Raw genomic sequence first — 57,671 nt, 5'->3', positions numbered from 1 at the left:
TAAAGTCTAATTCTGGATATAAATGCTTTCTTGTTTCAATAACATCCATACCAACTTGTTCTTTTACATTATGCATTATTATAATTCCATACTGATCCTTAACCAGTGCGTATCCCTTTTCTCCAATTTTTACTGGTCGAATCAATTTATTATAAATAGCATCAAGGCTTATGCTTACAGATAATACTCCTTTAAAGTCATTTTCATTGAAAATTGGCTCATAAATATACAGCATAAACTCATTTTTTTCTTCATCTAAATAAGGATTAGCAATATAGGCTTTCTTACTAGAAATAACATAATCAACATTTGCTTGAACATGATTTTTTATAGTCCTTGGATCCTCTGGATATTTAGTAACCATTTTTCCATCTTTATCAAAAATATAAACTCCATCAATAGATTCTTTCTGAGCTTCATAATAGGCCTTCAGTTTTACGCTATAACTTTCCTTTTCTATAAGAGAGGCTTTCCCAATAAGTTCAGTATCTAAGGTAATAATTTTCATGCTATCTTTAATGTCATTGATAAATAGCTCTATGCTCCGTGATATAGACCTGGAAATTCCAAGCATATTTTGCTGCTGTTGTAATACAATTGTCTTCTCGTATTGCCTATATGTAAAATAAGTCAGTGTACTTAGAATAATTACTAGTATAATTCCAACTAATAGTCTTATTTTCTTTTTTCTTGTTAAATTTTTTCCTTTTAGCATTGTAATCACCAGTAGTACCTCCAAAGAATTAATTATTTATATTATGCATTGCTTATTTACATTTTAATTATAAGTATAATTAATTGTATTAATTATTTATACTCAAGCATTAAATGCAAAGAAGAGCAAATAATAAGTTTAAAAACAATATACCAAATTGCAATTTAATTCACAACAATGCTTTTGCTTTAGGATTAATAATCTCTTATCTATAAAATGATATTGATTTTCTTGCATATTATTTATTATAATTAGCTTAAATTCTTTATATAAATTTAATTCTAAATAGTTTATATACTTACCTTGTGTAAGTTATTAGCATTATGGAGGAAATATGGGAAAAGCAAAAATTCTTATTGTAGAAGATGAAGAAGCTATTAGAAAACTAATCTACAGAACTCTTACTTTGGAGGGTATGTTAGTTTATCAAGCAGAAAACGGCGAGGAAGGGCTTGAAATGGTAGCTAATACTGACTTTGACTTAATTATATTAGATATATTGATGGATGGAATCTCTGGTTATGAAGTTGCTCAAACTATTAGAAATTCCAACTTACAATTACCAATTATATTTCTCAGTGGAAAAAGAGAAGATGAAGATATTATCCGAGGATTAAACATTGGCGCGGATAGTTATATAACAAAACCTTTCAGCCCTTCAGTCCTTGGTGCTCAAGTAAAATCTCAACTCAAAAGACGTGAAGAAATTTTAAACAAAAATACTTTCGCTATGAGTTTAGTTCATGGGCCTTTTAGATTTGATTTAAATGGTTATAAATTTTATAAAAATGATTTAGAAATAAAGTTATCTTCAAAAGAAATTAAGCTTATAAAATTCTTTATGGAAAATCCGAATCAAGTGTTTACCAAGGAAGAACTTTATGAAAATATATGGAATAATAATGATGTGGACTATAATAGCATTATGGTTTACATGAAATATTTAAGAAATAAAATCGAAGATAATCCTAGCAAACCTAAGTATATTAAAACTATTTGGGGAATTGGATATCAATTTTCTATTTAGAGCTAGTGCTTACTTTTTTCAATGTAAGCACTAGCTTCTTATAATTTTATTTTACTTATTGTAAATATATTTCTTAAACTACTCCTTACTGTCCTTAGAATCGAAGAAATATGCTTCAAGCATTAAATATAAATTATAAACCTAAGTAAAAACATTCCTTAATCTCATATTAAATACATTGTGTCTTTATGGATTTCAGGATAAAAAATGCTCTTTTAAAAACTTAATTATTATTGGAAAAATAGTTATTACTGTGGTAAGTCGTATTAGATGCATCAATGCTACTATATGTGTCTGAGCTCCATATGCTTCAGACAATAGTGACATATCAGTAAGTCCTCCTGGGGAGCTACTGAATAAGGCAGTAACTAAATCTAGACCCGTAATTTTATGTATTAAAATTCCTAACAATAAACTAAATATAGTTAATCCAATCACCAACACAATAGAGGGCAATATCAATTTCTTCAATGCTGATATGGCTTCCATATTAAAGTTTAATCCAAGCATTCCCCCAACAACAATCTGCGCTACTAACTTGAAATCTCTTGGTATATAACCTTGTGAGGTTTTTATATTATAGGCAGCTACAAATACCATTGCCCCAATCAGTGCTCCTGCAGGTATCTTTAGCTTAATTCCTATATAACCACCAACAGCTGCAATAACTAACGTATATATTATCTTTTCCATAACTAATCCCCTTTTCTAACAACTAAAATCATTAATGTTCTTCAATTCTAACCTATACAACAAAATAGATAAAATCATTTTAGTCCTTTATCTAGAATGAAGTAACCACATAATATAATAGTGGTTTATTAATGTCTTATTAATATGATACAACACTTCAAACCTAATTTTCAGCATAATAAGTTTATAAAAAAATTCTATGGATACTAATGAACTAAATAACCTTAGTCCTTGACCAATTTATATTAAGTTTAGTATATTATTAGAAATAAATAAAATAATATTTTATTATAAATAACCATAAAAAAATCTTATACCTAAATTGGAGGAAGGAAATGGACAATAGAGACTGGCTTATTCTTAAAGTTTTATATGATAAAAAAAATATAACTAAAGCCGCTGAAACTTTATATATCTCCCAACCAGCACTAACTAATAGGCTAAAACAAATGGAAAAAGAGTTTGGTGTAAATATTGTAACAAGAGGAAGAAGAGGTGTATGCTTTACCCCTCAAGGAGAATACTTATATCAATGTGCTAATGAGATATTACTAAAAATAGAAAAAGCAAAAGAAACCCTTTGGAATATGGATAATGATGTGGTAGGAACATTGAAACTAGGCGTATCTCGTTTTATGATGAAACACAAGCTTCCCGCTTTATTAAAACTTTTTAAAACTAAATATCCTAAAGTTGAGTTTAAAATAATTACAGATTGGAGTAGCGATATAGTTAACATGTTGGCTAATAAAGATATTCATCTTGGTTTTGTTCGAGGAGATTATAACTGGAAGTGCGAAAAACACCTATTGTTCGAAGAGAATATATGTGTTGTTTCAAAAAATAACATCGAGTTAGAAAATCTTCCTAACCTTCCTAGAATAGATTATCAAACAGATCATTTATTAAAGTCATTAATTGACAATTGGTGGGCTGACAACTTTACTAGCGGTCCATTAGTAAGTATGAATGTTGATCAACTTGAAACTTGTAAGGAAATGGTCATCAATGACCTAGGTTATGGAATTATGCCTAGGCTTGTGGTAAGTAATTTAAATGATTTACACATAATTAATTTGATTAATAAAAACGGAACTCCTATAATAAGAAAAACTTGGTTGTTTTACGAAAAGGAAGTTTTAAATTTAAATGTAGTTAACGCATTTGTTAATTTCATTAAAAATTTTGATTTACAAGATATATGATGGTTATTTTCACCAATAACTTGAAGCTTTTATATTGTTCTAATAATATTTTATAAAAAAAATTAATATTTATAATAAATAACTATAGCACTTTAAGCCAAAAGCACTATAGTTATTTGCATTTTTGACATTGAAAACCTTATCTTTAATTCTCTTTCCATGCCTATTATCTAATAAAACCGCTCTCACACTTACTAAAATCAAATTTACTCTACTGACTAAAATACCTTTTTTAAATTTCCATGATAATTGGTAGTATAGTTGGCCTTCTCTTAGTTTTCTCAAATAAATACTTTTCAATAGCTGACTTCATATTAGCTTTTAAAACATACCACTCAATAATCTTTCTATCTAAGCAGCTTTCAAGCTCTATTCTTGCTATTTCTTTTATTTCATTAATCAATTCTTCTGACTCCTTAGCGTATACAAACCCTCTTGTAATTATATCTGGACCAGCAATAAGACTAAAGGATTCTTTTTCTATAGTTGCAACCACTGTAACCATTCCATCTTGAGCTAAGTGTTTTCTATCTCTTAGAACTACAGTGCCTACATCTCCAACTCCAATACCATCTACAAATACGGACCCAGTTTTTACCTTTCCAGTTACCTTTGCTTCATTTTCTGATATTTCTAATACATCCCCAGTCTCTAAAGCAAAGATATCTTCTCTATTCATTCCCAATTTTACCGCAAGCTCGGTATGATGTTTCAGATGTCTGTACTCTCCATGAACAGGCATAAAGAACTTCGGATGCACTAAAGTATGAATCAGTTTTAATTCTTCTTGATAAGCATGACCTGAAACGTGAACTTCTTCTAAATCTTCATAAATTACATCTGCACCTTTTCTAAATAATTCGTTAATTACTCTTGAAATGAGTTTTTCATTTCCTGGAATTGGTGAGGCCGAAATAATAAACAAGTCATTTGGTTCTAACTTAATCTTTCTATGGGTAGAAAAAGCTATTCTCGCTAGTGCAGCCATAGGCTCTCCCTGACTTCCAGTTGTAATTATAGTAACTTTTTCATTAGGATAATCATATATTTCCTCAGTTTTTATAACTTGACCTTCAGGTATATGGAGATATCCAAGCTCCATAGCTACTTGTGATATATTCTCCATACTTCTACCGCTAAAAGCTACTTTCCTACCATATTGCATTGAAGCATTTATTATTTGCTGCATTCTATGGATGTTTGAAGCAAAGGTAGCTACTATAACTCTTCCTCTTGCTCCAGAAATAACTCTATTTAAAGTTTCTCCTATGGACCGCTCAGATATTGTGTGTCCCTGCCGTTGTACGTTAGTACTGTCAGCCATTAGAAGAAGTACGCCTTTTCTTCCAAGAGCTGATATTCGTTCTAAATCCATAACTTTTCCATCAATTGGTGTATAATCTATCTTAAAATCTCCAGTATGTAATATAATTCCTACTGGTGTGTGAATTGCAATAGAGCAAGAATCTGCTATACTATGAGTATTTCTTATAAATTCCACATTTAAATTTTTCAATTTGACTATCTGTCCTGCTTCTACTCCATTAAGCTTACATTCTTGTAGTATATCATGTTCCTTAAGTTTATTTTCAATTATCCCTAAAGTTAACCTAGTGCCATACACTGGAACATTAAGTTGTTTCAAAATATAAGGCAAAGACCCAATATGATCCTCATGACCATGAGTAATAAAAATTGCTTTAACCTTTTCTTTATTATTTAGTAAATAAGTGATGTCTGGAATAACTAAATCAACACCATACATCTCTTCTTCTGGAAAGGATATGCCACAGTCTATAACGATAATTTCATCCTTATACTCAAAGGCTGTTATATTCTTTCCTATTTCTCCAAGCCCTCCTAAGGGAATAATTTTTACATTTCCATTTTCCTCCACTTTTTTCACCTCTTTAGTTTTTTATTAAATAATTTTTATTTCATTTTTCACAAAATACTATTTAAAGTATTCATTTTTAAAATCAACCTATAACTTTTATTTTATTTTATGTTATAGTTGCAATTTTAATTCTTTTACTACTAATAATGTTTATTTTTATTTCAACTTTTCTTCCACGAAACTTTCAACCTCTGATAATAACTTAATTAAAATTTTAAAATTATTTTTTTATAGTTTATAGAAATAGCTTTACATTTTATGGATATATGCTATAATTAAATTGTGTCCAAGCTACCGTTAACTTAATCAAAATAATTCATGCAGGTGTAGTATAATGGTAGTACATTAGCTTCCCAAGCTAATGGCGAGGGTTCGATTCCCTTCACCTGCTCCAATAATTTTAAAAAATCAAAAGCCTTCATTGTGATGGCTTTTAATTTTTTGTATTTTTACACATTTTTTAATTTCTTCTCTAAATCTGACTACAGCATTAATGTTTACACCTTTATTATTAAATTATTTAGCACATGACTTTATTTACTTATATTATCCTTTACTATATAACTTCCTTAAAACTATTTCCTTCAATCATGCTTTTATAATACCCTTTGCCTTTTATTAATTCATTATGACTCCCCATTTCCACAATTTTACCATGACTTAAAACTATAATTTTATCTGCATTTCTAATAGTAGAAAGTCTATGTGCAATGATTAAGGTAGTTCTGTGTTTTGATACCTTTTCAATAACCTGTTGAATTAACTTCTCAGTATGGGTATCAATATTTGCTGTAGCTTCATCTAAAATAAATATAGAGGGTTTATGAGCTAAAGCTCTAGCAAAGGATAGTAATTGCTTTTCCCCAGCTGAAAAAGTGCTACCTCTCTCCATAACTGGAGAATATATACCCTGTGGTAGATTGTTTACAAATTCTAAAGCACAGGTTATTTCTAAAGATTTATTTATAATCTCAATATCAATATTATCATTTAATGATATATTCTTTGCTATGTCACCTGAGAACAAAAATACATCTTGCAACACTACTGAAATATTTCTTCTCAAGTCTTTCTTTCTTATTTCATTTATATTTACACCATCTATTAATATTTCCCCTCTTTGAATAGGATAAAATCCACTTATGAGACTTATTATAGTAGTTTTTCCTGCTCCTGTTTCACCTACAAAGGCAACGGTTTCACCCCTTTTTATAGTAAAACTAACATCTTTTAATATCCAATCCGTCGCATTGTAAGAAAACCAAACATTTCTAAACTCTATATCTCCATTTATATACTCCATGGACCTCCCTAGATCTAAATTTTCAAGGGTATCTTCCTCATCTAATAATTCAAAAATTCTATCTGCAGAAACCAATGCTGATTGTATAGTGGTGTAGTTATCTGCTAAATCTGATATTGGATTAAAAAATTGTTTAATATAGGTTGTAAAAGCGTAAAGCACTCCAATTTCCAAGGTTTGATTATATATTTTTCCCATAGCATACCAAATTAAAATTGCCACAGAAATACTTTGAAACACATCTGAAGCAGGTCTTAATATACTATTCATCCTTACTTGAAACAAAGTACTCTTAAAATACTCACCATTTAACTTTAAAAATTCCTGTTTTTTTTCTTTTTCCCCTCTAAATATTTGAATGATTTTCATTCCTGATATATTCTCAGCCATAAAGCCATTTATTCTTCCAATTAAACTTTTCATCTTAGAAAAATTATTTTTAATTTTATTTTTTAGTAAGAAAACAAACAAAAACATTATGGGTACCAAAGAAATTGAAATTAAAGCTAATTTAATATCTAGCATTGCCATTGCATATACAATACCAATTAATAAAAATACATCTTTAAACAAATTAATAATTACATCAGTATACATTTCACTTAAAGCCGCAACATCATTTGTTGCTCTTGTAATCAGTCTTCCTGATGAGGTTTTATCAAGGTATGATAATGGTAGTAGCTGAATTGTATTAAATACTCTAGTTCTTAGGTCTTTCATAATTTCCTGGGCTGCACTATTTATAAAGTTTACTTGGGAAAATGAGAACATTCCTCCTAAAGCAACGATAAGAAAATACAAAATTCCCATGGAAGTAATTGAGTAAAACATAGACTGAGGTGCCTTATTTATTAAAAAATCATCAATAACTAACTTTAAGATATAAGGTTTTATAAGTTCGGCTGCATTTACAAGCAATACACATAGAGCTGCTAATCCTATTTTTTTAAAGTGAGGGAGAGTTAATGCCAAAAGCCTTTTTAAACTATGGATCTTATAACTTTTACTATTAGAATTATTGTCGTGAGTCTTTATATTGCTCCATATAGGTTTCATAATATATTCCTCCCCTCTTTATAAGTTCATTATGATGTCCTTGTTCATATATTTTTCCATTTTTAAGAACTATAATATAATCCGCATCCTTTATTGCTGATATCCTATGTGCGATTATTAAAGTAGTCTTATCTTTCCTGAATTTTTTTAAATTTTTTAGTATTCTTGACTCAGTTACTGTATCTACAGCAGAAAGAGAGTCATCAAGAATCAGTATGGATGGATTTTTTATTACAGCTCTAGCAATGGAAATCCTTTGCTTTTGTCCACCAGATAGATTTACTCCTCGCTCTCCTAATATGGTATCAAACCCCTTTGGAAAAGTTACAATACTCTCATATATAGAACTAATCTTTGCTGCTTCCTCAACTTCAATATCTTTATAGGTATCTTTGAAAAACTTAATATTATCTTTTATAGATGCTGAAAATAGAAAATTCTCTTGAGGCACATACCCAACGCCTTCTCTTAGTGCCTTAAGAGAATACTCGTTTATATCTATGCCATCTATAAATACTTTTTTATCCTCTACATTGTAAAGTTTTAATAGCAAATTTACCAATGTGGTTTTGCCAGAGCCAGTCTTACCTAAAATCCCCACAGTACTTCCTTGAGGGATTTTGAACCCTATCTCTTCAATAGAATTTTCCTTTGAATTTGGATAGGAAAAACTTAAGTCCCTAAATTCTATCTCACCTTTAAGAGGTTTATCTATACAGATTTTCCCATCTTTTATTTCCGGTTCTACATCGAAGACCTCATTAAGTCTTTTCAGAGAAGCCACACCTCTTTGAAATATGGTTATAACTCGTCCAATTGAATTAATCGGCTTCATAATCATAGTTAAATATCCATTAAATGCAATAAAGTCCCCAAGAGATATACTTCCTACCAAAACCATGTTTCCACCGACAATTAAGTTAGTAGCAAAGCTTATACTAAAGGCAATTTCGATGAAAGGTGAAAGCAACGCAGAAACCCTAATCATTTTTAGATTAGAATCCATCATCTCAATATTTAACTTTTCAAAATTTTTGCTTTCATATTCTTCTTGAACATAGGCCTTAATTACTCTAATTCCATTAATGTTTTCTTGTACCTTATCAGAAATAGCTGCAAAATTTTCTTGTACTATTTTAAATCTTTTCTGAACCTTCTTCCCAATGTTCATCATAAAAATAACAATGAAGGGTATGGGTAGTAAGGTAATTAAAGTAAGCCTCCAATTTATAGTAATGCACATCAAATAAATAGAAATAGCACATATAACTATACCATTTATAGTCATGGCTGTTGCAGGTCCAAATGTCATTCTTACTGCAGAAATATCATTAATGGCATAGGCAATTAAATCACCAGTTTTTCTTTTATTGTAAAACTCTTGTGATAATATTTGGAGATGATCATACAACTTTTCTCTCAGATGACATTCAAGACTCCTTGCATTTGCTACTATAAAATTTCTCCAAGCATAGGTTGTTATAAAAGCACCAATTGCAATAAACAGCATGTACATTACCTTTAGCTTTACTTCATTAAAGCTAAAGCCATTAATTTTTAATACATCAATAGCTTCCCCTAGTACTGTTGGGAAGAGAGATTGAATATATGCAGTTAGAAACATAAATCCAATGCCAATAATATAAGAAACTTTATGATTTTTAATAAAGTCCATTATAATTTTTTTTCCCATCCGCTGCCCCCTAACCTGTTGTAAATAAATGTCTAATATAGTGAACCATATGAGTAAAAAATTCACTATATTAGATAAAAATAAAAAATAAATTTATACTATACTAATAGTATAATTAATATGAAGGTAAAATATCAATGTTGAAAATGATATTTTTCAAAATATTTCTTTTATTGTCTTAAGTCATATTATTCAAATCAGCTCTCCTAGTATTAATTTGTAACAAGTTTAAATTATAATTAAAGTGTATATTTTCCATGGTACAGAGTCACTTTAACTCCTTCCAACTTTAAATTTTAGCTAATAATAAAAGCTATCACAACATAACTTTCATCATATTGCAATAACTTTTATTAAATAGATGCTAATATACCTATTTTTTTACTTCTGTGACACCAGTAACAGAACCATTGCTTTCTAGCTTAAAAGTAGATTTTAACTCTTCACTAGCAAAGTACACATTCCCTTGCACTTTAGCATCTACTATAGAAAAGCCCTTACCTTCTACATAAACATCACCTACAAAAGTTCCTCCTTGTATTCTTGCATCCTCACTTCTAACAATTAACTTAGGTGCTGTTAACGTATACGAAGCAGTTTTGTTTCTATTTTGATCTTGATCGTATAATGCTATCTTACGACCTGCTGGAACTTGTTTTGAAGGATCTTTGGTGTCCTTTTTTGTAAATTCCCCTTCTAAAACTATTTCTTTTTTTGCTTCAAAGTCTCTTTTTAATATAATAATCCAACTTCCATCTTTACTAGTTGCTCTATGCAAAGAATCCTCATCACTTACTATAGAAGGTGATGCAACCACATCTGGTTGTGCATTTTGTTGCTCAGAATTTTGCTGCTGTTGAGTATTTTTCTCTTGTTGTGTTAAATTTTCCTCACCTGGCTTAGTCCCACATCCTACAAGCAAGGTTCCTACAAGAATAGATGATAAAACTACTGACTTTAACCTCATGAAAATACCTCCTTGCATAAATTTATTTCCAATAATCGTGCAAATAGAATTATAGCTTATTCTCTATAAAATAAATTTTTTTCTTCATTTTAGCTATAGTATAATCCTAATTACAGCTTATTATTTTATATTTTCCGCAAATTCTTGCTATAAAATACATACTAAATGAAAAACCTTTCGATGAGTTTATTTAATTTCAAAATTAACACATAGGAAACTGTTTATTATATTTATTCCTAGATTTTAGAGCTGTATTTTGAACAAAATAATAAAAACCTACTCTTTAAGAAGTTCCTTCCGATTTCTTAAAGAGTAGATTTTTATGTAAATAAACTTATATAGTGTTTTTCATACTTTTTACTATAAACAGTATCATTCCTATAGCTGCTATAACGTCTCCAATACTAACAATAAATCTTCCAATAAAATCTATTGGAATAATATCCCCCAAAAAACTTAAATTTGTATTAGAATTAATCAAGTTATATAAACCCTCTGTATGGACATTAGTTGAAAAACCAATAGTTTCTATGGCACTACTACTAACCGGCATTACACCGCCATTGGCAAATATAGCTATAGCATTTAGCATAAATCCTACTCCCATTATTACTATATATTTGTTTTTTTTGTTTACAAAAATAAATGCTAATATAAGGATATACATAATCACATTCATTATATATGTAATTACTCCAGCAGTAATTACTTTTTTTTGGATTAGCATAATAATAACAAATTCTATAATAAACCCAATTATAATTAGGTAAGTTCCCTTCAAATTAATATTTGCTAGGTTTCGCAAGGTTCCCTTTGATATATAACCTAATATAATTCCAGCAATTAAAGCTAAAATGAACATAGTAATTCCCCCTAGATTTTTCTATTAAATAGTAAAAATATAAGTAGAGTTATCAGGCTCTACTTTTTAATATATTTAAATAAACTTCAGCTACCTTGGGATGAAACTGAGTTCCCGAATTGTTTTCTAATTCACTTATAATTTGTTCTTTTGAAAGTCCTCTCCTATAAGGCCTGTCTGTTCCCATAGCATCAACAGCATCTGCAAGTTGAACAATATAAGTATCTAAACTTATTTTTTTCCCCTTCTTGCCCTTTGGATACCCTTTACCATCATATCTTTCATGATGGTATCTTACAATAGGACATATGTAATTTAAATTTTTAACTTTGTATAAAATATTATAGCCTATTTCAGGATGTGCTTTAATTTTATCAAACTCCTCATCAGTGAGTTTTCCTGGCTTATTTAAGATGTTATCGCTTATACCAATTTTACCCACATCATGAAGCATTGCAGCAACAACTAACTTTTCTAATTTCCACTGATTATATTTTAACGCTTTTGCAATCTCTGTAGCTATCTCAGCAACCCTACGGGAGTGCCCCTGTGTATACTCATCCCTTGCCTCAATTGCATTCATTAACGCTTCAACAGTTTGAATATATTGGGACTTAGAATTTATGTACATTGAGAATGTATATCTAACTAATATGATAGGACATATAATAATAATTACTCCTTTATATTTATAATACTCAAATGCTAAAGCTAAAATAATTCCAAAAGGAATCATTGCAATATAATTAAGAATTCCTAATTTTATATTGCTAATATAACAATATAAAATATTTTTGTTTATATAAAAAGATAACATGAATGACATTATAAAATTGCTAAATAAAAAACATATAATACTAAATAATATTAGTGAAAAGATATTCTGAGAAATTCTTACAACATCAAAACTTCCTCCAACCGCAACATAAAAGTAATTCCCAATAAAAATTGGCAATGTGTGCACACAACAATTAAATAGGGTTCCATATAATGGAGTGTTAAAGTAATGATTGTAGGTGCCATCCTCTAATTTTAATATACGACATAAAAAACCTATAATTACAATTATCATAGCTTTGAATGGACCAAACAACACGTATGATGCTAAAGTAATTGCAAATGTTGTACTAAAGGATATTTCTAAATAAATTATAGTAAAAGATTCAGTTAATATTGTTAATACCGCAAAGAATAAAATGTCTTTGTAGTTATTGAAATCAATTGGAATATATCCTAAAAATAGCGAACAAGCAAAAAAAACTAATGTGATTATGTAAATGCAAATAAAAAAACGTCTTTGTTCTATTGGTAAATCTCTCATACCTTGCCCCCAAATTTAAAATCTAAATTTCAAATTATTACCCTATAGTGAATAATACAACGATTTTAAAATCATTTAGGTTTATAGTTTAATTACAAAAAAACTTCTCTATAAACCTAAAGATTTATAAACACCAACTACTTTAACATATTACTTTCTGAATACCCAAGTCATTTGAGATCCACCAGCTATTGCAAGTGCAAGTAATGTCATTAATGCTGGTACAATCCTTTTTATTAACTTCTTCATTTAAAATTCCCCCTTTTAGCTAATTAACAGGGCTTCGCTAAAACCTGCCATATTTGACTCCGCTAAGGGAAAAAGAAAAAAGTAATTGGTGTGAATTAGCTTTTTAACTGATTCTACCTTGTATTCTTCTATTTACTGCATCAAGAGAAGCTTTCGCAATAGCCTCATTTATATCATTTTTAATAATTGCAGCTCCTACCATAGTTTCCTCACCTTCACCGATAACCATGTTCACAATTACAGATACATAATTTACATCTCTACTTGTGGAAACAATTACATCTTGAACATCAAAAACAAAAGGTTGTCCAATTATTTCCTCCACTGCTGCCACTGTTGCATCTGCTACCACTTTACGCCTATTTAAGATAGTTTTGATTGCAGTTTTACTTCCACTAAAATCCTCACCCTCATAACTTAAGGTCACCTTACACTGAATATTATGGTCGCTAGTTTCTACCACAAGTCCCTCGTATTTAATTCTATTTATTACTTTGTAATCTTCTGTATCAATTTGTGCAATACTAATAATCTTTCTGTCAATTCTATAATCGCACACTGCCAATAATACAGTTTCTATATCTCTAACTATTTGCTTCGGAGCTCTATTTGTATTTGCAAGAATATGTATTTCTTGTAAAAGTTCATCATCATGTATTATTTTTACATGGCTAACTCCATTTATTTTACTTATTATTTCATAAAAGGATGAAAAATTCATAGTTAATACCCCTCGTTAATTCTCAACTTCAGTTAAATTATACATTAAATTCCTGAATTCAACAAGATTTTAGTTTGAATAATGAGTAAATTTGTAATATTTTTTTTATTCTTGTATTAATGAGTAATGTTAATTGTATTAATAATTTTATTATTTCTAGTTATACTAAGCTATGTAAACTAAAAATAAATTTTATCCGTATAATAGTTATACCAGTAATTAAAATAAATAAATTAAAATTATAAATTTATGCTCTGCTATTAAAACTTTTAACATTATTAGCATTTAATTTTATTAAGGAGGATTGCCATGAATAAGAAATCTTTACGATTTTTATGTCTTATTTCTACTATTTCTACTTCTATTTCTCTCTTTGGCTGTAGTTTTAATAAAAATAGTGAAGTTCATAAAAAACCATCTATAAGCGAAACTGAAGAATTAGTATCTACCCCCACTTATAGTTTCTCGCAGAATAATGAATTCACCACCAGTTTACCCACTAAGGAAAACAAGAATACTGATACTAACAAAGATGTTGAGAACTTTAAAAACAAATCAAATGAGAGCACTGAAAACACTAAAGTAGATCACTCTAAAAATAATGACGTAAAAAATGATTCTTCAAAGAACAGTAACCCTGAGAAAGACATTAAGGAGCCTAACAAGGATAAGGATACAGCCTCAAATAAAATAGACTATAATAGTTTAAATAACAGCAAAATTAGTTGGTGGTTCAAACCTAATAAGCTTCATGTGACTCCAGAAGTTAATAATAAGCTAAATTTCGAACTAGGCAAATATGATGCTTGTTATGTAGGTGATACTGATAGAAAGGTGCTTTATTTAACTTTTGATGAGGGTTATGAAAATGGGTATACTGGTAAGATTTTAGATACTTTAAAGGAAAATGATGTTAAAGCTATATTTTTCGTTACCTTGCCGTACCTTAAAGGTAATAATGATTTAATTAAAAGAATGGTAGATGAAGGGCATATAGTAGCTAATCATACAAATCACCATCCTTCTATGCCAACAGTAACTGGTAGTGAAGAGAAGTTTAATAAAGAACTAAAGGATGTAGAAGAAGAGTATAAAAGAATTACCGGAAAAGATATGCCTAAATTCTTTAGACCACCTATGGGTGAATACTCTGAAAAAAGTTTAGCAATGACCAAAAACCTAGGATATAAAACTGTATTTTGGAGCTTTGCATATCATGATTGGGATATAAATAAGCAACCTAACCCAGACAAAGCAAAGGCAACCATCTTAGGCGGTCTGCATAACGGTTCTATAATGCTAATTCACGCCGTTTCAAAAACTAACACAGAAATTTTGGATGACATTCTAAAAGAAGCTAAGGCTGAAGGTTATGTTTTTGAACTATTGAACGAAGAATAATGGTCAAATTAATTAATATTAAATGAAGTATTTCATATTAATTATAAATAATACAAAACCCTTAAATTTGAAAAAGTAAAGATACTTCTTTCAAATCTAAGGGTTTATTAAACTTTATAGCAAATCAATGGTTTTTCTACTTATAAAATTTCCATAACCTTTAGGTCCAATAAATTCATTATTCTTTGCAACAATTGTACCTCTAATCATAGTAAGTTCTGGATACCCAATTAGCTCTATGCCTTCATAAGGAGTGTAATCCACATTTTCATGAAGCATAGTCTTAGTTATAGTAAGTTTCTTATGTGGATCTAAAATAACTAAATCTCCATCACAACCTACTGCAATAGTTCCCTTTCTAGGATATAATCCAAATAACTTTGCTGGGTTTGTACTAGTTATTTCTACAAACTTATTTATTGAAATTCTTTTTTTGGATACTCCCTCAGAATATATAAGCCCCATTCTCGGCTCTACTCCTGGTGCTCCATTAGGGCACTTTATAAAGTTCCCCTTCCCCATTTGCTTTTCTTTATTAAAGTTAAAAGGACAATGATCAGTTGCAACAACTTGTATATGACCTTCTTGTATTCCTTTCCATAAAGCTAACTTATTATGCTTTTTCCTAAGTGGAGGACTCATTATATATTTTAACCCTTCATCATTCGGTAACTTGTATTTGTCTTCATCAAAAACTAGATATTGAGGACAGGTTTCGGAATATATATTCTTCTGTCCTCTTTCCTTTGCACTTTTAATGTACTGAAGCCCTAAAGCTGTAGATAGATGCACAATATATAAAGGAGCATCTTCAGCCAATGCAGCAATATTAATCATTCTATTTACTGCTTCACCTTCAGTCTCTTCAGGCCTGCTTTTTCCGTGGTAAACTGGTGTTAATAATCCCCTGTTTTCATAATATCCCCTTAAATAATTAACAATATCATTGTTCTCGCAGTGGACTGTAGTTATGCCTCCTATTTTTTTTAATTTACTCAACACTCTTAATGCCTCATCATCATTAATTTTAAATCCATAAGTAAGATAAATTTTAAAGCTTGGTATTCCACTCATTACAATTTCCTCTAATTCCTTTAAAATTTCTTCATCTACATGTTGAATAACCCCGTGAAAACTATAATCTATAACTGACTTACCTCTGGCAAGTTTGTGGTAAACATCTACTTGGTGCTTAAGATTACACCCCTTTGGTCCAAAAGCCATATGATCAATGACAGTGGTAGTTCCTCCACAAGCAGCAGCAATTGAACCAGTGTAAAAATCATCCACAGCTCTACTTATTCCTACATCTAAGTCAAAATGGGTATGTACATCGATTCCTCCCGGTATTATATACTTTCCCTTAGCATTTATAATCTCTGCACTATTGTTCTCTATATCTATTCCTATCTCTTTAACAATTCCCTGTTCAACGAGTAAATCTCCCTTAAAAGTATCACTTGCAGTAACAATTGTACCATTCTTAATTATATAACTTTTCATTCCTACACCTACTTTCACTAAAATATATGCAGTAGGTTTTAGAAATATTTTTATCTAATGATTATTAATCTTCTTCAAAGTTTACTTTCTTAAAATATAAAATAACCTCTTTATACCTAAAGAAAGTTTCTAACATCAATAGGCAAAGAGGTTATAGTATTTATGATTTTATTTTTCACAATTTTCAATTTAAGTAATACTACTTCTCAATAGCATCAGCTAAACATTCGTCTATGATATCTTCTGTAATTATACCAATTACTATAATGTTTTGTTTTTTCATGTTCTTACCTCCTATTTATCCCTTATAAAATTGTCACAACAAAACAGTATGCTTTTGTCTCTACTCAAGCATATAGGAAGAACAAAATTATTAATTAGTAAGGGATTAGAAGGATATATTCATAATTTATGAATCATTTCATAAAAAGGATTCTATTTTAAAATTCTAATATCTAATATAACTTTGACTTAATAGTTTATATCTTGTAACTATTCTATAAGATTTCTATATTTCTTACAACTTATTAAGTATACCTTATAACAAGTTAAAAAGCAAGTTGTTTTTACTACCAACTCTGGAAAAGGTTTCATAATATGCATAATATATTTTTTTGCAATTATCCAAACTAATTCCTATAGTTTTTTTAATTATTAAAGTCTTTAAGTTGAAATTCTATATTTTACTTTTATATTAAATATATTTCTTATATTTAATGACATAAAAAAAGTAGCAAGAGCTCCTCTAACTACACAATAGTTTTAACTATAAACTTGTACTACTTTAAAAAATTAAGTAAAATATGGGGTGAACGATGGGATTCGAACCCACGACAACCAGAGCCACAATCTGGTGCTCTACCAACTGAACTACGTCCACCACATGGTCGGGGTGACAGGGATTGAACCTGCGACCTCATGGTCCCAAACCACGCGCGCTCCCATCTGCGCTACACCCCGTTAATTAATTTAAACTTATTATCTTTGGAACATCTATTATTCTACATTTTTATTTCTCATTGGTCAATAGCTTTAGTAAATGTTTCACTAGAAAAAATATTTGAAATATTTTAATTTAGTATAAAAACACCCTATAAATCATCTATTGAGTTTCTGATTTATAGGGTAACTTTTCTACACTTCTTACCTTACACTTTTTTACTTACTCAGCTAACTTCATAAGAATTTCATTACTTCTTTTTATAAAGCTAGCCATAGCATCAGCCTCAAGTTGCTTATGACTTATCATAGCCAAATCATAAACATGGTTACAAATCAACCCGACTAACTCCTTCTTTTCTTCATTTCCTTTAAATTCTATGAGCTTACTAATTAAATCATTATTTTTATTAATAACTAAAGTTTCTTCCTGAGGGAACATAGCCCCCACATCCATGCCACCAAACATAGCACTCATTTCAGCCATTCTTCTAGATTGCTCTGAAAGTAATACTATTGCCGGCACATCCTTTGTCTTAAGACTTTCAACAGAGTATTTTAGCTTATCATTATTTAAACATTCTTTAAATATATTCTCTATTTCTTTACTTAATTCCTCATTTACTTCTTCCACATCAGCTTTTAGGATATTGCTTAGATCTGCATCTATGCGATTAAACTGGACTCCCTCTTCATGAGTCTCAAGGAAGCTTATAAAATGGTTGTCTATATTAGAACATTGAATTATAGCATCTAACCCCTGTTCTTTAAATAACTTTATATACTGAGCTTGTTGTTTCTCATCACTTACGTAAATAACCTTATTTTCATGTTTTTCTTTATTAGCTTCAAGGTATTGCTTTAATGTAACATATTCACCCTTAATTGTTTTAAAAATTATAACGTCTTTTACCTTTTCATAGAATTTTTCATCTCTCAAACAACCATACTTAATAAATATGTTAATATCCTTCCAAAACTCATTATATTTTTCTCTTTCATTCTTAAATAGCCCAGTTAATTTGTCTGCAACTTTATTTACAATATGCCTTGATATCTTTGTAACATTGCTATCTTTTTGTAAAAAACTTCTTGATACATTTAGTGGAATATCTTCACAATCTATTACACCTTTTAAAAGCAGTAAAAATTCTGGTATAACCTCTTTAATATTATCCGCAACAAATACTTGATTATTGTATAACTTAACTTCCCCTTCTACTGCTTCAAATTCATGCTTCAGTTTTGGAAAGTATAGTATACCTTTAAGATTGAAAGGGTAGTCTACATTTAAATGGATCCAAAATAAAGGTTCGTTGAAATCCATAAAAACTCTTCTATAAAACTCTTTATATTCTTCATCTGTGCAATCCTTAGGTGATTTCAACCACAAAGGACTTACATCATTAAGTGGAGTTTTATCTTTATTTTCTTTTTCCACTTCTTTCTCATTGTCATTTTCCAAGAAAATTTCTACAGGTAAAAAAGCACAATGTTTATTTATAATTTCTCTTAATTTATATTCCTCTAAAAACTCCTTACTATCTTCACTTATAAACAAAGTGATAGTAGTTCCTCTTTCTTTTCTTTCAGAAGAAGTTATCTGATAATCAGTACCACCTTCACAAACCCATTTAACGGGCTCTGCCCCCTCTACGAAAGATAAGGTATCTATTTCAACCTTGTCGGATACCATGAAAGCAGAGTAAAATCCAAGGCCAAAATGTCCAATAATATTATTTGCCTCATCCATCTTGTCCTTGTATTTAGAAATAAATTCTTCTGCTCCAGAAAAAGCTACTTGATTTATATATTTTTTCACTTCCTCTACAGTCATTCCTATTCCATTATCACTAAATTTAATGGTGTTATTTTCTTTATTTAAGGATACAGAAATTTGGAACTTAGGTTCAGACTCTATTTTAGCCTCACCAATGGAACTTAGTCTTTTAAGTTTACTTATTGCATCTGATCCATTGCTGATAAGTTCCCTAACAAATATATCCTTATCCGAATACAACCATTTTTTAATAATCGGCATAATGTTTTCCGTATGAATTGAAATGTTTCCATTCTCTCTAAGCATATATACACACCTCCAAATGTTTTTCCTAGAATATTTTATAACATTTTTACTTACAAATAAAGTATATTTACAAATTTTGTTTAATTATTCCTAATATCTACATTTAACTTTTGGTTGTTCTTCGCAATTTCCATTCTAATTTTATCTTTTATAAACTCATTATGATACACATTATCTAAATCTATTTTACATCTATTAACTATAGCTAGAAAAGTTACTGCTTTATTAGACTTAAGTAAACTAATAACAGCTTTATCAATCTTTTTATTTATAGAATATATTTCTTTATGAGTTTTCATTTTCTCTAATATATAATTTCTAAGTTCAGGATATTGATTTATTATAAAGGGAGTTATCCCAGCTTTTTTAACTACATTAGCAAATACTAATGTTTCAGCTTTTTCAAGAATGTCTAATATAATTGAATCAATGTGAGCTTTATATTCTTCTACAGTTTTTGTGTGTAATTCCACATTTCTTAGACAATTATCCATGTTTTCACTCCTCATTCGACATTATTTATACTATAATAATATAGCATAATAAGCCAAATGTAAATTATTTCATGGATAAGAAGTTAGTCTATTTAACTCCATTTTTATGCTCTATCTATCTAATTCATAGCTATTAAAGGTGCAATATTAAATCCTGAACTTAATATAACTTCTTTATCTAGATTTTCATCCAAGTGCATACAATAAACTCTCTCCCTTAAGGATTCTTCAATAACTTCGCATAACTTTTTAAAGGGTAGATGTCCTGTCGCTACGTAATCAATAGAGGTCGTATCTTGATAAATATTTTGAATTTCATCCTTCTTTAACTTTTCAATAACTTCTTTTGAGATTCTATTACTATCTCCACTATAATAAACAGTAGTTTTATCTAAGGTTAAATAGAAGCTATAAGCCGGAATAGATTTTGCATGACTTCCTTGTAGATACTCAATAGTAAATTTTCCTAATCCCTTATCAATTTCAGTATTTTTCATCGCAGTTTTTATAATATACATATTCTCCTTTACTCCTACAACTGAAAATAATTTACGGATTAAGGTATTTTCTGGGAAATATATTACAGGCTTAATCTTCAATTTATAATGGCAATAAAATATTAAATCTCCAAGGCTTCCGATATGATCAGGGTGAGTATGGGTAATAATTATATATATTTTAGAAATGTCTTTTAACAACTGAAACTTTTTTAACCTCTCAAAAACTGTTCCTCCACAATCTATTAATATCATAGCACCCTCCTTTTTTATAAACCCACTATTATTCCCCATTTCTGTATTAAATGCACTTCCTATTCCAATAAACTTAAGCATACAATCTCCTCTTTTCGATAAATATGAATCTTATAATTATTTACCTTATATAGTCTTTTAAACTAGTACTTCAGTTTACTTTTTCCACTTTTACTCCTAACTCTAATTAAAATGAACATAAAAATAACGGGAAATCCCGTTATTTAGAAATGTGGTGTTATTTCTTCCCTTTGTATTCTTTTTAAATCTTTTAACCTTAGATGAGTTTCATCCATAATCTTGTTCCAGTCTTCTCCAGCTATCATCATTTCTTTAGCCTTACTATGTAATTCAGATTCTCTTTCTTTTTCCATTAAAATTCCTCCTTTGTTAGCTGTAATAGAATTATTTTATGATTCTTTTAAGGCTATTATTCATATACGAACATATAAAATTTAAAAAAATCTAAAAGAAAAGTCTAAAAGAAATACTTCTGTTGTATTCTTCTAGACTCTTATTTTACTCTGCTTTCGCCCCAGTAGCACCATTACTTTTCATTATTTTTTTCATACCATCTGTTACTTGTATAGTCCCATCAGGCATTACCCACATTGCTTCGACACCCTGGAGACTATCCACAAGTTTACGACTTTCTTCATAAGGAAGTAAAAATGTGGTAGTTGATAAAAAGTCAGCTAACCCTGAATCTTCTGTTACAACTGTTACAGATCTATAGTATTTCCCTGGCATTAATGTTTTAGGATCAATAAGATGATGCATCACTTCACCATTAACAATATAATATCTTTGATAATCTCCACTAGTTACCACTGAAGCGTTGTTAAGGAATATTGTATCAAGAGTATCTTCTCCTTCAGATGCTATAGATTTATCTGGATCTTGAACGCCTATTCCCCAACGTTCTCTAACTCCATCTAATGGTTTCCCAAGAACTCTCACATTTCCTCCAGCACTAATGATTCCAGAAGTTAATCCCTCACTTAGAGCTTTCTTTGCTACAACTTCAGTTGCATACCCCTTAGCTACTGCTCCCACATCTAAGCTCATCCTTTTATCTTGTAAATATACTGTACTTTTTTCTAAATCCACAATAACCTTATCCAAATCAGTATACTTTGTTGCTTCTTTAAGGTCTTCCATAGGTGGAATCTTAGCCTCATCCGGGTTATTACGCCCCTCTTCTCTATAATCATGCCATATACTCAGAACTGAACCCATGGCAATATTAGTTTCTTTACCTGTACGATTATACCACTCTTTTGAAAACATAATTAAATCTATAATATCTTTATCTACTTGTACAGGCTTCACACCAGCATTATCATTTATTGTTTTTATATTGTTTATTCCTTCATAATCATTGTATATATCATATAATTTGTGAAGTCTTTCAAAATCACTATGTATTTTCCCCATATATGTTTTAAATTCTTCCTCTGTTTTAGTATAACCGACAACAGTGGTCATAGTGTTAAAAGTATCAAAAAAACTCTCAGTATATTTTGTATACTCACTTACTGCTTCCTTCTTACATCCAGTAAAAACAAACATGAATAAAAGTATCATCATCAACCCTTTAGTAATTTTCTTCATGTATTTTCCGTGCCTCCTTATTAATAACAGTAAAGTACAAGCTTAGTCAATTATAAACAAAGTTATGTCACTAATCTACTGTTTTTTAGTTTTATTTTGTAATTACTTTTTAGATGATAACTTTTCACCAAATCTCAAATCCACTATATATATATATATTACCTTTATAGATTAATTATCAAAAACTCCCCCACTTATGTGAGGGAGTTTTTATTAAATATTTTATTTTAATTATTAATCTCTATTTGAAACAAAGTTCATACTACTTAGCTTTTTGAGATCCTTCTTCTACAACATCAATATAATCTTGAACAGATACTGTTACAGAAGATTTAAGCTCAGCTACATCTGGCACTGCTGGGTGAGCATCGTCTTTCTTTACTACCTTCATGCCTTTTATTTCATCAACTTTCTTTCCTGCCATCCATTTTTGTAATTCAGCTATTTGTTGATACCACTCTTTTTTGATTGATGAAGCTTTTGCCATTCCATAACCATCACCAAGTTCAACCTTAGTTTTTGGAGCAGTCTTCTTATCTGAAGTTACTTTTCCATCTTTATCATAGTTAACTTTAGTTTGAGCATTATCTATTATGGTTGCCACAACTTTTCCATCCTTATCAAATGCAGTAGTTGCCATTACAGTGTCAACTTGTGCAGTTGGAAGAACTTCTTTTCCATCCTTATCTTTACCTAATGCTTTTGAACTAGAAGTAGACACTTTGTGTCCAAGACCAATCTTTTCAGCCCCTTTAACTTCTATAGAATTTTTATAAGCTTCTTCAACACCAGCTATATATCCCTCTACAGATACTGTAACAGAAGATTTAAGTTCAGCTACATCTGGTACTGATGGATGAGAATCATCTTTCTTAACTACTTTCATAGCCTTTATTTCTTCTACAGTTTTACCAACCATCCACTTTTCTAATTCAGCAATTTGTTGGTACCATTCTTTTTTAATTGAAGAAGCTTTTACCATGCCATAAGCATCGCCAAGCTCAACTTTAGTTTTTCCTTCAGCTTTAATATCAGATTTAAGAGAAAGATCCTTATTGTAATCTACTTTAGTTTGAGCATTATCAATAGTTACCTTTACAACCTTTCCATCCTTATCAAAAGCAGCTGCTACAATAATTGTATCAACTTGTCCAGTTGGAAGAACTTCTTTTCCATCCTTATCAACACCAAGATCTTTAGATTTTTCAACTGATGTTATGTGTCCCATTCCCATTTTTACAATTTTTGATCCACTTGCTCCAGATGAACAACCAGTGAATACAGAAAGAGACATAGTAAGTATTAATGCACTTAATGCTAATTTTTTCATTTTTTACCCTCCACCCCTAAAATAAATGAATTAACATAATTTTCATTCTGCTTAAATTTTAACATATTGTTTATTTATTGACAATATGTTTATTTAAAATTTTCCATTATTATTGCAGTTTTTTTAGTATTAAACTTGATTTTTTAGGAATATAATAGTATTTTAGTATTTTTTTAACTTAATTTTCTTCATATAATTATAATTTATAACAATTAATCTTAATATGCACCCATATTATTTGTAATATATTCATGATTTCTTGTTAATTTTATAGTAATGTTTTTAAATTATTATTTTTTACAAGAAAGCTTTTGTATTTTAATATTGTAAATAATATTAACTAGTTTAATATTGCTTACCCTTAGAAGTAAATCTATTTAAGAATCATCTCATTTATAGATACTTCAGGATTTTTGTACCTACCCTTTTTCTCCGTGCCCTTTCCATATTGAATTGCCCCTGTTGGACAAAGGTGTATGCACGCTAAACACTGAGTACACTTGTTTCCCCATTTAGGTTTACCCTGAACTTTAATGTTAGTGCAATTACACACTTTTTCACAAATTCCACAACTAGTACATTTATCAGAGGCCCAAAACTTTTCTGTGTGAGTTGCTCCTTTATTGAATAGGGGATTTATTATATTAGTTAATAAGCTAGGCATAAATCCTTTTTCTATTTGGAAAACACCTTTATCTCTATTCTCTATTGTTTTGTTTATATTATTAATTATATTTTCTGCTTCTAATAGCTTTTTTCTTTCAACTTCTTTACTATCAACATTCCCCATAATAATGTAGTTATTTGGCATTTTTATAGAAAATCCACTATTTAAAAGCAGTTGTTTTTTACTTAAAGCTCCACTTAATACTTTCATAGCATTACCGATATTTTCTCCACAAGTAGCTATAGAAAATATATAATTATTCTTATAATTGCTTAACTTAAGTTTTTCCACAAACTCTAAGACTTGCTTAGGTGGCGACCATGCATATATAGGATATACAAATCCAATTACCTCATTTTCCTTTAGTTGGTATTCGTATATCTCCTTTTCACTTGTTAATAAGACTGCAATAGAAACCAACTCTTCATTATTTGTTTTTGCAATTCTCTTAGCTACATACAACGAGTTTCCTGTTCCTGAAAAATAAAATATCATAAAATCCCCCATCTTTCATTAAAAATTTAAACTTTAGAAATAGAATACCATAATTATCATTATAAAATAATATGGTTGCTTATGTTATAAATAACTTTTTTCACCTTGGAAATAATAACTTAAGAAATATATATAGAAAGGATGATTAAAGTGAATCATAGAAGCCACATTGATAAAGAAAAACTAAGTAAGGTTCCATCTGGATGTCCATTTGAATATAAGGATGTAGTTAAGGAAAACTTCCCTACTGATGATCACACTGAAGATGGAAAAGTTTTTAAAACTGAAGTTGAACAAGGAATTTATAACAATGTAGAAATACGCAAAGATACAGGAAGTCATATCCTTTATAAAAAGTTATAGTTCAATTATCTACAAAAGAAGCATTACAACCTCTTGTATGCTTCTTTATTTTATAAATATACTCCCTTAAAACACTCCTAAAAACCCTGTTATTAAAACTACCACAGCAAATATCATTCTATATACTGCAAATTTTTTCATTGGCTTTCTTTGTAGGTACGAAATAAACATATCAATAACAATTAATGCTACTAAAAAAGATACTATAAATCCAACTCCTAGAGAAAGTAACTCTAAAGAAGTAAGAGAAAAAAAACCACCAATTTTAATAATTTTTAAGATACTCATCCCAATCATTACTGGTATCGCCAAAAAGAAAGAGAATTCCGCAGCTGCTACTGTAGAAAGCCCCGAAATCCACCCACCAATAATAGTTGATGCTGAACGAGACATACCAGGTATGATAGCCAAACATTGAAACAACCCAACCACAATAGCTTGCTTTGTTGTAATTATCCCATCTCTTTCAAAAGTACTTCTTGCTTTTCCTAAGTTTTTATTTCTAAACTTGCCTTCAGCATATATCATCCATACAGCTCCTAGAAATAACGCAACAGCTACTGGTACAGGAGAAAACAAATATTTATCAGCTAAATCATTTAACATTATCCCAAATATACCACCAGGTACACAAGCTATAAATATCATAAACCAAAATCTAAAACCCGATTTTTCATAACCAACCTTTTGAGGAAAAAAATTTATAAGTGTTTCTTTTATTTTCCCCCAATATAGTACAATTACCGCTAAAATGGCACCTAGTTGTATAACATAGGTATACATCTCAAGATACTTATTGGTTATCCCTTTAAAACCTATTAAATTTTGAAATATTACTAAATGTCCTGTTGATGATATTGGCAAAAATTCTGTTATACCTTCAACAATTCCTAAAAGCACTGATTTTAATATAAAAATTATGTTTTCCAAAAATTATCCCCCTCTAACTTTTATTCTACTCCCATAACTAATAGATCTTCTCTAAAATATATTCATTATATTATATTGCAATTACTATTATTTACTTTGTAAATCTTACAACATTATCAATAGTAAATTTTTCTATTTTCAAGTATAATAGTTTTTAAGGAATTACTATAGATTTATCTCAAGCAAAGGAGGACTTACGATGAAATTAATATCATGGAATGTAAATGGTTTAAGAGCTTGTGTTCAAAAGGGCTTTTTAGATTTTTTTAAAGATGTAGATGCAGATATATTTTGTATTCAAGAGAGCAAATTGCAAGAAGGACAAATCAATCTTGACCTTGAAGGATATCATCAATATTGGAATTATGCAGAAAAAAAAGGGTATTCCGGCACAGCTATATTTACAAAAGTTCAGCCATTAAGTGTGAACTTTGGAATCAACATAGAAGAACATGATAAAGAGGGTAGAGTTATAACTTTAGAATTCAATGATTTCTATATGGTGACTGTTTACACTCCAAACTCTCAAGAAAAATTAGCGAGATTGGATTATAGAATGAAATGGGAAAATGATTTTAGGGAATACCTAAAAAAATTAGATGAAGTTAAGCCAGTGGTTATGTGTGGAGACTTAAACGTAGCTCATGAGGAAATTGACCTAAAAAATCCTAAAAGCAACAGAAAAAATGCAGGCTTTAGCGATGAAGAGAGAGAAAAATTCACCGAATTTTTAGCTAATGGCTTCATAGACACCTTTAGGTATTTCTACCCTGATAAAGAAGGAGCCTATAGTTGGTGGTCCTACAGATTTAATGCTAGGGCTAACAACGCAGGATGGCGTATAGATTACTTTTGTGTTTCAGAAAAACTTAAGGATAACTTAGTTAGTGCTACCATACACTCAGATGTTTTAGGCTCTGACCACTGTCCTGTGGAACTTATATTAAAGTAACCAAAATTCTTACAGAAGTTGAATATGCTTTCAACTTCTGTAATTCACTTCTCTTTTCTTTCTTCTATTCATACGGCTACAATAAATTTATTAAAGCCCTTACATATGATTAACCTAGTTAACTAGGTTAATTTACAAATATATTTTCACAATTTGTCTTTGCTATTCTACTTGAGTCAATAATCTTTTCATTATATCCTTTAGCTTTAACTCCCCAAACTCTTCATCTGCCACAGCTACAACTAATTTTATTGTATCATCCGCATCCCACTTGTAAGCTTTAGATTGGAGCATAGCTTCTTCAGGTATAAATTCTTCTATATCAATTACCATCTCTTCTGCAAGACTTAAATACTCTTCGAATAATTCATCTTCTTCTATTTCTTCTAAATTATAGTCTTCTTCTATTATTTCTTTTAAAACAGATACATCAACACTTAGATTAAAGGCCAAAACATCTTCTCTTTTAGTTCCTTTGCTCATATCCTTCACTACTTTAAAATCTGTATTTGATTCAATAATCTCCTTTATTTCTTTGCTATCAACAACTGTATTTCCTAATGCTATGTACATAAACTCCACTCCTAATTTAAGATTTATTATAAATTATAGCACAAATTAATAAAATATATTAATTTCAACTGCATTCTAAGTTCTGAAACTAATTTTACAATAAATCTATTCTTTGTTGGTTATATAAAAAGGTTTCTTATGATATATAAGAATCTCAATTAAAATATAACAATATATGTTCTAACTTTATATGAAAAAATAAAAGCAGAGTAAAATTACTCTGCTTTGTATATTACCTATTCTGTTGTGAATGGTAGTAATGCTATGTTTCTAGCTCTCTTAATAGCTACAGTAAGCATTCTTTGATGCTTAGCACAAGTTCCAGAAATTCTTCTTGGCAATATTTTACCCTTTTCTGTAACATATTTTTTTAATTTAAAAATATCTTTGTAGTCTATTGCAGTAGCTTTATCGATACAGAATGAACAAACTTTTCTTTTTGGTCTTCTTCTGTTACCGCCTCTATTTCTATCAAAAGCCATAGTTTTCTCCTCCTTACCTATTTTTAGAATGGTATGTCCTCTCCATCATCCATAGGAGTTATGTCAGAGTTTCCTCCAAAATAATCATCTGGTATCGATGGCGATCCATAACCGTTAGAATTCGTATCATTTCCTGATGTTTTATTTCCACCCCACTCAAGGAAGTGTACTTCATCAGCAACTACTTCAGTAACATATCTTTTCGTACCATCTTTAGCATCATAAGAACGAGTTTCAATTCTGCCACTTACACTAAGCTGTTTACCTTTGCTCATGTAATTTGCAGTGCTTTCAGCTTGCTTTCCCCATACAACTACAGGAATGAAGTCAGCTTCAGGCTGCCCCTCTTTCTTAAATCTTCTATTAACAGCAAGTGTAAAAGTGGTTACAGCTGTTCCTGTACCTGGTGTAAATTTCAACTCAGGATCCTTGGTTAATCTTCCAATTAAAACAACTTTATTCATGTTTCCACCTACCTACTAGTTTTCTGGATTAATTATGATATGTCTTATAACACTGTCAGTAATTCTGAATACTCTGTCTAACTCTTTAGGTAATTCAGCATTAGCTTTGAAGTTGATTAATGTGTAGAAACCTTCGTTAACTTTAGCTATTTCATAGGCTAATTTTCTTCTGCCCCATAGGTCAACGCTTTCGATTTCTCCTCCATTATTCTCTATTACACCTTTAAATTTTTCGATGTTAGCTTTAACAGCCTCCTCGTCTAATGATGGGTGTAATATGAAAATAGTTTCATATGCTCTCATTAGTTTCACCTCCTCCCCTTGGACTAACGGCTGTGCATTACACAGCAGGGATTCCATTTATATACTCTATCACTTATTTAAGATAAAATCAAGCATTTTTTTTATTTTTTACATAATTCATAAGTTTTTTAGGTTAATCTTAAAATTTAACTTCTATCTCCTCCAATTCTAGTATCTAAAGTTTCAGCTTTGAATAAAAGGGATTTTCATCTTACAAACCTATGAGTTGCACAATTGGAATTTACCATCATTCATGTTTATTCTACAGCTACCACCCCTACTTAGACTTCCAAATAATATTTCATCAACTAAAATAGACTTTAACTCAGAATTTATTACTCTTATAATTTCCCTAGCACCGAACTCTTTTGAATTCCCTTTTTGTGCTATATTCTGAACTACTTCCTGATGAAACTCTACATTTACATTCTTTTTCAATAACAACTGTTTAAAATTCTCTAATTCTTTTATTGTTATATTAATTGCCATGGTTTCATCTATATGATTAAATACTACTACTTTATCAAATCTATTTCTAAATTCAGGAGAAAACACCTTATTAACTTCTTCCATTATAGCTTCGCCCTTAATTTCTCTATCTCCAAAGCCTATAACACTCTTACCAATGTTCTTCGCTCCTGCATTAGAAGTCATTATTATGATAACATTTCTGAAGTCTGCCTTCCTACCTTGATTATCCGTAAGAGTTGCATAATCCATAACTTGTAAAAGTACATTAAGTATATCACCATGAGCCTTTTCAACTTCATCAAGAAGAAGCACACAGTTAGGTTTTTTTCTTATGGTATCAGTAAGAAGTCCTCCTTCTTCATAACCTACATACCCTGGTGGAGAACCTATTAGTTTAGATGCTGCATGTTTTTCCATGTACTCACTCATATCAAATCTCACTAAATCAATTCCTAGGTTTTTAGCTAAAGTTCTTGCAATTTCTGTTTTTCCTACTCCAGTAGGACCTACAAATAACATAGAAGCAACGGGCTTGTTTTCATCCTTTAGCCCTGCCCTAGACATTTTTATGCATCTTACTGCCTGCTCAATTGCCCTATCTTGACCAAATATACTTTTCTTTAATTCACTTTCCATATTCTTAAGAGCTTCTATTTCATTTCCTTCTACTGTTTCCTGTGGAATATTGCATACTTTAGCTATGGTTTTTTCTATTATAAATTCATCTATAATTGGAGTTTCCTCTTTCCTTTCCATAGCTATTAAAGCTCCAGCTTCATCTATAATGTCCAGAGCCTTATCTGGTAGAAATCTATCATTTATATACTTATGACTTAAATTTACTGCAGCTTTAATCCCCTCCTCTGTGAATTTCACTCCGTGATAGACCTCATAATGTTCCTTAAGCCCCTTTAAAATTTCAATTGTTTCCTCCACTGTAGGCTCATTTACTTGTATGGTTTGGAATCTTCTTATTAAGGCCTTGTCTTTTTCAAAATACTTTTTATATTCATCAAAAGTTGTAGCCCCTATAAATTTAATCCTTCCTTCTAGCAAGTAAGGCTTTAATAGGTTTGAAGCATCTAAAGAGCCATTGCCAAGAGATCCAGCACCTACTATATTATGTATCTCATCAATATATACTATTGGGTTTTCATGATTTTTAATCTGGTGTAAAACCTTCTTTATTCTTTCTTCAAAATCTCCTCTATACTTTGTGCCCGCTAACATTGAACCTATATCTAAAGAAAAAACTTCTGCCCCTTGAAGCTTGCTTGGCACTTTACCTTCATTAATAAGCTTTGCAAGCCCTAAAATTATAGCAGTTTTCCCAACTCCTGGTTCCCCAACATGAATAGGATTATTTTTTGTTTTTCTGCAAAGAATCTGAATTGTCCTATCTAAGATATCCTTTCTTCCTATAAGAGGCTCATCTTCTTTTTCTCTTGCAAGGTCTGTTAAGTTTAAAGTATATTTTTCTATAAAAGATGCATTTTTTAACTTTCTTCTATTTTCCTGTTCATAGCTTTCTTCAAAATCCTCTTCCTCTAGATAACGCTCTTCTTCCCAGAAGTTGTCATCATTACTTTCCTCTTCACTCAAATCTACTAGTTCTTCACTACTTTCGTGACATAGATTAAATAATAAGGTGCTTTTTTCAAGTCCTTGCTCTTTTAAATAATAAGCTGCGTAACTTTCTTCCAAATCATAAATTGCAGCCATGATATGTTCTATACTGATATATTCATGACCACTTGCCATAGCTTGATTTGCAGCTCTTATTATTACCTGCTGCATAGCAAAACTTTGTTGCGGTTCTACGCCATCACCTTTTGATATATATTCATCAATATACCATTTAAGATTTTCTTTAAGCTCCTCTATACTACAGCCACAGTTCTCCAGTACCTGTGCAAACTCTTCATAGTCTAGAGCCTTGTATAAAGCATGCTCCGGTGTTAAGAATTCATCTCCACTGGCCTTTGCCATATCATAAGCATCTAATATTATGTCATTTACTAGCTTTTTTAATTTCATATCTTACTCCTCTTCCACAGAAAGCTTAAAAGGAAATCCCTGTTCCTTTGCAATAGTCATAGCTGTAGATGCCTTAGACACCGCAATGTCATAAGGATAAATTCCAGCTATTCCATTTCCTTTTTTGTGGACATCTATCATTATTTTATTTGCTTCTTCAATTTTTCTATTAAAAATATTAACTAATACGTCCACCACAAATTCCATAGTAGTGAAATCATCGTTATGCATTACTACCTTATATAGTTTAGGCTTCTTTATTTTAATTTTATTTTTTTCTTTAATATCTATATTACTCTCCACAAAATTCCCTCCTAAAACCTATTTAACATATTATATCAATTCTACCCTATTACTTACCAGTATGCTTTTACATTCTACAGTAAAAACTATTCTTATGATTACATTGAAATTAATTATAGCAAAACTTTTAAATCTAGGTTCTAAAATAAACTTTTTATTAACTATTTAAAAATATCATAAAAGCTTATATAGACAAAATGCAACACTTTATCAGCTAATTCAACAATATAATTTCAAGTAATTATAATATCTATAAAAGGGGGCAATTAAAAATGACAAAATCCAGTTGTAATGAACGAAAAAAGAAATTAGCTAAACCAGACCCAACAAGTGATGGTTATAGCCGTTCTATGCTTAACAAAGCCAATGCACACAGCCCTTATGGCAAAGATGAACCATCAACTCGTACAGAATTTAAATAAGAACAAATATAAGGCATCTACCTAATTAGATGCCTTATAGCTTAATACTTATTACGCTTTAATAATTTCTTCAAAGGTGTTTAAGGTTTCCTTCCCCTCTTTCTCATCATAAATAGTGTCTTCTATACCATTTTTAATATTGACCCACGGCTTTGTTTCATCATATGCTCCTATATCTACTTCTTTCTCTAGACCTTTCTTATTAAATATTGTAACTTTAGTCCTTGAAGTTTTATCTTTTAAATTCACAGGGGTAGTTCCAAAGACTAGCAACAAGAATATTAACCACTTGTTTTTGGTAGTTTATATATATATTATTTATAAATAGTTATTTATGTAATATAATGTAATCATATCATATTATGAGGGGGCTAATATATATGAATAATAATAAACTTAAGTTAATCATATTATGTAGCATGTTTGGGGTAATGCTACTCCTAGGAGTTTTATCTTTTGGAGATTTTAAGTTTTCTCCTAAAGAAGGACTTTCTTATGAGGATAAGAAGAGAGATGCTAAATATTTGATAGAGTTCTTAGAGAATACCTATCCATATTTTGAGGAAGTAAAAAAAGAAACTGGCCAAGATATTCTTTCTAATAAAACTAAAATTATAAATTCTATAAGTAAAACCCCTTCAGATGAAGCTTTTTATGAAAGTATATCAAACCTATTACTAAAGTTTTCTTATGGAAATACTCAACTATCTTATAACTTAGATAGCTTAGGTAATAGCTTTACTTATATGGATAAGGATATAAATTATAAGAAAACCACATCCTTAGCAACTATAGAAAAGTGGAAACCTATTAATGAGAACTATTGGAAAAAGATCATATCCCCTACTAATATAAATTTTCTTTATATTAACGGTGAATATTATGTAAGTGCTACCCAAAATCCAGAAGTACATGTTGGGGATAAATTAATTAAAGCTGAGGGAATACCCATAGATAAGTATGTAGAAAAGATGCCTTCTCACAAGTTTCTTAAAGCCTATGACCCTACTTATGAAAAATATGTTTCTCACTACAATCTAACCTCTATTAAAAATAAGGAATCAAATATTAAAGTTACATTGCTAAATGCTTCTAATGAAGAAAAGGTAGTTGATATGCTTCCTTTTGATGATAAAAAGCCTTTTTTAGAAGATGGCTTTAGCTCTTTAAGAAATTCTAATAGCTATAATGAAATAGTAGATGAAAAAGAGTTAGAAAAGATAAAACTTGTTAATAGCTTTGAAGATGGTAAACTTGTTACATTAAACCTATCTGCATATGTAGATATTAATAAAAACTATAGAAACAACAAAAAAAATAAAGAAGATCTTTTTTCTCTCATTAATTCTAGCGACACTTTAGTTTTAGATTTTCGTGGTGGCACTGATTTAGATTTTTCAATTGAAATTTTAGATTATATATTACCAAAGGATATAGAGCATTATAACTATAAAGTTTTTAGAAAAGGAAAAGTAAATGATAAGTATATTGAAACCCTTAGAAACAAATCAAACCCTTTTATTAAAGAAATCACCGCTCCTATTGATAGCTTAGAAAAAGCTTATCCTTTATCTAAGTACTATATTTTTAAAGAGCAAATCTTGAAAATTAATGGTGAGAATAAGTATAATGGGAAAGTTTTTGCACTTCATGATGGCTCAGTATACTCGGATAAAATTACCGAATTACTTAGTGAAGTTACTGAAAATAGTCTAGCTACTGTTATTTCCAATGTTAAACTTTACTCAAGGGACTTAAACTACGACTCTATGATATCTTTTACCCTTCCAAACTCCAACTTAACAATACAAACTAGTAGTGTCAAAAGAGTTGATATCAATGGTGATTTTATTGGTAATAAAGTTGTTATGCCCCAAGTTTTAATTACCAAAGATATAAAACCTATTTTAGATGATTTAAAAAATGGAAAAGGTGTCAACTGGGGTTTAGCGTTTAAGGATAGATACGGTAGTAAAGATGAATATTTTAATGAGGTTCTAAAACAGTTAAAAAAATAAGACCCGCTTTCTCAGCGAGTCTTATTTTGGATTTGAAGTTTTTATATGATTCATATTATAAATCTTTAAATGTAAGTATCCATATTGATGTATCTAATAATGTATTGATTAATATTCAATACAAATCTCACAATTATGAAACTTGCTAAACTACATCATTTCTATAAATGCTTCAATTCTTGTTTTAATTTGTCCTACATCAGATGGTGAATAGTTTGTTTCTATATTTAAATAAGGTTTTCCCTTTTCTTTGTTTACAAATTCTTTTACACTAAAGCTTTCTACTGCATAAGTATGACAAGCTTGTAGGGTTATATCAACTACTCCATCTACACTGTATTCGTCAATTAATTGGTCTAAGAAGTCTAATCTTCCAGTATTTGGCGACATAACTGAGCATGGAACACTCAAATATTTTTCTGCAAGAGCATCGATTGGATCAATATCTTCTCTAACAAGTTTATGGTTTTCTTTTATTCCAGTACAGTTTTCTAAACAAACAACTACTCCACCACTTTCTTCAATGGTTTTAATTACTTTATCTAAAACCCCACCACTTGGACATCCAGTAATTAATATTCTCTTAGCATCTTTATTTACTGGACTTTCTCCTCTTGCATATTTTTCTTTAAGATCTTTAATCATTTCTGTGAATTGCTCAGCTTGAAGCTTCTTATCCATACTAAAGTTTGATCCATCTATAACTTTGTGTAAATCATAACCCCAAAGTGCAGGTGGATTTAACTTAGATAAAGAATAAAATTCTTTTAATAATTCTCTCTCATTATTTCTAATTCTTATTGCTTCCTTAATTTTCTCATCTGTTATTTCCACAGCAAAATCTTTTTCTAATCTTTCTTTAAGCTTTATAATTTCAGCTTTCCATAATTCTAAAGAAGTTTTGTCCTGTGAATTTTGAGGAAGTTGCATCACATGCATATTCTTTTTTTGTCCTAAAAGTTCGTACATTTTTTTCTTTCCATCGCAAGTAGTTTCCCCTACTAGCATGTCTGAAAAATAAATATATGGACATTTATCTGTGATTGCAAAGCCATAAGAAGATTTAATTAAAGGACATAGATTTTTAGGAAGATGTTGTTCTGCCTCTTCTGTAGTTTCATCACTCATTCCGCAAACAGATATTGGAATTGCTCCAGCTGCATAAATTACTTCCCATGGTGTGAAAGTACAAAAGGTTCCTACTATTTTCTTTCCTTCATCCTTAGCATTTTTCACTTTAATAAAACCATTTCTTCTTGCTTCTGCAAAGGTTTCAAAATTTTTTGGCATATTCATTATTAATCCACCCCATCTAATATAATTTAAACTATGTTTAGAAATATATTGTTAATCTAGCGTACTACTTAAAATTTAAAGAAAGATTAGCACACTACTATTACCTTAAAAATAAATTATCATATTTATTAAATACAAAACTGAAATTTCTATTTTATATTACTTGCAATTAAAGCTGCTCCTATAGCACCAGCATATCTTCCTAGTGGAGAGGAGATAACCTCAGCATTAAGTTTTTCACTTAAAAATTCTAAAATAACTTGATTTTCACATAATCCACCAGTTAAAAAGTATTTCTTATCTTTGCTGTGCCTTTGGCATAAGGAAACTACTTTACTACATACTGAGTTTAATACAGCATAGGCAATATTTTCTCTAGGCACTCCTTGTCCTATTAAACTTATAACTTCTGACTCTGCAAATACTGTGCACATGGAGCTTATAGTCACATCTCCCCCATTTTTAGCTAAATCTGATAGTTCCTCTATAGTTACACCCATTCTATTAGCCATAACCTCAATAAATTTTCCAGTACCAGCAGAGCACTTATCATTCATGATAAAGTCCTTAACCATACCTTCCTCTATTGATATTACTTTTGTATCTTGTCCTCCAACATCTATGATTGTGCCTCCAGCTTTGAAGATATAGGCAGCACCCTTTCCATGACAGGTAATTTCCGTAACAGATTTATTAGCATAAGGAACGGAAACTCTTCCATAGCCTGTGGCTACAATTTTGCTATTGGTCTCATTAACCCCAAGTTTTTTCAAACTTTCTAAAATTCCTTTGGCTGTTTCTAAGCTACTCCATCCTGTAGGACAAAGCATTTTTTCTGTTAGTCTTTCATTTTTAAAAACTGCCACCTTGCAGCTAGTTGATCCTATATCAATTCCTACAGAATACATCGTCATTCCTCCTATAGCCAACTCTATTATGTAAATACTAGGTTTTATTTATCTATTGGACATAAAAATAACAGATAATATTTTATTTCTGCTTTTTAATTTGTGTAAACATATTAGAATTTTTATAAAACACACTCTTTTTCCATTGTTTCAAATTTAAATTATTTTTTCCATAAATATTAAAAACTTATATAAGTGTTAAGACTTGTATTTGAAAAAGTAATACTAAAATACAAAAGGTTATTTTTTGTGGCACAAGTGCTTTTTAACATTATAAGTAAAAGTGCTTTTCTGTATTAAATTTATTCCTTAAGGCTTTTAAAACAATTGTGTGCCCCTTGGCTTTCTGTTAGTTTTATTAAATTCACTTGCCAATTTAATAAAATTAGTGTTAAAATAAATTGAATTGAATATAGTTGTTTATGGTACACATTTGTTTAATAGGGAAAGTGGTAATTCCACTGCAGCCCCCGCTACTGTAACGAGGACAAATCTTAGACCACTGAATTTATTTTGGGAAGGTAAGATAAGGATGATTCGCAAGCCAGGAGACCTGCCATAAATTTGCTAACTCTTCGGTGGGAAGAAAACTGGCAGGAAACACTTTATTATTTTTCTGTTGAATATATTTGTGCCTTTTTACTCACTTTAAGAAGTGAGTTTTTATTTTTTGCAAATTTTATTAACTATTTTGCGAACTATATTATAAACACAGTGATTAAATTAATAGCTTAAAAGTAGGCATTGTAAATAGAGTATTCCATCAAAACAGGTATTATCTAGGAACATATGTAGAAACCTTATTTAAGATATTAATTTCATCTGTATAGAATGCATTTAATAAACCAAATATTTTTTTAGTTTGCATTCTCATTAAAATCAAATTGCTTACAATTAGAGAACCTGTACACACCTTGTACTGCAACTTGTATTTTAAATAATAATTTTAGGAGTTAATTTATATGATTCATTTAATCGGAATTGGAAAAGACGTGGATTTATCCATAAGAAGTGCTCTCTCTATAGATTCTTTCAGCTTGAAGGATAAATTATTACTTTTAGGAGAGTTTTCTGAAGAGGTTGTAATTATAAGTACCTGCAATAGAACTGAAGTATATTTAAATTCTTCACTCAGTGAAGAGAACCTGTTAAATAAAGTTTTCACTACTCTAAATTGGCCAACTGAATATAAATCTTTTATTTTTTATTGTAATGGGAAAACTGCTGCTTCACACCTTTTTGAAGTTAGTTGTGGTTTTCACTCAAAAATTCTTGGAGAAGACCAGATTTTAGGTCAAATAAGATCAGCCTATGAAGATAGTTGCTCACTACAATTAGTTAAGGATGATCTAATGAAACTTTTTCAACTAGCTATTGCTTGTGGTAAAGAGTTTAAAACTACTACTATGCTCTATAAAATGCCAGTATCCTACTCATCTATAGCGGTTAAAAAGGCTCTATCTGAAAATAAAAAGAATTTTTTAATTGTTGGCTTTGGAAATATGGCTAGTTTATGTCTAAACTATCTACTTTCCAATTTAAAATCTGTTGATAGTATTTATATAGCTGTAAGAAATTTAACCAAAACCTTAGAAACTGACTTTGTTAAGAGTAATATGGAGCACTTAGAAAGTGGAAAGATAAAAATAGTTTCCTTAGATTTAATGAGAAATTATTACGATGAAGTAGATACTATTATTTGTTGCACAGCATCACCTACTCCTGTAGTTTTGGAAAAAGATCTTCCAAAGAAAGATTTATTAATCTTTGACTTATCCTTGCCTATAAATGTGGAAGCAAGTGTAAAAAACATAGAGGCTATAACTTTATATAATATTGATGTTTTACATTTAATGGATGAGGAAAATAAAGCATTGCGAAAAGAAGTTATGGAAAACCATAGAACTGTTATTTATAAATATCTAAATAAATTCTATGAATACCAAAAGTTCAAGAAAATAAACAGCAAAATAATTAGTTTGAAAGTAATTGGAAATCAAGTATCAGAAAAGCGATATAAAGTTTATGAAAACAAAAAAAATACTAAGGATAACAGTACTTTGGTAAAAACTCTTTTGCAAAGCACTAGTAACTCTTATATTAATAAGGCTATTGAGGTACTTAAGGAAGAAACTTATAAAGGAAACGAAGAAATCGCATTATCCATTATAGAAAAAATTTTTGGAAGCTGTGAATAATCATAAAGATAACTAACTATTACAAGGAGGATTACAATGAACAACTACTCGATTTTTGAAGAAAGTAAAAAATATATTCCTGGAGGAGTAAATAGTCCAGTAAGAGCTTATAAGAATATGGGGATTACGCCTCCAGTTATTTCAAGTGGTTCAGGAGCTCTAATATTTGATGAGGATGGAAATCAGTACATAGATTTTGTTGGAGCATGGGGCCCAATGATTTTGGGGCATTGTGACAAAGATGTAGTAGAAGCTATTACCTCAACTGCTTCCAAAGCACTAGCCTTTGGTGCTCCTACTAAACTTGAATTGGAACTTGCTAAATTAATTTGTACAACTACAGACATTGATCTTATTCGAATGGTGAATTCTGGGACTGAAGCTACTATGAGTGCAGTAAAGTTAGCAAGAGGATATACAGGTAAAAATAAAATTGTGAAATTTGCTGGATGTTATCATGGACACTATGAAGGCTTTCTCGTAAGTGCTGGGTCTGGTGTTATGACAGAAGGCATCCCCGGAAGTGCTGGTATTCCTCAAGATCATGTGAAAAACACAATCATTGCACAGTACAACGATTGCCAAAGTATAGAAGAAATATTTAAAGTTCATGGTGACGATATTGCTTGTGTAATCATCGAACCAGTAGCTGGAAATATGGGAGTAATAAAAGCAAAGGATGAATTTATGGATAAACTTCACAGTCTTTGTGTAAAACATAATTCCTTAATAATTTTTGATGAAGTAATGTGTGGCTTTAGAGTTGCTTATAAAGGCGCACAAACCTTGTTTAAATTCAAGCCTGACCTTGTAACCTATGGTAAAATTATTGGCGGTGGGCTTCCTTGCGGTGCTTATGGTGGAAGAAAAGAGATAATGGAGATGCTCTCTCCAATGGGGCCAGTTTATCAAGCTGGAACAATGTCTGGTAATCCACTAGTAATGGCTGCTGGAATAGCAACACTTAAGAAACTTCATCTGAACTCTAAGAACTATGATAAATTAAACCATTTAGGAAAACTTTTAGAGGATGGAATAATTAAAATTGCTGAGGGTAATAAACTTCCTGTGAAGGTTAATAGAGTTGGTGCTATGTTAACTATTTTCTTCACAGATTTATCAGAGGTTAGCAATTATGATGACGCACAAAAATGCAATGTAGACATGTTTAAAAAATACTTTAAGCATATGCTTGCAAGTGGGTTTAATCTGCCACCATCCCAGTTCGAGGCTTTATTTTTATCTTTAGCTCATACTGAAGAGCATATCCACAAATTTTTGGAGGCTTTTCAAGGTTTTTGCTCTAAATTCTCACTATAAAACTTAAATATCTAAAGTTCTAAATAAAAAGCTATAGGAATTCCAGCAATACAAAAGTATTATTGCTGAGTTACTATAGCTTTTATTTACATTTCCAACTTATCAAAATAGTGTTTTTTTATCTACCTCCTACTAGAAGGCTTTAGTGCTTTCCTAAAAAAGTATTGACTGTATCCATTAATACACTTTTCTAAAGTTCCAAATAATTCATAGTTCATTCTCTTATAAAATTCTGGACCTTGAAACTCAAAAGTGTTAAGCCAAATAACCACACATCCTCTTCTTTCTGCAACAGCTTCTAGATGATTTACTAATATTCTTCCCAAGCCCTTTCCTCTTTTATCTTCATCAACCCATAAAAAATCTATAGTCATACATTCATTATCCTTTGATGCTATAATTCCACCAATAATTTTCCCTTCATGGTCTTTTAAGCAAAATTTAAATTCCTCAAAATGTGTTATAAACTTAATATTATGTTCTATCAGCTTTTCATGTATATAAGTTGCTTCTTCTTCATTGCAATCTAAAACTAAATCTAATCTATCGCTATTCAATAATATCTCCCCCTAAGTCAAACATATTGACTAATTGAGTTAAGTTTAGTTATTGCTTTCTTTATTTTCATCATTATAAGTAATCCAAATTTCAATGGCTTCATCTAATTTATTTTTCAATTCACTCTTTTTAATAAATAACTTATTTAATTCAGTGTAATCTTCTGCAGCTAAATTCATTTTCTCATCCATATCTTTAATTTCTGCCTCTAAATCCGCTATTGTATTTTCTAATTTACATATTTCCTTTTCTCGTTTTTTTGTTTCGTCTACTACCCTTACTTTTTGTGGTTTTTCCTTAGCTATTTTTTGCTGCTCAGTTACCTGAATTCTTAATTTATTCTTTTCATTTTTGTAATATTCATAGTTTCCAATGTAGTTTTTAAACTGCTTATTCTCTACTTCAATTATTCTGTTAGCCATTTTATTTATAAAATACCTATCATGAGAAATAAATAATATAGTTCCTTTAAAATCTTCTAATGCTGCTTCTAAAGCTTCTATAGATTCAATATCCAGATGATTTGTGGGCTCATCTAGGATTAGGAAATTTATATCTTCATACAAAAGTTTACTTAACTTTAGTCTAACTTTTTCACCTCCAGATAAGTGCTTTACCTTTTTGAAGACACTAGAGCCATAGAACATAAACTTCGATAAATATTCCCTAGCCTTGCCCTCAAGGATCATAACATCTTCTCTGAAACATTCGACAACTGTTAATTCTTCATTGTTAAACTGGATATTTTGTGGTAAATATGCTAATTTTACACTTTCTCCAATTTTCACTGAACCCTCATCGCTAACCTCCTCACCAAGAACTATCTTTAAAAATGTAGTTTTACCACTTCCATTTGCCCCAATAAGTGCAGTTCTTTCTCCATAGCTAATTAGTAAGTCTAGATTTGTGAAAAGTTTTTTGTCTTTGTATCTTTTTGACATGGCCTTAGCTACAATAACCTCATTTCCTGATCTACCTGTTTCTTTAAAATTCAGTTTCATTGTCTCACTTTCAAGCCTAGGTTTTTGAATTTTTTGCATTTTATCTAATCTAATTTGTATACTAGCAGCCCTTTTGAAGAATTTATTATTATCAGCTCTTATAGCCCAATCTCTTAATTCTTTTATGGCCTTTTCCATTGCCTTAATTTGTTTTTGCTGTTCTTTAAATTGTTGAAATTGTAAAAGCATGTTTTCTTCCTTTTGTTTTACAAACTCCGAATAATTTCCTTTATAAGTTTCACACTCCATATCTTCTATCTCAATAATTTTTGTCGCTACATTATCTAAAAAGTATCTATCATGGGAAACTATAATAACAATTCCCTTGTACGTTTTTAGAAAGCTTTCTAGCCATTCAATTGACTCCATATCAAGATGGTTTGTAGGTTCATCTAAAAGCAATATATCAGGATTTTGTAACAGGATTTTTCCCAGCATTACAATAGTTTTTTCTCCTCCGCTGAGTATATCAAAATCTTTTCTAAGAAAGCTTGGGCTAAAATTTAACCCACTACATACCTTGCTAAGCTTCTCATTCTTTTCATATCCTCCTTTAATTTCATATTGTTGCTGTATTTCTCCATACCTCTTTAAGGCCTTTTCCAAGTCTATCCCTTCTAAACTCTTCATTTGTTCTTCCATTAATTTCATCTGTGCCTCAAAACCTTCAATTTCTTTGAAAGCCAAATTTAAAACTTCTTCAGCTTTAACATTTTCAGGAAATATTGGAACCTGCTGAAGATATCCTATTGTCTTTCCTCTCGGCATAGAAATACATCCCTTATCGTCTCTTGTCATAGGTTCAACACCAGCAATTATCTTTAAAACTGTGGTTTTCCCGCTACCATTTACCCCAACTATTCCTACTCTTTCATTATCATATATATTAAAAGATATATCTTTAAGTACTAAAGTAGCATCTAGATACTTCATTACATTATTAAATGATAACTCCATCATAATAAAATCCCTCATTTCAACATTTTCATAAAATATAATCGCTAACTAATTTTTTACTTTTTAAATAATTTAAAAGTAAAAAGACTATAAGAAGCCAAATCTCCTTATAGTCTAAAACAATTCATAAAACTCTTATAATAAGATAAAACCTATGAATGCTCCTAAATATTTCTAAGAATTTTTAGGGACATTCTTTATCGAAATTATAATTTAATTTTAATAGTTTAGTAATATAAGTTATCCTCCAAATTGCCAACTTCTTAAAAGAGCACTATAAATAAACCTAAATACCTGTTATGAAATAAGGCCCTCTTAAAAATAATAATTAACTTTTGAAAAAATTAATTTTAATTAGCAATTTGCTGATATCATAACCTATACCCCTTTCAGTAATACTCTCTTACAATTATACCACATTATTACATTAGTGCAATATTCGATTTTTTCTAATAAATTATAACACTGATAATTTATAGTTATACTAAAGTATTGTCTATATGGTTTTAAACTGATATTTTTAAATTGGTTTTCATAGTTAGCTCACCATATTATTTACTCATTGTATTTACTAAATATATTCATTACAATTAGTATATGAATTTTTCTGTAAAATTTATTTTAATTCAATAAGGAGAATTTGATAAGTTATGTTAAATTTAGACTGGAAACCTAATAAAGCCTCCCAAAAACCACTTTACTTACAAATAGCCGATTACATCAAATTTAAAATTAGTACCGGCGAATGGCCTGTAGGGTTTGTTATTCCTCCTCAACGTGAGTTATCAAAGCTTTTTAATGTAAACAGAAGCACTTTAGTTTCAGCTTTAGATGAATTAAAGGCTGAAGGCCTACTAGAGGGAAATGGTAAAGGCGGTACAAAAATAATAAATAATATATCTCAACTTTTAAATAATATACAGCCCAATTGGCAATCTTACATAGAAGAAGGCATTCATATGCCTAATTTCAAGACTATTAAGCAAATTAACGACTTAGAATTCAAAAGTGACTATATTAGATTAAGTACAGGAGAAGCTTCTCCTGAAATGTTTCCACAAGAGAAAATGTCTGTAGTTTTAAATGAAGTTACTAAATCAATGAAAAATTTAGGTTATGAAGGTCCTAAAGGCATGTTATATCTTAGAGAACAAATTAGTAAGTATTTGAATACTTTTGGCATCAAAGCACCTGCATCTTCTATACTAATCGTTTCTGGTGCACTTCAAGCAATTCAACTAATTACTATAGGTTTGTTACAGCAAGGAGCCACAGTATTTCTAGAGGACCCTTCCTATATGTATTCTCTCCAAACCTTTCAATCCTTAGGTATGAGAAGGAGTGGCATTCCCATTGATGAGGAAGGAATTAAAGCTTCACTAATTCCAGAGTATAAAAGGAAACATAATTCTTCCATTTTATATACAATACCAAACTTTCAAAACCCAACAGGAACTGTTATGTCACAAAATAGAAGACAGGAGTTAATGAAAGTATGTCAAAAAGAAAAGCTCCCAATTATTGAAGATGATGTGTATAGAGAATTATGGATTGACACCCCACCACCTAGACCAATAAAAAGTATCGATAAAACGGGGCTTGTTCTATATGTTGGAAGTGTTTCAAAAACCTTAAGTCCTGGATTAAGAATTGGATGGATTGTTGGTCCTGAACCGGTTATTGAAAGATTAAGTGATATTAAAATGCAAACGGACTATGGTTCTAGCTCACTATCCCAACTCACTGTAGCTAAATGGATAGAAACAGGTCTATATTTTGACCATATAGAAACCTTAAGAAAACAGCTTTCCCTGAGAAGGCAAGTAACCCTTGAGGTTTTACAAAAGTACTTTTCAGAAATAGCTACTTGGAATATACCCTCAGGAGGGTATTATGTGTGGGTTACACTAAAATACAAAATAGGAATGTATAAACTTTTTAATGAGGCTTGCAGAATAGGAATTTTGTTATATCCAGGTTATATATATGACTCTAATTTTAATTATTCTCTAAGAATTTCTTATTCCTATGCTCCCATAGAGGAATTACAACAGGGATTGTATAAGCTGTCAAAGTTAATAAAAAAATTAATAAACTCTAAAGATATCTAATAGTTATGAGTTTATTTTATTAATCCCTGAAAAGGCATATTAAACTTTATACAACTTCAAATTAAATTCAAGGATTTTTTAAAATTATAACTTTCCTCAACCATAAACTTATTTTTAAGTTTATGGTTTTTTATTTTCATAATTTAAGGCCCTCAGAGTCCAAACGCGTTGACCTCTTGATAGTAAAAGCTTCTGTTATAGTCATATTTCTTTAAATTTAAGTAACCAGCACTCTAATATATTCTTCCTACATACCTTAGTCCAACTTTTGGTTGGTATTATTTTATTTAATATGGATGGAGATGTAGTGTTTGAATTTTCTTATAATATACTCATCACAGGGGATTAAGTATGTTAACTCAAGGGGGATCAAGTATGTTTCAAGAAACTTCAAAAGAATTTTTAAAGGAAAAAGAAATCGAATCTAGTACAAGTTATCCACTATTAGAAGTAAATCTTACAAAAGTTTATGAGAATGCAAAATATACTGTGGATTTATGTAATTCTGTAGGTATTAATGTTGCTGGTGTTGTTAAAGGCTTTAATGCACTACCTCCGGTGGTAGAAGAATTTATAAAAGCTGGTTGCGAGTATATAGCTCACTCAAGAATGGATCAAATAATCAAATTAAGGCAGCAAGGTTATAACATTCCTATGATGCTTATTCGTGTTCCTATGTTAAGTGAAATAGAAAATTTAGTTAAATATGTGGACATAAGCTTAAATTCTGAATTAGAAACTCTTAATAAAATTCAAAGGCAATGTGAATTGCAGAATAAAACTCACAAGGTAATACTTATGGTAGATTTAGGCGATTTAAGAGAAGGTTTATTTAATGAAGATGAAATAGTGCAGCTAGCACTTTATGTAGAAAATCACCTTAAAGACGTTAAACTTTATGGTATTGGTACAAACTTAGGTTGTTACGGATCAATTAAGCCAACGGAAATAAATCTAGGAAAACTATGCAGTATTGCTGAAACTATTGAATCAAAAATAAATAGAAAACTAGACATAATCTCTGGTGGTGCCACTTCTTCTTTAACAGTTATAATGGATGGTAAAATGCCCAAAAAAGTAAATAACTTGCGACTTGGAGAAGGAATTTTAAATGCCAGAGATTTAGATGATTTTTGGCAATATGACATGAGCAAATTCCACAAGGATGCCTTCCTATTAAAAGCAGAAATAGTGGAAATAAAACAAAAACCCTCTCATCCAGTAGGTGAAATTTTTATAGATGCCTTTGGTAATAAACCAACCTATGAAGATAGAGGTATCCGTAAAAGAGCATTATTAGCTGTTGGTAAGCAGGATTTTGCTTTTCAACACAGTTTACTTCCACGAACTAAAGGTATAGAGGTAATAGGCAGTAGTAGCGACCATCTTATTATTGATATTGAAAATTGCAGTGAAAATTTAAAGGTTGGAGATATTCTTACCTTCGACATATATTATCCTAACATGCTTTATTTAAGCGGCTCTACTGGTATAAATAAAATTTTCATAAAATAATTTTAATTTAGTAGAACTAAAATTATTCATTTGCTATTTTGATAAAAACCTAAAAAGATTTTTAAGGGGCTGTCTCGTAATGCATAAAAATGCAATGTGAGGAGCCCCTTATCTGTACTATAATAAAGCTTGCCTAAATCTATCAAAAACAACTTCTAATTATCTTCTCGTAACCTTTCTTCCTTCACTCTGCTTACTTGGTCTATTGCTTTTTTTCCCTAAGCCTTCTTTAATGAAACTTTTTTCTTTTTTATTTTCTGCTTTTGTTTTATTATTTGTGGTTTTATCTTTAGCTCCCTTTAACTTCCCCTTCTCTTTGCCATATTCACTTTTATGTGAGATTTGATTTTTTTCAGAGTTTCTTTTATTTCTTAAACTATCTTTATTGCCCTCTGTTTTAACTCCATCTTTCTTTGCTCTTGGCTTAATTAAACAATTTGGCCCAAAGCCAATTAGATCTTCTCTTCCTGCTTCAACTAACGCAGAATACACTAAATCATATTTCATTGGGTCCTTATACTGAAGCAGGGCTCTTTGCATTGCCTTCTCATGCCTAGTCTTAGGGATATGAACCTCCTCCAAAGTCAAAGGATCTAATCCCGTATAAAACATTGTGGTAGAAAGTGTTCCTGGTGTTGGATAAAAATCCTGAACTTGCTCCGGCTGATATTTAATATCTTTCAAATACTCTGCTAGCTCTACAGCATCTTTTACAGTGCATCCTGGATGACTAGACATTAAATAAGGAACAATATACTGCTTCTTACCCATTTCGCAATTTATTTTATAAAACTTATCCATAAACTTATCATAAGTTTTTCCTGCTGGCTTACCCATAAATTTTAGAACCACAGGAGAAACGTGTTCTGGTGCAACCTTTAATTTTCCACTTACATGATATTTAATAAGCTCTTTAAAAAATGTATCTTTATTATCTGCCATCATATAATCATATCTTAACCCTGATCTTACAAACACCTTTTTAATTCCCGGTAATTCTCTTACATTCTTAAGGATTTCAAGATACTCCATATGATCCACATCTAAATTCTTACAGGGGCTTGGATACAAACATTGTTTATCCTTGCAAGCACCAACCTTTAATTGCTTTTTACATGCAGGATATCTAAAGTTTGCTGTGGGACCTCCCACATCATGAATATATCCTTTAAACTCTTTAAACTTTGTAATTTCTTTCGCTTCTTCTACAATTGAATCTTGACTTCTACTTTGCACAATTCTCCCCTGATGGAAGGTTATAGCACAAAAGGCACAACTTCCAAAACATCCTCTCGAACTAACTATACTAAATTTCACTTCTTCAATAGCTGGTATTCCACCTAACTCCTCATATTCAGGATGATAGTTTTTTTCATAGGGCAAAGCATATACCTTATCCAGTTCTTCTCTGGTAAGCGGTAATTCAGGTTTGTTTTGAACTAAATATCCACTAGTATGTTTTTGTACAACGGTCTTTCCCCTAACTGGGTCTTGCTCATCATACTGTATTTTAAAAGCCTGTGCATATTTTATTTTTTCTTTACAAACTTCTTTATAAGAAGGTATTTCCATATAGTTTTCAACTTCATCTAAGTTTTCTGCTATATAGCAAGTACCTGGTATATTAGTAATTTGCTTTATAGGTTCACCTTCGCTTAACCTCTTAGCTACCTCTACAACTTGTTTTTCACTCATTCCATAGATCAATAGATCTGCTCCACTATCAACTAGCATAGATTTTCGAACTTTGTCACTCCAAAAATCATAGTGAGCAAAACGTCTTAAACTGGCTTCTATTCCCCCTATTATAAGGGGAACACCTTTAAAGGCTTCTCGAATTTTATTACAATATACAATAGTTGCTCTATCTGGTCTTAAACCCATCTGGCCACCAGGTGAGTACATATCTTTATCTCTTAACTTCTTGCTAACAGTATAATGATTTACCATAGAATCCATGTTACCCGAGTTAACTAGAAATCCTAGTCTTGGTGCTCCTAACTTTTTAAAATCTTCTGTGTCCTTCCAGCTAGGTTGGGCAATTATACCTACCTTATATCCTTCATTTTCTAAAACCCTTGAAATTATTGCAGCTCCAAAACTGTGGTGATCCACATAGGCATCACCAGTTACTAAGATAAAGTCTAGTTGCTCCCAGCCTCTTTCTAATATATCTTCTTTACTCATTGGTAAAAATCCATTACTCACCATAGTTCCCCCATTTTTCTTATATATTTAACTTTGAAAATACTCTATACAGATTTTTTGAATCAGGTCTATATTATATCATTTTTCGACATAAATTTCTTTATAAATGTTTTTATTATTTTATATAAGAAAATTCAAATTGCGAATTTTAATAACTTACATCAATGTATATTGTGATTTAAAATATTCCAAGTTATAATTTGTGAAGGTGGTGAAAAGATTAAAAATAAATATAAAGATAAAAACGGAGTCATAGTTAAGCCTAAGGAAGTACATCACTTTTTGATAGTTGATGTAAATAATACAGCTTTAAGTATTAAAGCTATATCTATTAATGGGAAAATAATTGATTGCTTTACAATAAATAATTAGCTTATAAACTCTTTAAAACTTAGAAGCATTTAAATTTATTAATTATTCATAGAATATTCCTTTCAGCCATAGTAAATCCTTTAAATATATTAAGTAATCCAGCACTTATTTTATATTGTTTTCTTGCACTTAAAGTGTTATTGTTTATTCAATTAATAATAATTAACCATTGAAAGGAATGACCTTAAATGAAATATAATCTAAAAATATTCTCAGACTTTATTTGACCCTTTTGTTATATAGCAACAGGTATAGTTGCGGAGTTAAAAAACTACTATAATATTGAAGATACCTGGTATAGTTTTGAATTGCATCCAGAAGTTCCTCCTTTTGGAGAAGATTTATCTGAGGTGTTCCCTAATATGGATCTTCAAGGAATGTATAAAATGCTAAATACTAAAGGAAATCCTTATGAAATTAAATTTGGTAACTTTACTAAACTATCAAACTCTAACCTTGCAATACAAGCTAGTGAGTATGCAAGAGATATGGGAACTTACCATAAGTTTCATGAACTAATGTTTAAAGCTTATTTTTCAGAATGCAAAGATATTGGTAATATGAAAGTTATAGAAGAGGTGGCTTTAAAATGCAATCTAGACTTAGATGAGCTTCATAAGAGTATAGAGGAAAAACATTATAAACAACGCCTTAAAAACATTAAGTTAGAAGCTGAGAAATATGGTATAAATAGTATGCCTACTTTTATAATTAATGGTGAGAAAAAAGTGGTAGGTGCTGTAAGTGTTGATGAATTCAAAAGAGTATTAAAGGATGTGTTCTAATGAAGGTAATAGCAGAATTTCACTGTCATACTACCGCCTCTGATGGTCGTCTTTCTCCTTCTCAAGTAGTAGAACTTGCAAAGGAAAAATCAGTAAAACTTCTGGCCATCACTGATCATGATACTACTGAAGGCATTGAAGAAGCTTTAACTAGAGGTAAAGAACTAGGTGTAAATATTATTCCTGGTATTGAGCTAAGTTGTCTACACAATGGAGAGAGTATTCACATATTAGGGTATTTTAAAGGCGAAGGATACAAAGATTCAGAACTTTTAGCTTATCTTTCCTCTTTAAAAAAATCTCGTCTAGAACGAGCAACTTTAATGGTTGAAAATCTAAAAAAATACTTTGACTTAAAGATTGATTTAAATAGAGTTTTGGAACTTGGTGAAGGTGTAGTTGCTAGGCCTCATTTAGCTCAAGCAATCATAGAAGCTGGTTATAACTATGATTGGAATTATATCTTTGATAAGTTTATTAGTAAAAATAGCCCTGCTTACGTAGAAAATAAAAAAATCTCTATATCTGAAGGCATTGATTTTCTTAAAAAATATAATTGTATTGTTATTTTGGCCCATCCAAAACTAATTAAAAAAAGTCCTGTTAAGGAATTTTTAAGCTACAGTTTTGATGGATTAGAGGCTATTTACTTTCAAAATTTCAAAAGAGAAACTGATGAACTTATAAGCCTTTGTAGACGTAACAATTTACTCATTACCTGCGGTTCAGATTTTCACGGAATTCTTTCTGGAGATACAAAGCATGGTATCTTAGGAGATATGAGTATGGAAGAAGAATACTTTAACCATTTTCTTCACAGGTATAACAGTTAATTTAACCAAAACATCTCTTATACTTAAAGTTTTGTAGCTTATATGCAATTTTCTTGGCACTTTTATAGTTTAAAAGTATTATAAAAGCTTCTCTATATATGCTTTAGAGAAGCTTTTATTTGTTTATTTCAAAAAATTAATCATTAATTGTTTTATCTTTTAATCTTCTGCAAAATTCTTTTGGTATGGAAATAAACAAGCCTTTCATACTTTCCTCAACCTTTTTACTTGCTACTTCCTTCATTCCTCTCTCTTCACTAGATACCTGACTTAAAATTTCGAATAATCTCTTTATATTAAGAACTCCAAATCCTGTTTCAATATTCGGATAAACTTGCCCTTCCTCTCTATCTGCTGCTGAGATGAAGTAACTTTTTATCTTAGAGTAATATATATTTATATCATTGCCAAGAATTATTCCCCATTGATACATAAGTGTTACTAATCCTGTAAGAATAGCTCCTGCTACTGCCGTGCCACTTACCACAATAGATTTGTTGTTTACTCCTATAGTTCTGATGGTTTTTCCTGGTATTGCAATTGTAGGTACAATTCTTCCATCTCTAGTAAATCCTTTACCTGACTCAGGAAACGCTTTCCCCTCTAATTGATTATATGATGCACAAACAATTATATTTTGGGCAGTAGCTGGTGTCATTAAGGTTGTATTTGGTATTGCACCTATAAAACCAGTACCTTCTTTTAAAAATTGCTTTTGCTCTAACCACAAATCATATTCTCCATTAAAAAGATATTCTCCAAAAATAATAATTGTCCAAATTCCTCCTACAGCATTTCTTATAAAAAAATCTAATCTTTGATCTAATCTATTAACCCCGGGCCCTTTCCTTTCTGTAAAATACTGTATAGTAATTCTGCTCTCTCCTAATGAAAGACTTATTTCTTGACCATTTATAGGCTGAATATTGACCTTTTCTACCTTTTCTCCAGTTGGTGAAATAATTCCTATAGATACCTGGTCGGGCGCTATAACATACAAGAAAAAATTTAAATTTCTTTGTTCTTCACCAACTTGAAGTTGAACTTCCTTTCTAGTATCACTTTCTGAAAAGGAACCTCTTAAATGTATTGGTCTATCCCCTTGATTTCCTGTACTTGTAACAAAAGTGAAATTCCTATTGTTTGTGATACTATCTATATACCTCTCCGCTATTGCACCACCATCATGCCCCCCTAAGTTAGTTCCTGTTGCTGAATATACAACTAATGGTCTTCTAAGTCTTTGTTGTATTTCATCAAGATACCTAAAAGCTGCTACTATATCATTGCTATCATAAATACTGTTTTCATAGTCCTCTATTCCCCAAAGTTCAGCATTGCTCTTTTTTATTGGTTTAAGTTTTACAATAATAAATTCACAGTTTGGTGCAAAGCTAGTTATAATGTCCATGTCCCTTAAATTTCTTCCCCCAATTATACCTGCTATCGCAGTTCCATATCCAGTCTCATCTTTATGACTTACAACTTCATAAGGATTTTGGCCACTCTCACTAGCTTTGATGGCTTCATTTATGTTTTCTCTAGTAAATTGAGTCCCAAACACAAGACCTGGTGGAGTATTTCCTTCATTAATGGATTGATCCCAGATTGTAATTATTCGTGTAGTATTATCAGAATTCATGAATCTTGGGTTTAGGTAATCTATTCCAGTACCCACTATGGCTACAATAACACCAGTACCATCTAAAGTAGTATCACCTCTATTAATCACTACATCAGCAACATTACCATCTTCATATAAATCAAATAGTGTAAAAGGAGCACTTCTTTCCAGATTTATAATTTGAGGAAACCTCTTAAGAACTTCGCTTATCATTCCTTTTTTAACAAATAGAATCGCAAAAAACCGGTTTGTACTAAAAAGATGAGCAAAGTCCACATTGTTAATTTCACTTGGCAAATCTCCCACGTACTCTACAAAATAAGTTTGATAGTTTTCGTCAAAATAATATTTCTCAGCTTCTTCTGGAGTAATTCCAATTTGTTCCTCTGATTCCCTTGTGTTCTTCAGACACAGCCCAAAGGGTTTTTCACCTATGTTAAACATTACGCTATCACCTACCTCTAATAAACCTTCAGAATGATATATAAAATATATTAATGAATCCATAAATGACCAAATAATATAAGTCCTAGACAAATCAAAGGTTTTATATATTTTATGATAAATTATATTGTTTTGTTCAACAAAAATAAAATCCTTGCCTCTAATTTTTATTTATTACCTGAAAACTATTTAAACCTCTAATATTTTTTACTCGCTCTTTATAATAATGTGATAATTTTATAAAAATAAACTTTCCTTTATACAAAAAAGAAGCTCTGTTCTAATAGAGCCTCCTTCTAAAATACATCCTTAAAATACTTAAATATCTTCTCTTTGTTGCTTCCTAAATTAATATACTCTCCATTAATTCTTATTTTAACCTGGTCTTCCAGCTCAATGTTTACATCCCAAAATAGTTTTCTTTTTTTATACTCTCTGCTTAAATATGATTCAATAAAATTCTCTATATGATCTATGGTATTTAGCTCGTGTTTACATTTGTTTAATCTAATCTCCTCTTTTAGCTCTTCCTTAACTTCTCCTAAAATCTTAAACAAATTCATAGTCTTCCATCGAAGCGTTTTAACTCTTAAGTCTCTAAAGATATTCTTTAAGTCTCCCCTAATAATAGGAACTCCATGAAGAAGCCTTTCCACTTTATTAACTGTAGTATTTTTATTACTATTATTATTAAATTTATCTAAAATAAATAAAGCACCATAATCATACTCTGTTCTTATTAATCTTCCATAAACTTGTTTTAAATCAATAGACATAATTGGAAAATTAATATTTTCATAGGCTTGCCAATAAGTTTTACCTTTGTTTATCTCACTTTCTATCAGTGCTTGAAAAAATGGTTCATTACTATTTATATTTGGCAATTTATCTAATATCACAGTAGTCATCACATCTCCTGGAATATCTACACCTTCAAAAAAACCCTTTGATCCAAGAAAAATATATCTATGATCTCTAGCTTTAAGTTTCCCAATTTCCCTTTTATTTTGTAATATCCTTATACCTAAATTATTCAGTTCAATACCTGCTTCTCGTTTAAAAGCGTTCAATCTTTTTTTACTTGTAAAAAGAATTAATGTATTTCCTTCTGTATTCTTTAATAGCTGTAAAACAAATTCCTTCATCTTAGGGATAAAAGCTTCTATTCCCTCTCCACATAAAATATCTGGTGCATAAATAGCACTTCTTTTGCTGTAGTTAAATACAGGCTTTATAGGTTCAATTTCTATTACTTTTTTATTTTGAGATTTTGCAATATCAATACCTAGAGTTGCCCTAAATCTACCATACCCTCTGTCAGTAGCTAATGTTGCTGAGATAAAAGAGCAACTTCTAACTTCACTTAAAACCTTATCATAAAAAATTCTAGATACATCCAAAGGAATACTTGATATTTTCCACCACTTTAAACTTCGTTCTACTTCAAAGTAATAGCAGCAATCTTTCTTTTTTTGCTCTATCATATCTTCTACTAGAGAAATATATCCATTAATTCCTTCTACTTTTTCCACTAAAATCTTTAATCTTTTATCTCTTTCAAGATTTGATATCTCTTTCAAAGATCCTATTGCTTTATCTAAATATAAATTTAAAGCAATTAAGTTTTCTTTAAGCTCTCGCAAACAACTATTTATCTCCATGTATTTATAATCATTAACTTCCAATTGTTCTTTTAGGTTATATTCCATAGAAATATTGTACTTAGCTATGTATCTTTCAAAACTTTCCTTTACTTTATATGTACTTTTGTAGCAAACTTTAAGATTTCTCTCTATGTCCTCCATAGGCAAACTTTTAACATTACCTTTTTTAATAAGATAAAGCAAATATCCCGTTTTATTTTCTTTATCATAGACCTCTTCTAAATACCTTACTAATTCATCTGACACTAAAGTATTTTCAAAAGCATCAAAAGCCTCCTTTGAAAGATTGTGAGCCTCATCTACTACTATATTTTTTATTGAAAGAATCCCTTTATAAGGCCACTTTAATAAAAGAGAATGATTTACCACCACTAATTGGGCTTCTTTAAGTTCCTTGACTTTCCCTGCATAATAGCATTCTTCTTTAAACCTACAAGTATTCACATCACAAAATTCTCCATCACAATTGCACTGCAGAATTAAGTATTCCAAGTTAAAAGCTTTCCTTATTGCAAAGTTTATTAGTTCAATATCCCCTAATCCCTTTTCTTTTATATATCTTTTAATATAAATATATCCAAGTAAAGTATTAATATCTTTAGGGTATTCTATTTCTAAAAATCTCTCTAGACAAAAATAATTTCCCTTTCCCTTTATTAAAGTATACTTAACTTCTTGACTTAAATTTAAAGCTTCTAGAAGATTTGGAATATCTTTTTCAACTAACTGAGTTTGCAACCCTTTGGTATTAGTTGAAATTACAACTTTCTCTTCATCTGTATCCCTATTTAGATAAGTATATATCGCTGAGGGCAATATATAGGCCAAGCTTTTACCTAAACCTGTTGGTGCCTCCATTATGGTGATATTACCTTCTTGAAGTCCTCTCCTCATATGCTTTGATCCTTGTATTTGCTCAGGTCTTTCAGTATAAGCTTTACCACTTCTCCTCCATATATCCAAATTTGCAAAGAGCTTTTCATAGTCCTTTAAAGCAAAACTTATATACGGTTTTGAAATTACCTTGGAGTTGACCTTTGGTTTACTCTTAACAAAACAGTCAACGTATTCAGCTTTTAAGCTAGTTAAGTATTTATACCACTTCCAATTCTCCAATTCTAAAATGCTCATTGGAAGTGCATAACCATTCTCTATATAAAACTTGCTTAATACACAGTTTAAAACCTCCATGGTATCTTCTGAGTCACTGATTCCCCTGTGATTTTCTTCTTTAGAATAAGGCAAAAACTTCTTCATCAGATATTGAAGATTAAATTCTGGTAGTTCAGGGTAAAGAATTGCTACAAGTTCCATAGAGTCCAAAAACTCATTTTCAACCTTTAAAAAGCTCTTTTCAAAGGCTGCATTGTGACACACCAATGGAAATTCTTCAATAAATGCTAATAACTTTTTCATTGCCACATCTATGGTACAAGAGTTCTCAAGGTCTTCTCTTCTTAGTCCCTTACATAAATCAAAGATATTTAAGGGCACTTCTCTTTCTGGGTTCACTAGAATATTAAATTTAATTACTTCATTATCCTTAACCTTTACTGCACCGATTTCTATTATTCTATCTTCATAAGGATCTATCCCTGTAGTTTCTATGTCTAAAAATATTACATTTTGAAGTAACGAATGGGGGCTCATAAATACCACACCTTTGTCTATTATTAGAATTCATAGTTCTTTGTTATAAACTTATTATCTACAAATTTCATATATAGTTTAATAAATTTTTCTTCTTTGGTAAAGTTATATTTATATTGCACTTTGTAAGTGGTAAATTATGTAGTATAATTATGTACCATGAATAAATACACTTATAAGGAGGACTTCTATGAAAATTACTATAAAAGAAATTGAGGACAAAATTTTAAACTATCTTTATGAAAATAGAGATTCATCACCACAAAGTCTAACTAAAATTAGATTAGCTCTTAATCTTTCTGATAACAAAGAGCACACTAGAACTTTAAAGCTATGTCTTGAGAATTTAATTAAAAAAGGATTTATAAAGAAACAATCGGATAGAGGCAATTACAAAATTGATACTAAAGGCATAGAACATGCTGAAATAAAATAATTATCTACATTTGTCAAATTTACTTTAGTTATTAATTAAAACCTTGTTAAAAAGGTAATTTTTAGGTTAAAATATCCTTGTATTTAATTTACTATTAAACATAAAAAGGAGGCTTAACTATGAGAATCGTTATAATAGGTGGAGTTGCTGCTGGAATGAGTGCAGCTGCAAAAGCAAAACGAATTAATAAGAATGCTGAGATAATAGTTTATGAAAGAACTGAAGTGGTTTCTTGGGGTGCATGTGGTCTTCCATACTTTCTAGGGGATTTTTTCACAGACCCTGAAGTTATGATAGCTAGAACCAAAGAAGAATTCAAAGAAAATGGCATAGAAGTTAATATAAAACATGAAGTGTTAAATATTGATGTAAATAATAAAACTTTAAAAGTTATAGACTTGAACACTGGTAAGGAATTTCAAGATAATTATGATAGATTAATGATTGCCACTGGAGCTAGTCCTGTTATTCCTCCAATTGAAAATGTGAACCTCAAGAACGTGTTTACTTTAAAAGAATATGAGGATGGCATAGATATAAAAGAGCAGCTTAAAAGAGAAGAAGTTAAAAATATAGTAATAATTGGTGCTGGATATATTGGAATAGAAGCTGCAGAAGCTATGAAAAAGCTAGGAAAGAACTGCCGATTAATTCAACTAGATGCTAGGGTACTTCCTGATTCCTTTGATAAGGAGATTACAGATATTATGGAGGAAGCACTAACTAATCATGGTGTAGACTTACACCTTAAAGAAATGGTAAAGCAATTAAAAGGTGAGAGTAAGGTACGTGAAGTTGTAACTGATAAAGGAAGTTATCCCGCTGATTTGGTAATAATTTGCACTGGTGTTAGACCAAACACTGCTTTTTTAAAGGATGTAGGCTTTGAAATGCTTAGAAATGGTGCTTTAATCATAAACAATTATGGTGAAACTAGCATAAAAGATATCTATGCTGCTGGAGATTGTGCTAGTGTATATCACCTAGTTAGGAAGGATAACATTTACATTCCTCTTGCAACTACGGCTAACAAAATTGGAAGAGTTGTAGGTGAAAACCTAGCTGGCCAAAAGAACTCTTTTCAAGGAACTTTAGGCTCTGGAGCTATTAAGGTTATGGATTTAGAAGCTGCAAGGACAGGTATATCTGAAAATGAGGCTATTAAAAATAATATTCCTTATAAAACTATTTTTATAGAAGAAAAAAATCAAACTAGCTATTATCCTGGTCAATGCAATCTCTATATAAAACTAATTTATGATCCAAATACCAAAGTAATTCTAGGGGGACAGATTATAGGTAAAGATGATGCCGTATTAAGAGTAGATGTAATAGCAACAGCCATCTTCAATAACATGACTACTGATCAACTTGGAATGTTAGATTTATGCTATGCTCCTCCCTTTGCTAGAACTTGGGATGCAGTAAATGTTGCTGGAAATGTAGCTAAATAAATAGATTAATAGTCAAGACCACCCGTAAA

The 57,671-nt window shown here is 30.3% G+C and carries 47 protein-coding genes, 3 tRNA genes and 1 riboswitch (1 of these 51 running past the window's edge); of the genes, 16 read left to right on the top strand and 34 right to left on the bottom strand.

The features are described from left to right. Positions 1-715, bottom strand: partial view of a sensor histidine kinase gene (locus tag B3040_RS17535; RefSeq protein ID WP_291576199.1) — the 5' end (the start) only. The gene continues 1,493 nt to the left of window position 1, outside the view; 715 of the gene's 2,208 nt are visible here — the first part of the coding sequence; it begins with the start codon at positions 713-715; the stop codon falls past the left edge of the window. A 334-nt stretch (positions 716-1,049) separates the two neighbouring features. Between B3040_RS17535 and B3040_RS17530 the strand changes: the two genes are divergently transcribed. Then, positions 1,050-1,742, top strand: a complete 693-nt coding sequence (locus B3040_RS17530; protein WP_291576171.1) for a response regulator transcription factor — start codon at positions 1,050-1,052, stop codon at positions 1,740-1,742. 195 nt (positions 1,743-1,937) lie between these two features. Here the strand turns inward: B3040_RS17530 and B3040_RS17525 are convergent, their stop codons facing one another. Further along, a complete protein-coding gene (locus B3040_RS17525) occupies positions 1,938-2,435 on the bottom strand; it encodes an AbrB family transcriptional regulator (protein ID WP_291576169.1) in 498 nt (165 codons plus the stop codon). A 335-nt stretch (positions 2,436-2,770) separates the two neighbouring features. On the opposite strand from B3040_RS17525, the gene B3040_RS17520 reads away from it, so the two are divergent. After that, positions 2,771-3,640 (top strand): LysR family transcriptional regulator, encoded by an 870-nt coding sequence (locus B3040_RS17520; RefSeq protein WP_291576167.1) that lies wholly within the window; start codon positions 2,771-2,773, stop codon positions 3,638-3,640. A gap of 232 nt (positions 3,641-3,872) precedes the next feature. On the opposite strand, the gene B3040_RS17515 is transcribed toward B3040_RS17520, so the two are convergent. After that, positions 3,873-5,537, bottom strand: a complete 1,665-nt coding sequence (locus B3040_RS17515; RefSeq protein ID WP_291576165.1) for a ribonuclease J — start codon at positions 5,535-5,537, stop codon at positions 3,873-3,875. Between the two features lie 320 nt (positions 5,538-5,857). Between B3040_RS17515 and B3040_RS17510 the strand changes: the two genes are divergently transcribed. Then, a tRNA-Gly gene (locus B3040_RS17510) sits at positions 5,858-5,931 on the top strand. A gap of 162 nt (positions 5,932-6,093) precedes the next feature. Here B3040_RS17510 and B3040_RS17505 read toward each other — a convergent pair. From B3040_RS17505 to B3040_RS17480, 6 genes are all read right to left on the bottom strand, one after another. Continuing rightward, positions 6,094-7,896 (bottom strand): ABC transporter ATP-binding protein, encoded by a 1,803-nt coding sequence (locus tag B3040_RS17505; RefSeq protein WP_291576162.1) that lies wholly within the window; start codon positions 7,894-7,896, stop codon positions 6,094-6,096. Continuing rightward, positions 7,856-9,589, bottom strand: a complete 1,734-nt coding sequence (locus tag B3040_RS17500; protein WP_291576160.1) for an ABC transporter ATP-binding protein — start codon at positions 9,587-9,589, stop codon at positions 7,856-7,858. Before B3040_RS17500 ends, B3040_RS17505 begins: the two co-directional genes overlap by 41 nt. Positions 9,590-9,962: 373 nt before the next feature. Then, positions 9,963-10,556, bottom strand: coding sequence for a hypothetical protein (locus B3040_RS17495; RefSeq protein ID WP_291576158.1), 594 nt, complete (start codon positions 10,554-10,556; stop codon positions 9,963-9,965). Between the two features lie 334 nt (positions 10,557-10,890). Next, complete coding sequence (locus tag B3040_RS17490; RefSeq protein ID WP_017416973.1) at positions 10,891-11,418, bottom strand: DUF5317 family protein; 528 nt, start codon at positions 11,416-11,418, stop codon at positions 10,891-10,893. 52 nt (positions 11,419-11,470) lie between these two features. Then, entirely contained in the window at positions 11,471-12,739 is a 1,269-nt protein-coding gene (locus B3040_RS17485) for an HD-GYP domain-containing protein (protein ID WP_291576156.1), read from the bottom strand. A 352-nt stretch (positions 12,740-13,091) separates the two neighbouring features. Further along, positions 13,092-13,709: a hypothetical protein gene (locus B3040_RS17480; RefSeq protein WP_291576153.1), complete on the bottom strand. Its 618-nt coding sequence runs from the start codon at positions 13,707-13,709 to the stop codon at positions 13,092-13,094. 309 nt (positions 13,710-14,018) lie between these two features. On the opposite strand from B3040_RS17480, the gene pdaA reads away from it, so the two are divergent. Beyond that, positions 14,019-15,110 (top strand): delta-lactam-biosynthetic de-N-acetylase, encoded by a 1,092-nt coding sequence (pdaA, locus tag B3040_RS17475; RefSeq protein WP_291576151.1) that lies wholly within the window; start codon positions 14,019-14,021, stop codon positions 15,108-15,110. Positions 15,111-15,224: 114 nt separating this feature from the next. On the opposite strand, the gene hydA is transcribed toward pdaA, so the two are convergent. From hydA to B3040_RS17425, 10 genes are all read right to left on the bottom strand, one after another. Continuing rightward, complete coding sequence (gene hydA, locus B3040_RS17470) at positions 15,225-16,613, bottom strand: dihydropyrimidinase (protein WP_291576149.1); 1,389 nt, start codon at positions 16,611-16,613, stop codon at positions 15,225-15,227. Positions 16,614-17,417: 804 nt separating this feature from the next. Beyond that, positions 17,418-17,493: transfer RNA gene (locus B3040_RS17465), tRNA-His, on the bottom strand. A 4-nt stretch (positions 17,494-17,497) separates the two neighbouring features. Then, positions 17,498-17,573 (bottom strand) — tRNA-Pro (locus tag B3040_RS17460). A 202-nt stretch (positions 17,574-17,775) separates the two neighbouring features. Further along, positions 17,776-19,638 (bottom strand): molecular chaperone HtpG, encoded by a 1,863-nt coding sequence (gene htpG, locus B3040_RS17455; RefSeq protein WP_291576147.1) that lies wholly within the window; start codon positions 19,636-19,638, stop codon positions 17,776-17,778. An 80-nt stretch (positions 19,639-19,718) separates the two neighbouring features. Continuing rightward, positions 19,719-20,132, bottom strand: a complete 414-nt coding sequence (locus B3040_RS17450; protein ID WP_291576145.1) for a hypothetical protein — start codon at positions 20,130-20,132, stop codon at positions 19,719-19,721. Between the two features lie 119 nt (positions 20,133-20,251). Beyond that, the gene (locus tag B3040_RS17445; RefSeq protein ID WP_291576143.1) at positions 20,252-20,965 is read right to left on the bottom strand and encodes an MBL fold metallo-hydrolase; all 714 of its coding nucleotides are present in this window, start codon (positions 20,963-20,965) and stop codon (positions 20,252-20,254) included. A 143-nt stretch (positions 20,966-21,108) separates the two neighbouring features. Next, positions 21,109-21,258, bottom strand: coding sequence for a hypothetical protein (locus B3040_RS17440; protein ID WP_291576141.1), 150 nt, complete (start codon positions 21,256-21,258; stop codon positions 21,109-21,111). 145 nt (positions 21,259-21,403) lie between these two features. Continuing rightward, entirely contained in the window at positions 21,404-22,498 is a 1,095-nt protein-coding gene (locus B3040_RS17435) for an FAD:protein FMN transferase (protein ID WP_291576139.1), read from the bottom strand. A gap of 262 nt (positions 22,499-22,760) precedes the next feature. Beyond that, entirely contained in the window at positions 22,761-23,828 is a 1,068-nt protein-coding gene (locus B3040_RS17430; protein ID WP_291576137.1) for a hypothetical protein, read from the bottom strand. Between the two features lie 373 nt (positions 23,829-24,201). Then, on the bottom strand, positions 24,202-24,990 hold the full coding sequence (locus B3040_RS17425; RefSeq protein ID WP_291576135.1) for an EFR1 family ferrodoxin: 789 nt from the start codon (positions 24,988-24,990) through the stop codon (positions 24,202-24,204). Between the two features lie 141 nt (positions 24,991-25,131). Between B3040_RS17425 and B3040_RS17420 the strand changes: the two genes are divergently transcribed. After that, a complete protein-coding gene (locus B3040_RS17420; protein WP_291576133.1) occupies positions 25,132-25,353 on the top strand; it encodes a hypothetical protein in 222 nt (73 codons plus the stop codon). Between the two features lie 66 nt (positions 25,354-25,419). Here B3040_RS17420 and B3040_RS17415 read toward each other — a convergent pair whose 3' ends face one another. Beyond that, positions 25,420-26,283, bottom strand: a complete 864-nt coding sequence (locus tag B3040_RS17415) for an undecaprenyl-diphosphate phosphatase (RefSeq protein WP_291576131.1) — start codon at positions 26,281-26,283, stop codon at positions 25,420-25,422. A 199-nt stretch (positions 26,284-26,482) separates the two neighbouring features. On the opposite strand from B3040_RS17415, the gene B3040_RS17410 reads away from it, so the two are divergent. Then, positions 26,483-27,235 (top strand): exodeoxyribonuclease III, encoded by a 753-nt coding sequence (locus B3040_RS17410; protein WP_291576129.1) that lies wholly within the window; start codon positions 26,483-26,485, stop codon positions 27,233-27,235. A 162-nt stretch (positions 27,236-27,397) separates the two neighbouring features. Here the strand turns inward: B3040_RS17410 and B3040_RS17405 are convergent, their stop codons facing one another. From B3040_RS17405 to B3040_RS17380, 6 genes are all read right to left on the bottom strand, one after another. Next, on the bottom strand, positions 27,398-27,808 hold the full coding sequence (locus B3040_RS17405; RefSeq protein ID WP_291576127.1) for a hypothetical protein: 411 nt from the start codon (positions 27,806-27,808) through the stop codon (positions 27,398-27,400). A gap of 236 nt (positions 27,809-28,044) precedes the next feature. After that, the gene (gene rpsR, locus B3040_RS17400) at positions 28,045-28,290 is read right to left on the bottom strand and encodes a 30S ribosomal protein S18 (protein ID WP_017416956.1); all 246 of its coding nucleotides are present in this window, start codon (positions 28,288-28,290) and stop codon (positions 28,045-28,047) included. Positions 28,291-28,313: 23 nt separating this feature from the next. After that, the gene (locus B3040_RS17395; RefSeq protein WP_017416955.1) at positions 28,314-28,754 is read right to left on the bottom strand and encodes a single-stranded DNA-binding protein; all 441 of its coding nucleotides are present in this window, start codon (positions 28,752-28,754) and stop codon (positions 28,314-28,316) included. Positions 28,755-28,769: 15 nt separating this feature from the next. Continuing rightward, complete coding sequence (gene rpsF / locus B3040_RS17390; protein WP_017416954.1) at positions 28,770-29,057, bottom strand: 30S ribosomal protein S6; 288 nt, start codon at positions 29,055-29,057, stop codon at positions 28,770-28,772. Positions 29,058-29,276: 219 nt separating this feature from the next. Next, positions 29,277-31,565 carry an ATP-dependent Clp protease ATP-binding subunit ClpA gene (gene clpA / locus B3040_RS17385; RefSeq protein WP_291576122.1) on the bottom strand — a complete coding sequence of 763 codons (2,289 nt, stop codon included), beginning with the start codon at positions 31,563-31,565 and terminating at the stop codon, positions 29,277-29,279. Between the two features lie 3 nt (positions 31,566-31,568). Next, positions 31,569-31,868, bottom strand: coding sequence for an ATP-dependent Clp protease adaptor ClpS (locus tag B3040_RS17380; protein WP_017416952.1), 300 nt, complete (start codon positions 31,866-31,868; stop codon positions 31,569-31,571). 272 nt (positions 31,869-32,140) lie between these two features. Between B3040_RS17380 and B3040_RS17375 the strand changes: the two genes are divergently transcribed. Continuing rightward, positions 32,141-32,290, top strand: a complete 150-nt coding sequence (locus B3040_RS17375; protein WP_017416951.1) for a hypothetical protein — start codon at positions 32,141-32,143, stop codon at positions 32,288-32,290. A gap of 51 nt (positions 32,291-32,341) precedes the next feature. Here the strand turns inward: B3040_RS17375 and B3040_RS17370 are convergent, their stop codons facing one another. Beyond that, positions 32,342-32,539, bottom strand: coding sequence for a hypothetical protein (locus B3040_RS17370; protein WP_291576118.1), 198 nt, complete (start codon positions 32,537-32,539; stop codon positions 32,342-32,344). Positions 32,540-32,670: 131 nt separating this feature from the next. Between B3040_RS17370 and B3040_RS17365 the strand changes: the two genes are divergently transcribed. Then, on the top strand, positions 32,671-34,308 hold the full coding sequence (locus B3040_RS17365; protein WP_291576116.1) for a hypothetical protein: 1,638 nt from the start codon (positions 32,671-32,673) through the stop codon (positions 34,306-34,308). Positions 34,309-34,458: 150 nt separating this feature from the next. On the opposite strand, the gene B3040_RS17360 is transcribed toward B3040_RS17365, so the two are convergent. Then, entirely contained in the window at positions 34,459-35,604 is a 1,146-nt protein-coding gene (locus B3040_RS17360) for a double-cubane-cluster-containing anaerobic reductase (protein WP_291576114.1), read from the bottom strand. Positions 35,605-35,753: 149 nt separating this feature from the next. After that, complete coding sequence (locus tag B3040_RS17355) at positions 35,754-36,512, bottom strand: acyl-CoA dehydratase activase (RefSeq protein WP_291576112.1); 759 nt, start codon at positions 36,510-36,512, stop codon at positions 35,754-35,756. Between the two features lie 406 nt (positions 36,513-36,918). Then, positions 36,919-37,087: riboswitch (cobalamin riboswitch) on the top strand. A 387-nt stretch (positions 37,088-37,474) separates the two neighbouring features. Here B3040_RS17355 and hemA point away from each other — a divergent pair. Further along, positions 37,475-38,710 (top strand): glutamyl-tRNA reductase, encoded by a 1,236-nt coding sequence (gene hemA, locus B3040_RS17350; RefSeq protein WP_291576110.1) that lies wholly within the window; start codon positions 37,475-37,477, stop codon positions 38,708-38,710. A 36-nt stretch (positions 38,711-38,746) separates the two neighbouring features. Continuing rightward, a complete protein-coding gene (gene hemL / locus B3040_RS17345; protein ID WP_291576108.1) occupies positions 38,747-40,030 on the top strand; it encodes a glutamate-1-semialdehyde 2,1-aminomutase in 1,284 nt (427 codons plus the stop codon). A gap of 122 nt (positions 40,031-40,152) precedes the next feature. Here hemL and B3040_RS17340 read toward each other — a convergent pair whose 3' ends face one another. Together B3040_RS17340 and abc-f are read right to left on the bottom strand one after the other, a co-directional pair. Then, a complete protein-coding gene (locus tag B3040_RS17340; RefSeq protein ID WP_291576106.1) occupies positions 40,153-40,587 on the bottom strand; it encodes a GNAT family N-acetyltransferase in 435 nt (144 codons plus the stop codon). Positions 40,588-40,632: 45 nt separating this feature from the next. Then, the gene (abc-f, locus tag B3040_RS17335; RefSeq protein ID WP_291576103.1) at positions 40,633-42,549 is read right to left on the bottom strand and encodes a ribosomal protection-like ABC-F family protein; all 1,917 of its coding nucleotides are present in this window, start codon (positions 42,547-42,549) and stop codon (positions 40,633-40,635) included. A gap of 647 nt (positions 42,550-43,196) precedes the next feature. On the opposite strand from abc-f, the gene B3040_RS17330 reads away from it, so the two are divergent. Then, positions 43,197-44,657 (top strand): PLP-dependent aminotransferase family protein, encoded by a 1,461-nt coding sequence (locus B3040_RS17330; protein ID WP_291576101.1) that lies wholly within the window; start codon positions 43,197-43,199, stop codon positions 44,655-44,657. Positions 44,658-45,032: 375 nt separating this feature from the next. Further along, complete coding sequence (locus B3040_RS17325) at positions 45,033-46,172, top strand: alanine/ornithine racemase family PLP-dependent enzyme (protein WP_291576099.1); 1,140 nt, start codon at positions 45,033-45,035, stop codon at positions 46,170-46,172. Positions 46,173-46,331: 159 nt separating this feature from the next. Here B3040_RS17325 and B3040_RS17320 read toward each other — a convergent pair whose 3' ends face one another. Beyond that, the gene (locus B3040_RS17320) at positions 46,332-48,383 is read right to left on the bottom strand and encodes a YgiQ family radical SAM protein (RefSeq protein ID WP_291576097.1); all 2,052 of its coding nucleotides are present in this window, start codon (positions 48,381-48,383) and stop codon (positions 46,332-46,334) included. A gap of 608 nt (positions 48,384-48,991) precedes the next feature. Here B3040_RS17320 and B3040_RS17315 point away from each other — a divergent pair. Continuing rightward, complete coding sequence (locus B3040_RS17315; protein ID WP_291576197.1) at positions 48,992-49,537, top strand: DsbA family oxidoreductase; 546 nt, start codon at positions 48,992-48,994, stop codon at positions 49,535-49,537. Then, the gene (locus tag B3040_RS17310) at positions 49,537-50,370 is read left to right on the top strand and encodes a PHP domain-containing protein (RefSeq protein ID WP_291576095.1); all 834 of its coding nucleotides are present in this window, start codon (positions 49,537-49,539) and stop codon (positions 50,368-50,370) included. The genes B3040_RS17315 and B3040_RS17310 overlap by 1 nt, the downstream gene beginning before the upstream one ends. A 136-nt stretch (positions 50,371-50,506) precedes the next feature. Here the strand turns inward: B3040_RS17310 and B3040_RS17305 are convergent, their stop codons facing one another. After that, a complete protein-coding gene (locus B3040_RS17305) occupies positions 50,507-52,501 on the bottom strand; it encodes a S8 family peptidase (RefSeq protein WP_291576093.1) in 1,995 nt (664 codons plus the stop codon). A 233-nt stretch (positions 52,502-52,734) separates the two neighbouring features. Then, positions 52,735-55,752 (bottom strand): helicase C-terminal domain-containing protein, encoded by a 3,018-nt coding sequence (locus B3040_RS17300; protein WP_291576090.1) that lies wholly within the window; start codon positions 55,750-55,752, stop codon positions 52,735-52,737. 190 nt (positions 55,753-55,942) lie between these two features. Between B3040_RS17300 and B3040_RS17295 the strand changes: the two genes are divergently transcribed. Together B3040_RS17295 and B3040_RS17290 are read left to right on the top strand one after the other, a co-directional pair. Continuing rightward, the gene (locus B3040_RS17295; RefSeq protein ID WP_291576088.1) at positions 55,943-56,188 is read left to right on the top strand and encodes a hypothetical protein; all 246 of its coding nucleotides are present in this window, start codon (positions 55,943-55,945) and stop codon (positions 56,186-56,188) included. Between the two features lie 119 nt (positions 56,189-56,307). Further along, positions 56,308-57,642 (top strand): CoA-disulfide reductase, encoded by a 1,335-nt coding sequence (locus B3040_RS17290; protein WP_291576086.1) that lies wholly within the window; start codon positions 56,308-56,310, stop codon positions 57,640-57,642. The last annotated feature ends 29 nt before the right edge of the window (positions 57,643-57,671 follow it).

Source organism: Clostridium sp. UBA4548 (assembly GCF_002387895.1).
Lineage (GTDB): Bacteria > Bacillota > Clostridia > Clostridiales > Clostridiaceae > Clostridium_J.
Note: the sequence above shows the minus strand (reverse complement) of the source record. Positions and strands in the feature narration are given on the sequence as shown.

Coding starts and splice junctions, on each gene's coding strand:
- B3040_RS17320 (WP_291576097.1), bottom strand. CDS start 48,383: ATGGTGAGTAATGGATTTTTACCAATGAGTAAAGAAGATATATTAGAA.
- abc-f (WP_291576103.1), bottom strand. CDS start 42,549: ATGATGGAGTTATCATTTAATAATGTAATGAAGTATCTAGATGCTACT.
- B3040_RS17480 (WP_291576153.1), bottom strand. CDS start 13,709: ATGAATTTTTCATCCTTTTATGAAATAATAAGTAAAATAAATGGAGTT.
- rpsR (WP_017416956.1), bottom strand. CDS start 28,290: ATGGCTTTTGATAGAAATAGAGGCGGTAACAGAAGAAGACCAAAAAGA.
- B3040_RS17310 (WP_291576095.1), top strand. CDS start 49,537: ATGAAGGTAATAGCAGAATTTCACTGTCATACTACCGCCTCTGATGGT.
- B3040_RS17305 (WP_291576093.1), bottom strand. CDS start 52,501: ATGGATTCATTAATATATTTTATATATCATTCTGAAGGTTTATTAGAG.
- B3040_RS17405 (WP_291576127.1), bottom strand. CDS start 27,808: ATGTACATAGCATTAGGAAATACAGTTGTTGATAGCAAAGAAATAAAG.
- B3040_RS17440 (WP_291576141.1), bottom strand. CDS start 21,258: ATGGAAAAAGAAAGAGAATCTGAATTACATAGTAAGGCTAAAGAAATG.
- B3040_RS17435 (WP_291576139.1), bottom strand. CDS start 22,498: ATGAAGAAAATTACTAAAGGGTTGATGATGATACTTTTATTCATGTTT.
- B3040_RS17420 (WP_291576133.1), top strand. CDS start 25,132: ATGATTAAAGTGAATCATAGAAGCCACATTGATAAAGAAAAACTAAGT.
- B3040_RS17410 (WP_291576129.1), top strand. CDS start 26,483: ATGAAATTAATATCATGGAATGTAAATGGTTTAAGAGCTTGTGTTCAA.
- B3040_RS17355 (WP_291576112.1), bottom strand. CDS start 36,512: ATGTATTCTGTAGGAATTGATATAGGATCAACTAGCTGCAAGGTGGCA.
- B3040_RS17425 (WP_291576135.1), bottom strand. CDS start 24,990: ATGATATTTTATTTTTCAGGAACAGGAAACTCGTTGTATGTAGCTAAG.
- B3040_RS17450 (WP_291576145.1), bottom strand. CDS start 20,132: ATGGATAATTGTCTAAGAAATGTGGAATTACACACAAAAACTGTAGAA.
- B3040_RS17485 (WP_291576156.1), bottom strand. CDS start 12,739: ATGAGAGATTTACCAATAGAACAAAGACGTTTTTTTATTTGCATTTAC.
- B3040_RS17490 (WP_017416973.1), bottom strand. CDS start 11,418: ATGTTCATTTTAGCTTTAATTGCTGGAATTATATTAGGTTATATATCA.
- B3040_RS17495 (WP_291576158.1), bottom strand. CDS start 10,556: ATGAGGTTAAAGTCAGTAGTTTTATCATCTATTCTTGTAGGAACCTTG.
- B3040_RS17375 (WP_017416951.1), top strand. CDS start 32,141: ATGACAAAATCCAGTTGTAATGAACGAAAAAAGAAATTAGCTAAACCA.
- B3040_RS17505 (WP_291576162.1), bottom strand. CDS start 7,896: ATGAAACCTATATGGAGCAATATAAAGACTCACGACAATAATTCTAAT.
- B3040_RS17290 (WP_291576086.1), top strand. CDS start 56,308: ATGAGAATCGTTATAATAGGTGGAGTTGCTGCTGGAATGAGTGCAGCT.
- hemL (WP_291576108.1), top strand. CDS start 38,747: ATGAACAACTACTCGATTTTTGAAGAAAGTAAAAAATATATTCCTGGA.
- B3040_RS17360 (WP_291576114.1), bottom strand. CDS start 35,604: ATGAATATGCCAAAAAATTTTGAAACCTTTGCAGAAGCAAGAAGAAAT.
- clpA (WP_291576122.1), bottom strand. CDS start 31,565: ATGAAATTAAAAAAGCTAGTAAATGACATAATATTAGATGCTTATGAT.
- B3040_RS17530 (WP_291576171.1), top strand. CDS start 1,050: ATGGGAAAAGCAAAAATTCTTATTGTAGAAGATGAAGAAGCTATTAGA.
- B3040_RS17300 (WP_291576090.1), bottom strand. CDS start 55,752: ATGAGCCCCCATTCGTTACTTCAAAATGTAATATTTTTAGACATAGAA.
- hydA (WP_291576149.1), bottom strand. CDS start 16,613: ATGAAAAGTTATATAATTAAGAATGGTACAATTGTTACTGCAAGTGAT.
- B3040_RS17325 (WP_291576099.1), top strand. CDS start 45,033: ATGTTTCAAGAAACTTCAAAAGAATTTTTAAAGGAAAAAGAAATCGAA.
- hemA (WP_291576110.1), top strand. CDS start 37,475: ATGATTCATTTAATCGGAATTGGAAAAGACGTGGATTTATCCATAAGA.
- B3040_RS17430 (WP_291576137.1), bottom strand. CDS start 23,828: ATGAAAAAATTAGCATTAAGTGCATTAATACTTACTATGTCTCTTTCT.
- B3040_RS17445 (WP_291576143.1), bottom strand. CDS start 20,965: ATGCTTAAGTTTATTGGAATAGGAAGTGCATTTAATACAGAAATGGGG.
- B3040_RS17525 (WP_291576169.1), bottom strand. CDS start 2,435: ATGGAAAAGATAATATATACGTTAGTTATTGCAGCTGTTGGTGGTTAT.
- htpG (WP_291576147.1), bottom strand. CDS start 19,638: ATGCTTAGAGAGAATGGAAACATTTCAATTCATACGGAAAACATTATG.
- B3040_RS17500 (WP_291576160.1), bottom strand. CDS start 9,589: ATGGGAAAAAAAATTATAATGGACTTTATTAAAAATCATAAAGTTTCT.
- rpsF (WP_017416954.1), bottom strand. CDS start 29,057: ATGAGAGCATATGAAACTATTTTCATATTACACCCATCATTAGACGAG.
- pdaA (WP_291576151.1), top strand. CDS start 14,019: ATGAATAAGAAATCTTTACGATTTTTATGTCTTATTTCTACTATTTCT.
- B3040_RS17295 (WP_291576088.1), top strand. CDS start 55,943: ATGAAAATTACTATAAAAGAAATTGAGGACAAAATTTTAAACTATCTT.
- B3040_RS17520 (WP_291576167.1), top strand. CDS start 2,771: ATGGACAATAGAGACTGGCTTATTCTTAAAGTTTTATATGATAAAAAA.
- B3040_RS17365 (WP_291576116.1), top strand. CDS start 32,671: ATGAATAATAATAAACTTAAGTTAATCATATTATGTAGCATGTTTGGG.
- B3040_RS17330 (WP_291576101.1), top strand. CDS start 43,197: ATGTTAAATTTAGACTGGAAACCTAATAAAGCCTCCCAAAAACCACTT.
- B3040_RS17395 (WP_017416955.1), bottom strand. CDS start 28,754: ATGAATAAAGTTGTTTTAATTGGAAGATTAACCAAGGATCCTGAGTTG.